The sequence below is a fragment of the Paraburkholderia sp. UYCP14C genome (assembly GCF_004197395.1).
Classification (GTDB): domain Bacteria; phylum Pseudomonadota; class Gammaproteobacteria; order Burkholderiales; family Burkholderiaceae; genus Paraburkholderia.
In genome coordinates this window covers 170347-227300 of sequence record NZ_SELS01000004.1, presented here as the reverse complement: position 1 = coordinate 227300, position 56954 = coordinate 170347, and the positions used below count along the sequence as shown (strand labels likewise).

The following is a 56954-nucleotide window of genomic DNA, read 5'->3' as shown; positions in this document are numbered from 1 at the left end:
CGCGCTGCGCCGGGGTCATCTGATCGGGGTCGAGATCGGCGATGCGTTTCATCGAAGTTCCTCGTTGAGCATGAGATGCATGTAGTGAGCGGATGGAGCCGCTATTTCGCGGATGACTGGTTCGACGCGAGCGCCGCCGCGCGCGTCTCGTGATCTTCAGGTGCGCGATGCGCTCCGTGCCACGCGCGAAAAGCGTCGGCGTCGAATGCGTGTTCCCATTTCGCCAACGCGATCACGGCGACCGTATTGCCGATCATGTTGGTGAGCGCGGTGGCGGTCGCCATCAGACGGTCGATCCCGAACAGCAGCCCGAGCCCGCCCAACGGCAGCACGCGCACCGATTCCATCGTCGCGGCGAGCTTGATGAACGCGCCGCCCGCGACGGTCGTGCCGCCTTTCGAGGTCAGCATCAGCACACCGAGGAGCGCGATCTGCTGGGCGATCGAGAACGGCGTATCGGTTGCCTGCGCGATGAAGCCGACCGACATCGCCATATAGATGCCGGTGCCGTCGAGATTGAAGCTGTAGCCGGCCGGCAGCACGAAGCCGACCACCATCTCGTCGCAGCCCGCCTGCTGCAGCTTCTGCACGAGACGCGGAAACGCGACTTCGCCCGAAGCGGTGCCGAACACCAGCAGCAATTCCTCGCGAATCAGGCGCAGCACCGCGAAGATCGACACGCCGCACGACGCGGTGATGCCGCCGAACACGATCAGCACGAAGCCGATCGAGCCGGCCCAGTAGAGCAGCACGAGCTTCATCAGATACAGCAGCGTGGCGCCGCCGTAGCTGCCCACCGCGGCGGCCATCGCGCCGAATGCGCCGAGCGGCGCGAGCCGCATGATGAAGCCGAGAATCGTGAACAGCACGCGCTGCGCCTCGCCGACGCCGCGCAACAGAATCGAATCGCGGCCGACCGACAGATTCAGCGCAATGCCGGCCAGGATCGCGATGAACAGTACCTGCAGGATGTTGCCGGTCGCGAATGCGCCGACGAGCGTGGTCGGCACGATGCCGAGCAGAAAATCGGCGACCGACATATGCGCGGCCGACTCCGCGAACTGCACGATCTTGCCGGTGCTTTCGAGGTGCACCGCATGCATGCCGACACCGGGCTTGAACACGTTGACGAGCACGAGGCCCACGAACAGCGCGAGCGTGCTGACCACCTCGAAGTAGATCAGCGTCTTCGCGCCGAGCCGGCCGAGCTTGCGCATGTCCTGCACGTGCGACATGCCGTGCACGACGGTGCAAAACACGATCGGCGCGAGCAGCATGCGCAGCAGGCCGATGAAGGCGTCGCCGAGCGGTTTCATCGCGATCGCGGTGGCCGGTGCGACGATGCCGACCAGCACCGCGAGCATGAGTGCAAGCAGCACCTGCACATGCAGCTTTCTGAGTTGTGCCATCCCTGTCTCCGTTGTCTGTTCTTCGCTACCGCCTGGCGCCACGGCTCATGTGCGGCCGTGGTGTGTGATGCCGTCAGTAGCTGCTGCGCCGATACGGCACATACACGTTGAAAGTCCTGATGCCGCAACCGCACGGGCGGCCGATCTGCGCGGCGAGTGTCGAAGTGGCCGCTGAGTCGAACGCGGCAAAAATCCACACGGTTTCGCCATCCTCGACGAAGCCGCGTAGCTGCAACAGATCCTCGCGCGCGGCGAGCGCTTCACGCACCGCGTCGACGATCGATTCCGCCGATGCCGCGCCGGCCGCAAGCGGTACGCTCATCGCAAGCAGGCGGCTGACCGCGTGCGAATCGTGTTGGGCTCGAGCCTGCCCGTCGAGCGCGACGGCCGCCACGCGCGAGCGGCCCGCCGTGCGCGGCAGCAGACGCCGGCTCCACGGCGTCGATTGCGCGCCGGACACGCTGCGGTACGCGTCGCTAGCGAGCGCATCGAGCGAGCTCAGGTCGTACAGCGCCATCCAGCGCGGCCAGCCTTCCACGCAGACCCAGCGCGACGCCGACACGAATCCCGGCAGAGCGAGGCGCTGCGGAAAATGCTCGGTGTCGTACCAGTCGTTGAACTCCTCTTCGAGCGAGGCGGGCGGCTCCATCGACACCATCAGCAATGCGGGCCGAGCGGTGGGGCTCATCGGTCGTCTCCATCGATAAACGCTTGAATCTTGTCGAGCAGGTGCGCGGGTTGTTGCACGGCCATCAGATGGCCGGCCGGCACTGTATCGAACACGCTGCCAGCAATCAGCGCGGCTTGCGCGGAGATGCGCGCAGGCGGGCGCTGCAGATCGTGCTCACCGGCGAGCAGCAGGCATGGGCAACGCAAGTCCGGCAACCTTGCGCGCAGATCGATATTGCTGAGCGAATCGTTCGCCAGTGCATAGCAGACGGGATCGTTGGCGAGCAGCCGCGCGCGATAGCCACGATAGGCATCGAGCGCACGCGGATCGGCGCGCAACACCGGTGGCCACGACTGCTCGAGCGTGCTGTCGATAATCGCGCGCATGCCGTTCGTTCGCGCCCGCTGCGCACGCTCGCGCAGATAGCCGCGGCGCGACGGATCGACGTCGAGCGCCGGCGCGCACATCACGATGCCGGCGACGCGCGCCGGATAGCGCGCGGCGAACTCCACCGCGATCGCCGCGCCCGCGGCGGCGGCGACGAGCCAGCATGGTTCGTTTAGCGACAGTGCGTCGAGCAGCGTGCGCAGATCGTCGACCTGATCGGCGAGCGAAAACGGCGCGCGGACCTTTTCGGAATCGCCATGTCCGCGCTGATCGTAGCGAAGTACGCGGCGCGATGCGCTCAACGTGGAGACGATGGCGTCCCAACTCGCGATGCTTCCGCCCAGTTCATGAATCAACACGACCGTGCCGGCAGCCTCCGATCCCACTGCTCCCGCGAGCACATAGCGCAGGCTGATGCCCGAGGCGTCGATCCATGCCGGTTCGCTATCCTTCGATGCGAGCGGGGCAAGAGGCTCTAAAAGCACGTTCATGAAAGGCTGTCTCCGTTTTTTAGTACTGTGCCCGGAGCATGAGCTATTGACAAAAACCTTTTTTCGATGGAAAGCTATGCTCCAAAAGCATAGCTGCGGGGCGCGCGGCACCACGGGAGACGGTCATCGAAATCAAGGAATTGCGCTCGTTCGTACATATCGCGCGAGTGGGTAGCTTCAGCCGCGCGGCTGCGGAGTTGTACGTCGCTCAGCCCGCGCTGAGCCGGCAGATCGCCAAGCTTGAAGAAGAACTCGGCACCGCGCTGTTCGTGCGTCACGGGCGTGGCGTGCGTCTGACGAGCGGCGGCGCGCAGTTGCTCGAACGCGCGGAGATGATCATCAATTTCGTCGCGCAGACGGGTGAGCATGTGCGCGCGTCGACGGATCGTCTGAGTGGGCATATCGCGCTCGGATTGCCGCCCGCGGTGGGTGTGCGCGTGTCGGCGCCGATCGTCGAAGCGTTTCGCGAGCGCTGGCCCGCGGTCGGGCTGCATATCCGCGAAGGGCTCAGTAGTTCGCTGCAGGAATGGCTGCTCGACCGGCGCGTCGATCTCGCGATCGTCTACAACCAGCCCGCGCTCGAAGCATTCGACGTGCTGCCGCTATGCAGCGAAGCGATGGTGATCGTCGGTCCACCCGACGATACCGTGATCGAACGACGCGGCGGCGAGCCGCTGCGCATTCGCGATCTCGCCGAATTGCCGCTGATCATCCCGGGCTTTCCGCATGCGAACCGTCGTGTGCTCGAACAGGCGGCCGTGCAGCACGGCGTGCATCTGCGCATCGTGCTCGAAGTGGATAGCGTCACGCTGACCAAGGCGCTCGTGAAGCGCGGCCTCGGCTACTCGCTGCTGACTTACACGGCCATTCAGGAAGAAGTGGAGCGCGGCGATCTGCGGGCGCTGCCGATCGAACGGCCGTCGATCCGCTCAGTCGTGTCGCTTGCGACACTGCGTGAACAGCGCGCGTCGCGGCTCATCCGCACGATGGCCGACGTCGTACGAGACAACCTGCGCGACCTCGTGACCAACGGAGCATGGAAGGGCTACGTCACGTGGCTCGGCGATAGCGAACTCACCGCGACGCGCGCGACGCCGGACGAATAACGACCGCCTCACTGCGCCGGCAACTAAAACACCCCCACCACCTTGCTCATGCGCGTGGCCTGCTCTTCCAGCGATGCCGCCGCGGCCGCCGCCTGCTCGACGAGCGCCGCGTTGCGCTGCGTGACTTCGTCCATCTGCGAGACGGTGCAGTTGACCTGCTCGATGCCGTCGCTTTGTTCTTCGGAGGCGGCCGCGATCTCGGGAAAGCGACGCCGTTGATCGCCTGGATGCGTTTGGCCTCGAGCGCGTCGGTGAGTTGCCGCTCCTGCCCATCAGAAGGCAGCGCGCGATAGGCCTGCCAGCCTTTGTCGCCGATCGCGAACTGCTCGCGCGCATGCTGTTCGAGGCTCGCGATGTCCGCGCGATCAGGCTGGGCCGCGATGCGGTCGAGCACGAGCCGGCCGCGCGCACAGAAGAAGTCGAACTTGCCGTGCGCGCTCGCCGATGCGAGGTCGTTGCTGTAAAGCTCCTTCTGATCCGCGTTGCTAAACGCAATGCCGGTGACGCCGAGCGCGGCGCCGATCGCCATCAACAAGCCGAGAAAGCCCATCGCGAGGGCCAGACGCGTGCGAATCATGAGGTTCGAAAACATGGATGCCTCGAAACAACGGAACGGGTAAGCGGTGCACCGGGATGGCACGCGGGGTCGTGAGGGTCTACGGCAAACGTTTGCAAATATGAAGGGCGGGATCGAACGCGGGGGGCTTTCGAAGGGAGAGGAACGGCGATCGTCAAAGCCCGCCCCTCATCGCACTTTATTTGCGATGGCGTTAATTCTTGTCAAGTTACGTTTTCTTTTGCCTTCGATCTCCTCCGGATCCTCGATCATTGGCGCAGCGTTGCGAAGGCGTCGCTTTTGCAAGGCGCGCCCTTTCTGAAACGGTGCTCTCAAGCAAAGGAGGTTTTATTCAGCATGGGTATTCCTGCATATATGTGGCTTAAGGATGACGGCGGCGCAGATATCAGGGGTTCGTCAAGAGTTCAGGATCGCGAAGGAAGTATTGAGATCATCAGCTTCGGTCACGGCGTCAATCTGCCGGTTGATAGCGCCAACGGGAAAATTACCGGCACACGTACGCACTCGCCGATTTCGCTCGAAAAGGAATTTGATGCGGCGACGCCCTATCTTTACAAGGCGGTGGCGAAGGGGCAAACGCTGAAGTCTGCGGAGATCAAGTGGTATCGCATCAATGATGCGGGAAGAGAAGAAGTCTATTTTGTGATGACGCTCGAAGGAGTCAAGGTCTGCGGTATTAATCCCGGCATGGCTAACACCAAACTCGCAGAGGCGTCCACGCTCAATCACGTTGAATCGGTCTCGATGATGTATGACCGCATAACCTGGCACTACCTCGACGGCAATATCAAATACACCGATTCGTGGAATGAGCGCGGTGACAAGGGGGCGTGAGACATGGCTCACTTCGGCAAATTTCTCGTGAACAACGCGCCGCTGTCACCGCTGACCATTTTGGGCGTCGGCACATTCAACGCGTTTTCCGGCCATGAGCAATACCGCAATCGGGGCGGCTGCACAATGGTGCCCGATAACGGCCCCATCCCCGCCGGTAAATACTGGATCGTGGACCGGCCCACCAGCGGCATCGGGTCTCAGGCATGGGCTTGGACAAAGGACACCGTCAATTCAGTATTTGGGCCTCCAACACATCACAATGAATGGTTCGCGCTATATCGTGACGATGGTGCGATTGATGACTGGACATGGGTCAATGGCGTCAAGCGCGGCCAGTTCCGGTTGCATCCGGTAGGCGGCCACGGGACTTCGCTTGGCTGCATCACCCTGCCAAGCCGTACAGATTTCCTGAGAATCCGCTCGGCGCTGCTGCACACCACGAAAATCCCTGCCGGGAATTCGGGGCTTCGCGCCTACGGAACAATTGAGGTCATCACGTATGGCAACACTTGCCCGTAGGCTGTTCAAGGTGGCGCTGTTTGTCGGCCTGTTCTGTCTCGCCGTGCCCTTCGTCCACACGTACCCCGAACCGTGGACTGAGAGCCAAACGACTGCCTGGTTACATGCCGCTAATCGGCTCGGGATTCGCGATCCCGACGATTTATACATACCGCTCGTGCTGCTAGGTGATTTGCTTGTAGCAGTGGTGCTGTATGTGGCAATCATGAAGGTGTGGCGGTGGTATCAGGGTAGAAAATCCACATGGAGAGATAGCGGATGAGAGACGTCATTACGCATGGCAGCACTTGCCCGTAAGGTGTTCAGGGGCGTTCTGTTCTGCGGCCTATTCCGTCTTTTGCTGCTCTATGTCCATCCATACCCCTATGAGTGGACAGAAAGCGAGTCGCGCGCATGGTCGCGTGCTTCGAATCGGCTCGGCTCGGCATCCATGACCCAGAGGATTTGTACTACCTGGTGTGGGTGCCGATTGAACTGATCGCGGCGGCGCTGGCCTATGCGGCGATCATGAAGCTATGGCGGTGGTATCAGGGCAGAAATGCCGCATGGAGAGATAGCGCATGAGAGAGGTCATCACGTATGGCAATGCCTGCCCGTAAGGGGTCTAAGGTCGTGCTGTTTTTAGGTCTGTTCCTTCTGTCATTCATTTTTGTGCGCCCGCTTCACTATGAATGGTCGCAGGCAGAAATGCGCGCGTGGTTATACACATCGCAAGCGCTCGGCATTCGCGATCCTGAGGATTTGTACATCGTGGTTTGGGTGCCGATTGAACTGATCGTGGCAGTGCTGGCCTATGTGGCGATCATGAAGCTATGGAGGTGGTATCGCACGAAAGGGACATAAGCCCCGGCGACGGGGCTTTTTCACGGCCGCTTTCCCTCATAGACGTGACGCAATAAAAAAACGCCCCTGTGGGGCGCCTCTCGTCGCACTTTATTTGCGATGGCGTTAATTCTTGTCAAGTTACGTTTTCTTTTGCCTTCGATCTCCTCCGGATCCTCGATCATTGGCGCAGCGTTGCGAAGGCGTCGCTCTTGCAAGGCGCGCCCCTTTCTGAACGCTGCTCTCAGGCAAAGGAGGTTTTATTCAGCATGGGTATTCCTGCATATATGTGGCTTAAGGATGACGGCGGCGCAGATATCAAGGGTTCGTCAAGAGTTCAGGATCGCGAAGGAAGTATTGAGATCATCAGCTTCGGTCACGGCGTCAATCTGCCGGTTGATAGCGCCAACGGGAAAATTACCGGCACACGTACGCACTCGCCGATTTCGCTCGAAAAGGAATTTGATGCGGCGACGCCCTATCTTTACAAGGCGGTGGCGAAGGGGCAAACGCTGAAGTCTGCGGAGATCAAGTGGTATCGCATCAATGATGCGGGAAGAGAAGAAGTCTATTTTGTGATGACGCTCGAAGGCGTGAAGGTGTGTGGCATCAATCCCGGCATGGCCAACACAAAACTCGCCGAAGCATCCGCGCTCAATCATGTTGAATCGGTCTCGATGATGTATGACCGCATAACCTTGCACTACCTCGACGGCAATATCAAATACACCGATTCGTGGAATGAGCGCGGTGACAAGGGGGCGTGAGACATGGCTCACTTCGGCAAATTTCTCGTGAACAACGCGCCGCTGTCACAGCTGACCATTTTTGGCGTTGGCACGTTCAACGCTTACTCTGGTGATCGACAATACCGCAATCGGGGCGGCTGTACGGCTGTGGCTGGCAAGGGGCCAATTCCCGCCGGCAAATACTGGATCATTGACCGTCCGACTGGCGGCATACGTTCCAAGGCTGAGGCGTGGTTGGCAGATGAATGGAATGCCTTCCGTGGAAAGCCGACATATCACGCTGAATGGTTCGCCCTGTATCGGGATGACGGCAGCATTGATGACTTTACATGGGTCAGTGGTGTCAAGCGCGGGCATTTCCGGCTACATCCGGCCGGCGGTGACGGCGTATCACTTGGTTGCATTACGCTACCAAGCCGTACAGATTTTCTGAGAATCCGCACGGCGCTGCTGTACACCATGAAAATCCCTGCCGGCAGGTCGGGGCTTCGCGCCTACGGAACAATTGAGGTCATTACGCATGGCAACACTTGTCCGTAGGCTGTTCAAGATCGGGCTATTCATTTCATTGTTCCTGATGTCGGTTCGCTATGTCCCGCCAAATAATGTGTGGACGGAAAACGAGTCGAACGCATATTGGGCGGCTTCCGATTGGCTCGGTGTGCGGGACCCTAGGGACATTTATTTTGTGTTCTGGGTGACTATCGAACTGATCGTGGCAGTGCTGGCCTATGTGGCGATCATGAAGCTATGGAGGTGGTATCGCACGAAATAGACATAAGCCCCGGCGACGGGGCTTTTTCACGGCTACTTTCCTTCATAGACGCGACGCAATAAAAAAACCGCGGCACGACGTCCGCGGTTTCCATGACAACGACAGCACGCCGCCCAACCGACGCAGCCTCACCCCGCCGGCGTATCCCCCTGCGGACGCTGCCGCACGCTGCCCGCGATCAGATCGAAGCGGAACAGCCGGCATTCAAGCGCGCCGTTGAAAAGCGGCGTCTTCGTCGATTCGCGCAGGCGCAGTTGCCCCGGCAGCTTGCGATCCGACGTCAGGATAAACGCATGCCATCCGGCAAAGCGCTGCTTCAACGCATTGCCGAGCAACTGGAAAAACTCGCTGTCCGGCGCTTCTTCCTGAATGCGGCGGAAGCCGTCGTCGTCGCGATTGCCGCGGCCTTCGCGAAGCTCGCCGCGTGCATTGCGGCCGCGCACTTCGATCCGCTCGCCATACGGCGGATTCGCGACGAGGATGCCGGGTGCCGAGCTAGGCGGCGTCATGTCGCGCGCGTCGAGCTGCTTGAGCGCAATGGACGGCAAGCCGGCGCGCTCGAAATTCGCGCGCGCTTTTTCGAGCATGTCGCCGGAGATGTCGCTGCCGAAAATCTGCAGATCGGCGCCGCGCGTGGCGCGTGCCGCGTTCTTCGCTTCGAGCGCGGCACCCCGCAGCGTTTGCCAGGTCCGCGAATCGAACTGGATGAGCTTCTCGAAGCCGAAGCGCCGCTGCGCGCCCGGCGCGATGTTCAGCGCGACCTGCGCCGCTTCGGCGAGGAACGTGCCGCTGCCGCACATCGGATCGTAGAGCGGCGTGCCGGCCTGCCAGCCGGTCAGACGCAGGATGCCCGCCGCGAGGTTTTCGCGCAGCGGCGCCGCGCCCTTGTCGAGACGCCAGCCGCGCTTGAACAGCGGATCGCCCGAGGTATCGAGGTACAGCGTGCAGTCGGTCGCGGTCAGGAACGCGAACACGCGCACGTCGGGCATCGCGGTGTCGATGCTCGGCCGAGCGCCGCTTTTTTCGCGCAGACGGTCGCAGATCGCGTCCTTCACGCGCAGCGTCGTGAACTCGAGGCTGCGCAGCGGCGACTTGATCGCGGTGACGTCGACGCGCAGCGTCTCGTGCGCGGAGAACCATTGCTCCCAGCGCTGCTCGAGCGCGAGCGCGTAGATGTCCTGCTCGCTGCGATAGGGCCGTTGCGCGATTTTCAGCAGCACGCGGCTCGCCAGACGCGAGTGCAGGTTGGCCGCCATGCCGGCGGCCCAGCCGCCGCGGAAATGCACACCGCCCGGCACCTGGGCGCCGGCCGTGAACGCGGCGCCGTTCAGATGTTTGGCGGCAATTTCGGCGAGTTCGGCCGCGAGCGGAGCTTCGAGCCCGCGCGGGCAAGGAAGGAAGAAATCGAAGGACATTGAGGTTGCCGCAAGGCGTTGGATAAGGCGCTATTGTACGCGGTCGGGATCGGCGGCCCGGCGCGATCGGCGCGATCGGCACGCCGGGGAGTCGCCCGTCGTCGCGTCAGCTCGCCTCGCGGACCGCTTTGGCCGGCCACACCAGTTCCAGCGGATGCCTTCTGACCCGCTGCCAGATCGCGCCGCGCAGCGAGCGCACCGCGTTGCGCCGCAAATCGCGCGATTTCACCGCCATGTAGAACGCCAGCGCAAAACTCACGGCGACATTGAGAATCGCCATGCTGCCGACGCCCGCCACCGCCCACCACAGTGCCGGCAGCTTCAGCGCGCTTTCGCCGAGCACGCCGAGCGCCACCCCGATCGACCCAGCGGACAGCGTCACGTGACGCACCTCGAACTTGAACGCGAACGCGGTGAGGATCGCCGGCACGAGCCCAAGCATCAGGCCGAGCGTGATATTGCCGACCACCCCCGCGACGTTGGCGCGGCAGAAGCGCGCGAGACGGTCGGCGCCGGCCACGCCGAGCGTCATGCGCAGGCGCCGGTTGTAGGCGAGCGCATCGGCGACGCGATGCAGGATGAACCAGTTGTCCGCCCAGCCGGCGAGCAGACTCGACGACCATAGCAGCACGCCCGTCAGTGCCGCATAGAACGGCGTCGGCCCGATCAGCGAGAACGACTGCAGCGTCGCGATCGCCTTGTCGGCCGAAATGAGGTCGTGGTTGAACAGCGCGTGGTACAGCAGGTCCACGCAAAGACTGACGGGAAATACCAGCAGCACGTTGCCGAGCACCGCGGCGGCCTGCGTGCGCATCAGCGCGGTCACCGAGCTCACGAAACTGTCGACGCCGGCCGGCGTGCCGACGCCATCGAGTTCGCGCGCGAGCGTCGGCGCGGTCATCGCCGGCTGCTTGGTCGCGAGCGAGAAGTGCAGGAAGTGCATCAGCAGAAAGCTCGCCGCGTAGTTGAAGCCGGCGAGCACGCCTTCGAACATCGCGTGCAGATGCGCGCCCGTGATCGCGAACTTCACGCACACGGTGACGACGGTCACGAGTCCGCCGCCGGCCGCCATGCGCATCATCTTCAGATACTCGGCGCGATCGCGCGCGATGTAGTGCTCGCCGGTGTCCGCGCTGTACTCGACGATCTTGCGCGCGAGCAGCGATGAATTGCTGCGGGCGAGATGCGCGACGCTCTGGCTCGCGTGATTCGCGCGCACGAGTTCGGCGGTCAGCCGCGCGGCCGCGCGCAGATCGTGCTGCGCCATCCACGCATCGAGCAGATGCTCGGCGCGCTCGATGCGCATGCGCATCCGCTCGACCTGAAACACGATGTCGACGCTCACGCCATTGCGGTACAGATGCGCGAACACGTCGTCGGTCGAGGCGCGGCATTCGTCGAGCAGCAGCCGCAGATAGTTGACCTCGCGCAGCAGCGGCTCCTGCGGACCGCCCGCCGCGTACGCGTCGTGCGCGGTCTCGACCGCGAGCATCGCGCGGGTGAGGCGGTAGAACGGCTGGTTCTCCATCGCGACGCGTACGCCGGGGGCGTCGGTGGTGCGTGCATCGATGACGTGGTCAACGCGCTCGTCGCGGCGCTCCTCGGGTGGCGCCACCCCGCCCAGCCGGCTGCGCACCGTTTGCGACAGTCCGGTCGAGCTGATCTGGCAGGTCAGGTTGTGCAGCGCGGCTAGCAGGTCGAGCGAGAACGGCGTGCTGTCGCGCTGGTCTTCTTCTTCATCGGGCGCGTACTCGAATAGCGCATGGATACGCAAGAGCAGATCGGTGGGCAGCGTGTCGATCCATTCGGCGTCGCGCTCGGTGCCGAACATCAGCGTGACGATCGCGGTGAGGTCGCGGCGGTTCGGCGCGGGCGGAATCAGTGATGCTTCGAGCCGCTCGAACACCGCGCCGAAAAAGCCCGAATGCACCGGCATGCCGGCGTCGCACAGCAGCGAGAGGCCGTCGCTTTCGCGCAGCAGCGCACGCAGGATGCCCGCGACATTGGCCTTCCATGCGGGGTTGCGGTCGAGCACGTGCAACAGGTAGCGGATGCGCGTGTGGGCGGGGTCTGACTGGGGGGCGGCGGTGTCGGCCGCGTCGGCCGTAGCGGGCGGCACCCTGCGGCCGCGGCGAATCCAGTGCGCGAGTTCGATCAGCCATTCGCTGCGCTCCGCGTAAGGCGCGCTCTTGTCCGCGATCGCGAGCAGCGCGTCGAGTTGATGGCCGCCGTCGCGCGACGCGCGCCATTTTTTTATCAACCGCTTGATGGAGTCGAACATGGTGTGGTCCTGCAGAGGCGCGCGGGATCGAATGGACCGTCAGGTATCGGGGGTGCGCGTCTGCTGAAGCTGTGCGCTGAAGTCAGCGCGGGCCCGGATGAACCTGCATGCGTACACCATGCGTGCTCACCCGGGCCCGCGCCAGCCGGGCTTGTCAGGCGCCGGCTCCCGCAGCCGTGCCCGTGGAAGGACAGGGCGGCACAACCGGCGCCGCCGCCGGCCTGGCCGAAGACGAAGTCCGGCCCGTCGTGGGCGGGGTAGCGGCGGCCGCTGCCGCCATCGCGCGCACGCCCATCGCAACCTGCGTCGACACTTCCTCGAGCGCGCGCCGATGTCCGTCGACGAGCGCGTCGTAGCCGCCGCCGACCGTCTCGCTGACCACGCTGCGACACGTCATCACCGCATTGCTGCGCACGGCGCGCACGCTCCACACCGCATCGATCAGCGCATGCGAGCCTGGCCACGACTCGAAGCGCTGCACGTTCATCGCGATGCGGTAGACGGCCACGTCGTCGGGATGCGCGGTGCCGAACGCGTCGATGGTGCCGAGTTGCTGCGTCAGATTCGTCGACAGCGCGCGGCGGATTTCATCGCCGGGCAGCGACGCCCAGCGCTCCTGTTCGAGCAGTTGCACCTGAGTCGGCCCGGATTGCACGACCAGCTGATTTCTCGCCACCTGCGGCGGTACGTTGACCGGCGCGACTTCGATCAGCCAAGCGGGCGCGGTGCCCGTGCGCGCGACGGCCGGCGCGCTGCCATTCGCGGCGGCGCCCGCGCTGTCCGCGCCACCCAGCGTATAGAAACGGCTCGACGGCGACGAGCACGCCGCGACGGCGAGCGCCGCAGCCAGTGCGGTGCCATACGCGACGCCGCGTACGGCACCGCGCACGAGCGCGCGCGGCGGACGGGGGAGCCGGGCAAACATCATGGTTTATCTCCTGATTTACCGCGCAACAGCGATTCGGGATGACGCTCGAGATAATCCGACAGCGCGTTCAGCGACTGCAGCGTGCGCGTCAGTTCCTGCAACGCCTGATGAACGTCGGACTGCATCGGCGAATCCTGTTGCAAGGTTGCCTGGGCCGAATTGAAGGTCTGCTTCGCGGCGCTCAGCGTGTCGCGCGCCTGCGGCACGACTTCCTTGTCGAGACGCGAGAACAGCTGGTCGGCATTCTTCAGCGCGGTGTTCAGGTTCTCGCCGATCTGGTCGAACGGCACCTTGTCGAGCTTCTTCGCGATGTCGGCGACCTGCAGCTGCAATTCGTCGAGCGTGTTCGGAATGGTCGGCAGCTCGAGCGGATCGCGCGTGACGTCGACCTTGGCCGGCGCGGCCTTCGGGAAGATGTCGAGCGCCACGTACAACTGGCTCGTGATCAGGTTGCCGGTGCGCAACTGACCGCGCAGGCCGTGCCCGACCAGCTCCTGCAGCAGGTTCTCGCCGGCGAGCGTGCCCGGCTGCGGCGCGCTCTCGCGGAAGCGCTTGCCGAGGCGGTCGGGGTACACGTTCATCGTGACCGGCATCGTGAAGCTCTGCGTCTTCGGGTCGTAGTCGATGCCGATATTGGTCACCTGGCCGAGCACGATGCCGCGGAAGTCGACCGGCGCGCCGATCGACAGCCCGCGCAGCGACTGGTTGAAGTTCATCACGACGCGCAGCGGGATGCCGTCCGGTTCGCGCATCGCGTCCGCTTCGTCCGGAGCGAGGCGGAACGTCTGGTTGTTCGGCGCCTGCGGACCCATGTTCTGGCCGGGCGGCGACTGGAACGACAGACCGCCGACGATCACCGTCGCGAGCGATTGCGTGTTCAGCTTGAAGCCGCTCGAATCGAGCCGCAGATCGACGCCGCTCGCATGCCACCAGCGCGTGTTGGTGCCGACGTACTGGTCGAACGGCGCCGATACGAACACCTGCATCGTCACGCCGGTGCCGTCCTTGTCGAGCGAGAAGCCGACCACCTGGCCGACCTGCACGCGCCGGTAGAAGATCGGCGAGCCGATGTCGATCGAGCCGAGCGACTCGCCGTGCAGCGTGAACTGACGGCCTTTCTGGTCACCGGTGATGGGCGGGGGCGTTTCGAGGCCGACGAAGCGGCTCTCGCCGTCGGTCGAGCGGCCCGCGTCGGCGCCGATGTACGCGCCCGACAGCAGCGTCGTCAGACCCGATACGCCGCTCGCGCCGACGCGCGGCCGCACCACCCAGAAGCGCGAGTCCTTGACCGCGAACTTGCCGCCTTCCTTGGTGAGCTGCACCTGCACCAGCACGTGCGACAGATCATCCGACAGCGTGATCGTCTTCACCGCACCGATGGCGACGTCCTTGTACTTGACCTGGGTCTTGCCCGGCTCGAGCCCTTCCGCGCTGATGAAGCTGATCGTGATCACGGGTCCGCGCTCGGTCACCGACTTGACGACGAGCGCGATGCCGATCAGCGCGGCGATCAGCGGAATCACCCAGACGAGCGACGGCAGCCAGCGGCTGCGCGGTTCGATCTCGGGGTCGGGCAGGTGGGGCGGCAGTCTGGGTCCGTTCGAATCGTTGCGCGGCGCGTCATCGGAAGCGGGCGTCGGTCCTTGCGGGCTAGTCATGGTCGAGATCCTGAGGTGTTGGGGTACTGCTTTCCACGGGGTCCCAGATGAGTCGTGGATCGAATTGCATGGAGGCGAGCATCGTCAGGATCACGACCGAGCCGAACGCGATCGCGCCCGGGCCGGCCGTGATCACGGCCAGCGATTTGAAACGCACGAGCGCGACGGTGAGCGTGACGACGAACACGTCGAGCATCGACCAGCGGCCGATCCGCTCGACCATCCGGTACAGCGTCGTGCGTTGTTGCGGACGCCAGCGCGAGCGGCGCTGCGCGGTGATGGTGAGCAGCACGAGCACCGACAGCTTCAGCATCGGCACCATGATGCTGGCGATGAACACGATTACCGCGAGCGGCCAGTCGCCGGAGGTCCAGAAGTAGACGACGCCGCTCATGATGGTGTCGTCCTCGGAGCCGAGCAGCGACGCCGTGTGCATCACCGGCAGCAGGTTCGCCGGAATATACAGCAGCGCCGCGGCGATCAGCAGCGCCCACGTGCGCATCAGGCTGTCGGGGTTGCGTGAGTGCAAAGGCGCGCCGCAGCGGCCGCAGTGCTGTTGCGTGACCGAGCGGACGCGCGGTTCGACGCGCCCGCACGAGTGGCAGGACAGAAGGCCTGCGCGTTTCGCGGTGACGTATTTCATCGCGGACTCATCCTTCGCGCGGCGTGGGCGGTAAGCCGGGCGGAGCGCTGCCCGCAGCGCGGTTGGTCGTGCCGCCAACGCTGTCGGCCGACGTGCGCGGCAACGGCCGTGTGCCGCTCGGGTCGATTTCGTCGGCGACGTCCCACAGCACGCGCGGATCGAACGTGACGACCACCGCGAACATCAGCGTCAGCGCGCCGAACGCGAACAGTGCCGCTTCGGGAATCACCCGCGCGAGGCTCACCATCTTCACGATCGTGATCAGCACGCCGAGCATGAACACTTCGATCATGCCCCACGGCCGCACGAACTGGATCGCGCGCATCACGCGTTTGAAGTGCGCGGGCACGTAGCCGGCGCGCAGCGGCACCAGCACGTACAGCAACGCGACGAGTTCGGTGAGCGGAAAGAGGATCGTCGAGCAGAACACCATCACGGCGACGATCTCCATGTCCTCGCCCCACAGCGCGACGAGCGCGCCGAACAGAGTAGTCTGCGACGTGATGCCGTTGGTTTCGAGTTCGACGATCGGAAAGCCCTGCGCGATCACGAACGTAATCAGCGCGGCGAGCGTCAGCGCGCAGATCGCGTCGAGCTTGCGCGAGACGCCGCGAAGGAGCGTCGCGCCGCAGCGCGGACAGCGCGCGGCGACGCGCCCGACAAGCCGTGGCTTGCGGAGCAGCGTGTCGCATTCATGGCACGCGATCAGGTTGTCATGTTCCATGCGGCAGATGGGCTAACGACGTAGTGGCGGCGTGCAAAGCCTGCTCTTTACGAGGAGTCGGGCGGCGGTGAGCAGCAATAGTACCAAACGCGGCCTCGCGACCGGCGCGAACCGCGCGCGGCACGGGGCCTGGCGCCGACCTGCCGCAAGCGGGTCCGGGCTGGTACGGCGTCGCTCTGAAGCTTTCTGTCCCCGATTCGTTCAACGTAGCGGCGCCGTCCGGGCGCCGGTGCGTGCAAAATTCGGGCCCGTTCCGCCGATGCGCTACAGCCAGCTTTTCGCGCTTGGGGTAGCATGGCGGCCTTGGCATGCCCGGCGCCCTGTGCGGCGATGATGTCCGCCGCATCGGCCGCGCGCGCCGTGCCGATGCACGGGAGTTAGCGCGGAATAGCAGGCCGCGGCGCCCCGTTAACTTCTCATAAGCCTGCGTTGATCTGTCATGACACACAATCCATCGTTCGGTACCCGGGAGTCGTACACGCGGACCGCCATCGCCTTTCACTGGCTGATCGCGCTGCTGATAGTCTGCGGCTTTGCGCTCGGCTGGGTGATGACCGACATCCCGGGCTTCACGCCCACCAAGCTGCGCTATTTCTCATGGCACAAATGGATCGGCGTGACCGTGTTCGCGCTTGCGATCGTGCGCATCGTGTGGCGCGCGATCTACGGCGCGCCGCCGATGCCGCGCCGCATGCCGACCTGGCAGCGCGGCGCCGCGCATCTCACGCATCTGCTGCTGTACGTGCTGATGATCGTGATCCCCGTGTCCGGCTATCTGTATAGCTCGGCGGCGAACGTGCCGGTCGTCTACCTCGGGCTGATTCCGCTACCGCGCATCATCGCGCCCGATCCGCACCTGAAGGAAGTGCTGAAGAACCTGCACATCGCGTTGAATTACACGTTGCTCGTGCTGGTCGCATTGCACGTCGCGGCGGCGCTCAAGCATCAATGGCTCGATCGCGACGGACTGCTGTCGCGCATGATCCCTTTCCTCAAATAAGGACAACCATGAAGGTTTCGTTTTATCGCTACATGCTGGCCGCGTTCGCGGCGGCGTCGCTCTCCGCCGCAGGCGTGGCGCTCGCGCAGGTCGACGTCGCGAAGAGCTCAGTGACGGCCACCTCGAAGCAGATGAACGTGCCGGTCGAAGGCAAGTTCAACAAGTTCACCGCGCAGGTCAGCTTCGATCCGGCCAAGCCGACGGCCGGCAGCGCGCAGCTCGATATCGACATCGCCAGCTACGATCTCGGCGACGAGAGCTACAACGAGCAGGTGCGCGGCAAGGAATGGTTCGACGCGAAGGCCTTTCCGAGCGCGACGTTCGTGTCGAGCGCGATCGCGCCGGCGGGCGGCAACCAGTTCAAGGTGACCGGCAAGCTGACCATCAAGGGCAAGTCGGAGACGGTGGTGGTGCCGGTCACCGTGAGCCAGCAGGGCGCGACGCAAACCTTCGACGGCGCGCTGCCGATCAAGCGCTCGCAGTTCGACATCGGCACCGGCGAATGGAAGGACACGTCGGTCGTCGCCGACGAGGTCGTGATCAAGTTTCATATCGTCGCCGCACATAAGTAACGCGTGCGGCGTTCGTGATGTCCGCCGTGCCACGTGGGGCGCGGCCGTTTTCTCACCGCAGGTTGCACCGCGATTTTCAACGCAAAACAGGAGCACGAATTGAGAACGTCCATGTTGATCGCCGTTGGCGCGCTGGCTTCGTCGCTGTCGCTCGGCGCGTTCGCCGCCGATACCTATACGCTTGATCCGATGCATACGTTTCCGAGCTTCGAGGCCGACCACCTCGGCGGTCTGTCGATCTGGCGCGGCAAATTCACGAAAACCACGGGAACGGTGACGCTCGATCGCGCGGCCAAAACCGGCACCGTCGACGTGAGCGTCGATCCCGCTTCGGTGCAGACCGGCAATCCGAAGCTCGACGATCACCTGAAGTCCGACGCGTTCTTCGACGTCGCGAAGTATCCGTCGGTGACCTACAAGGGCACCGAGATCAAGTTCGACGGCGACAAGCCGGTCGAGGTGATCGGCACGCTGACGATTCGCGGCATCACGAAGCCGGTGAATCTGAAGATCGATTCATTCAAGTGCATGCCGCATCCGGTGCTCAAGCGCGAAGTGTGCGGCGTCGAGGCGAGCACCGAATTCAATCGCGCCGACTACGGCATGGACTTCGGCGCGAAGTACGGCTTCAGCATGCAGACCCGCCTGCATATCCAGTCGGAAGGTATCAAGCAGCAGTAAGCGCGACGGCGCCTTTGCAACTGCCGGCGCGCTGGACGCTATTGCGATTCGATTCGCGCTGCGCCGCAACACGAAAACCGCTTCGGTCGTTTACCGACGAAGCGGTTTTTTATCGCCTGTAGCAAACGCCACGGCCATGCGTGGCGCGCATCGGCACGCATGGGCTGGCATCGGCCCATTTGTTGCTCGCTTCACTTTTATTTTTTCAGTTAAATAGCGCGCATGCAGTCATGCCGGTGGTGCGCGTTGCCCGCATGGCCAGCGCGGACGTCACGCGTTCGCGTCGATAAATATTTCGCGCAGCACAGGAGATCTGGATGAATGCAACGACAGCAGCAAGCGTCGCGGGAAGCCGGCAGAATTCGTGGCGCGCGGTGGTGGCCGCCTCGATCGGCAACGCGCTCGAATGGTTCGACCTCGTGGTGTACGGCTTTTTCGCCGTGATCATCTCCAAGCTGTTTTTTCCGGCCGGCAACGAGACCGTATCGCTGCTGCTCACGCTCGGGACGTTCGGCGTGTCGTTTTTCATGCGGCCGCTCGGCGCAATCGTGATCGGCGCGTATTCGGACCGCTGCGGGCGCAAGGCGGCGCTCACGCTTTCCATCCTGCTGATGATGGGCGGCACGCTGATCATCGCGATTCTGCCGACCTATCAGAGCATCGGCCTCGCCGCGCCGCTGGTCCTCGTGCTCGCGCGGCTGATGCAGGGCTTCTCGGCCGGCGGCGAGTTCGGCAGCGCGACCGCGTTTCTCGCCGAGCACGTGCCGGGGCGGCGCGGCTTCTACGCGAGCTGGCAGATGGCGAGCCAGGGGCTGACGACGTTGCTCGCCGCCGGCTTCGGCGCGTTGCTGACCGGGCAACTGTCGCCGGAGCAGATGGCATCGTGGGGCTGGCGCGTGCCGTTCTTCTTCGGTCTGCTGATCGGGCCGGTCGCGTTCTACATCCGCACGAGGCTCGACGAGACGCCCGAATTCCTCGCTGCCGAAACGACGCAGACGCCGCTGCGCGATACCTTCGCGACGCAGAAACTGCGGCTCGTGATCGCGATGGGCGTGGTGATCCTCGGGACCGTGTCCGCGTATCTGATGCTGTTCATGCCGACCTATGGTGTGCGGCAACTGGGGCTCGCGCCGTCGGTCGCGTTCTCGGCGATCGCGGTGACGGGGCTGATCCAGATGGTGTTCTCGCCGGTGGCGGGGCATTGGTCGGACCTGCATGGACGCACACGCATCATGCTGGGCGCGGCCGTGCTGCTGCTCGTGCTCGTCTATCCGGCGTTCGCGTTGCTGATCGCGCATCCGAGCTTCGGCACGCTGATCGTGTGGCAGATTGTGTTCGGCTTTCTGGTCAGCGGCTACTTTGGCGCGACGCCTGGCCTGCTGTCGGAGATCTTCCCGGTGCAGACGCGCACGACCGGCATGTCGCTCGCCTATAACATCGCGGTGACGATCTTCGGCGGCTTCGGCCCGTTCATCATCGCGTGGCTGATCAGCGCGACCGGTTCGAAGGCGGCGCCGAGCTACTACGTGATGTTCGCCGCGCTGCTGAGCATCGCGGCGCTGCTTGGGGCGCGTCGCAAGCTGGGGTTCCGCTAGGTCCGAGCCGGCAACGACGGCGCACGACGTAAACGCAAAAGGCCGGTTCGCGAGAACCGGCCTTCTTTATTTTGCGCAAGCCTCAGCGGCTACGCGCGCATCAAACCTGCGCGCCCGCGTTCGGATCTTCCGGATCGTGGGCTTCCTTCTTGTCCTTGATCAGGTCTTCGCGCTTGACGCCGAACCACATGGCAAGCGCCGCGGCGACGAACACCGACGAGTAGATACCGAACAGAATACCGACCGTCAGCGCGAGTGCGAAGTAGTGCAGCGTCGGGCCGCCGAACAGGAACATCGACAGCACCATCATCTGCGTACAGCCGTGCGTGATGATGGTTCGCGACATCGTGCTGGTGATCGCGTGGTTGATCACTTCGATCACGCTCATCTTGCGTTCGCGGCGGAAGGTTTCGCGAATCCGGTCGAAGATAACCACCGACTCGTTGACCGAATAGCCGAGCACCGCGAGCACCGCGGCCAGCACCGACAGCGAGAACTCCCACTGGAAGAACGCGAAGAAGCCGAGAATGATCACGACGTCGTGCAGGTTGGCGATCACGCCGGCGATCGCGTACTTCCATTCGAAGCGGAACGACAGGTAGATCACGATGCCGGCCACCACGCAGGCGAGCGCGAGCAGACCGTCGGTGGCGAGCTCCTTGCCGACCTGCGGACCGACGAACTCGACACGCTGCAACTGCACCTCGGGCGTCTCGGCCTTCAGCGCGCCCATCACCTGGTCGCTCTGCTGAGCGGACGTGAAGCCCGACTTCAGCGGCAGACGGATCAGCACGTCGCGCGAGGAGCCGAAGTTCTGCACCTGCGCGTCGGCATAGCCGAGCTTGCCGAGCGTGTTGCGCACCGGGTCGAGCGGCACCGCGCCCGGATACTGAACCTCGATCACGGTACCGCCGGTGAATTCCACCGACAGATGCAGCCCGCGATGCACGAGGAAGAACACGGCGGCGAGGAAGGTGATCAGCGAGATCGCGTTGAAGACCAACGCGCGCTGCATGAACGGAATGTCTTTACGGAAACGGAAAAATTCCATGGTCTTGTTCTCCGGGACTCAGCGGGATGAACCCGGTTTCTGCGGCGTCGAGTCATTCGACGACGGCGTGCCCGGCGCATTGCGACGGCGCACGGTCGGCTTCGCGCGACCCTGCGCGCCGGCTGCGGCCGGTGCCTTCGAGCTAGCCTTCGCGCTCGCCTTCGCCGTGGCGATGGCCTGCGCGGTGTCGGTCGCGGCGTCGCTGCCACCGAGGCTGCCGGCGTAAGCGGCCGAGCCGGCGGCCGCCGCTTGCGGACGCCACACCTGGCCGATCGACAGCGACTTCAGCTTCTTCTTGCCGCCGTACCAGAAGTTGACCAGGCCGCGCGAGAAGAACACCGCGGAGAACATCGACGTCAGGATGCCGATACAGTGGACGATCGCGAAGCCGCGCACCGGACCCGAGCCGAACGCGAGCAGCGCGAGGCCGGCGATCAGCGTGGTCACGTTGGAGTCGAGAATCGTCGCCCATGCATGCGCGTAGCCGTTCTGGATGGCCAGTTGCGGCGGCGCGCCGTTGCGCAGTTCTTCACGCACGCGTTCGTTGATCAGGACGTTCGCGTCGATCGCCATACCGAGCGCGAGCGCGATAGCGGCGATACCCGGCAGCGTGAGCGTGGCCTGCAGCATCGACAGCACCGCGACCAGCAGCAGCAGGTTCACGGACAGGCCGATCATCGAGATCACGCCGAACAGCATGTAGTACGCGATCATGAACACGGCGATCGCCGCGAAGCCCCACACGACCGAGTGGAAGCCCTTCTTGATGTTGTCGGCGCCGAGGCTCGGGCCGATCGTGCGTTCCTCGATGATTTCCATCGGCGCGGCGAGCGAACCGGCGCGCAGCAGCAGCGCGAGGTCGGCGGCCGCTTGCGGGGTCGGCTGGCCGGTGATCTGGAAGCGGTCGCCCAGCTCCGATTGAATGGTCGCGACCGTCAGCACTTCGCCCTTGCCGCGCTCGAACAGCACCATCGCCATGGGCTTGCCGATGTTGTCGCGCGACACCGCGGCCACCGCGCGGCCGCCGGCCGAGTCGAGACGGATGTTGACCGACGGACGCTGATGCTCGTCGAAGCCCGCTGACGCGTCGATGATGCGGTCGCCGGTGAAGATCACCTGCTTGCGCAGCAGCACCGGCGCCTGGTTGCCTTGCGTGAAGAGTTCATCGCCCGGCGGCACCGGGTCGTTCGGGTTCGGATGCGTGTTGACCGGGTCGGCGAGGCGCGCTTCGAGCGTCGCCGTACGGCCGATGATGTCCTTCGCCTTCGCGGTGTCCTGCACGCCCGGCAGCTCGACCACGATGCGGTCCGCGCCCTGTTGCTGGATCACCGGCTCGGCCACGCCGAGTTCGTTCACGCGGTTATGCAGCGTCGTGATGTTCTGCTTGAGCGCGGCGTCCTGCACCGCGCGCTGTACGGCCGGCGTGAAAGTGCCGACGAGCTGCACGCCGCCGTCCGCGCCGGTATTCGGCTGCGACGCCCACTGGAGTTCGCTGACGCTGCGGCCGAGCAGCTTGAGCGCCGCGTCCGCCGTGGCCTGGTCGGCCAGATTCACCACCACCGACTGGTTCACGCGATTCACGCCGCCATCGCGGATGCGGTTGTCGCGCAGCAGCGTGCGCACGTCCGAAGCGTCCGAATCGAGCTTCTTGTTCAGCGCGCCGGCCATGTCGACCTGCAGCAGGAAGTGCACACCGCCACGCAGGTCGAGACCGAGGTACATCGGCAGTGCGCGCAGCGCGGCCATCCAGGTCGGCGATGCGCTTTGCAGGTTCAGTGCGACGATGTATTGCGGATCGTTCGGGTCGCTATTGAGCGTCTTTTGCAACAGGTCTTTGACGCGCAACTGCGTGTCCGTGTCCGTCAGGCGCACGCGGATGTTCGCGTTGTTCTGCGAGTTATCGAACGTGACGGCGGTCGGCTTGATCTGATTGCCCGCGAGCGCGGCTTCGACCGATGCCAGCGTGGTGGCGTCGAGCCTGACCGTGGCCTTGCCGCTCGACACCTGCACCGCCGGCGCTTCGCCGTACAGATTGGGCAGCGTGTACACGAGGCCGATGACCAGAGCCACCAGCATCACGGCGTATTTCCAGAGGGGGTAGCGATTCATGAGTGGTCCAACGGGAAGGTTGGCTTGGATGCGATGCGTCCGGCGATGAGCGCGGGCCGTTCAGCGAGGTGCCTGAACCGCCGGCGAGGCCGCGCCGGACGCGAGGAGAGCAGGCCTTAAAGCGACTTGATCGTGCCCTTCGGGAGAATTGTCGTGACCGACGCCTTTTGCACGGTGATTTCGGTGCCTTCCGAGATTTCAACGCCGACGTAGGCTTCGCCCACCTTCGTAATCTTGCCGACGATGCCGCCGTTCGTCACGACTTCATCGCCCTTGGCCATCGCTGCGAGCATGTTGCGATGTTCCTTCTGGCGCTTCATTTGCGGGCGAATCATGATGAAGTACAGCACGCCGAACATCAGGATCAGCGGCAGAAAGCTCATCAGATTGGATTCGATACCGCCTGCTGCAGCGCCTTGCGCGTAGGCATTGGAAATGAACGACACGTTGGTCTCTCCGTTATCAGTCAAACGAACAAAAAAATCAGCCGGTTATTCTACCACCGGCCACACGTGCGCCGGCGCGGCGAATCGGCTTTGCGATCAACCGTTTAAAGGTCCGTTTCGGGGCAAAATCCGCGGCCGGCGAAAGTGAATTGTAAGTTGTGTGTGCGCGGCACGCGGCGACGGCGCGGATTCGTCGGCGGAATCCGCGTGCCGGGCCGTCAGGACGAGGGTTCGACGCCGCGCGCGCGGTCTTCGTGGAAGCGCTTGCGGAACGCGTCGAACAGCTTCGCCTCGATCGCGTCGCGCATTTCCTGCATCAGTTCCAGGTAGTAGTGCAGGTTGTGGATCGTGTTCAGTTGCGCACCGAGGATTTCGCCGACGCGATGCAGGTGGTGCAGATAGCCGCGCGTGAAGTTGCGGCAGGTGTAGCAGCCGCATTGCTCGTCGAGCGGGCGCAGCGAGTTCTTGTGCGTCGCGTTGCGGATCTTGACGTCGCCGAAGCGCGTGAACAGCCAGCCGTTGCGCGCGTTGCGCGTCGGCATCACGCAGTCGAACATGTCGACGCCGGCCGCGACCCCGGCCACCAGGTCTTCCGGCGTGCCGACGCCCATCAGGTAGTGCGGCTTGTCGGCCGGCAGCTTCGGGCCGATGTGGTTCAGGATCCGCATCATGTCTTCCTTCGGCTCGCCGACCGACAGACCGCCGATCGCGAGGCCATGGAAGTTCTTTTCGGCGAGGCCGGCGAGCGACTCGTCGCGCAGATCCTCGAACATGCCGCCCTGCACGATGCCGAACAGCGCATTCGGATTGCCGAGGCGCTGGAATTCGTCGATCGAGCGTTGCGCCCAGCGCATCGACATGCGCATCGATTCGGCGGCTTCCTTGTGCGAGGTCGGGATGTTGTTGGTCGCGTACGGCGTGCATTCGTCGAACTGCATCACGATGTCCGAGTTCAGCACCTTCTGGATCTGCATCGACACTTCCGGCGACAGGAACAGCCGGTCGCCGTTGATCGGCGACGCGAACGTGACGCCGTCTTCGGTGATCTTGCGCAGATCGCCGAGCGAGAACACCTGGAAGCCGCCCGAGTCGGTCAGGATCGGCTTCTTCCAGCCCATGAAGCCATGCAGGCCGCCGTGCGCCTCGATGGTTTCGAGGCCGGGGCGCAGCCACAGGTGAAACGTGTTGCCGAGGATGATCTGCGCGTGCATTTCGTCGAGGTCGCGCGGCTGGACCGCCTTCACCGTGCCGTAAGTGCCGACCGGCATGAAGATTGGCGTCTCCACCACGCCGTGATTGAGCGTGACGCGGCCGCGGCGCGCGAGGCCGTCGGTGCCGAGCAGTTCGAATTTGAGGCCATTCTCCGGGCGCTCGTGGGCCGCTTGTTGCGGCGACGATGGATGACCAAGGGTCATGGGGATCACTCCTCTGCTACCGGAAAACAGTCCGGCGCAATCAATGAAAACCGCCACGAAGGATCGCGGCGGCTAGGAAAACTGCCGATACGTTGCAACAGTACTTGAGCCGGCTCAGGCATCGCGCCGCGTGAGCAGCATCGCGTCGCCGTAGCTGAAAAAGCGGTAGCGCTCGTCGATCGCATGACGATACGCGGCGCGAATCGTCTCGACTCCCGCAAACGCCGACACCAGCATCAGCAGCGTCGACTTCGGCAAATGGAAGTTCGTGACCAGCCGGTCGACCACGCGGAACCGGTAGCCCGGCGTGATGAAGATGTCGGTTTCCGCGCTCGCCGCGGCGAGTGGGTGGCCGGCGGCTTCGGCGTCGCGCGCGGCGGCTTCGAGGGCGCGCATCGAGGTCGTGCCGACCGCGATCACGCGGTTGCCGCGCGCTTTGGTCGCGGCGATCTTGTCCGCGAGCGCTTGCGGCAGGTGATACCACTCGCTGTGCATCTTGTGCTCGGCGATGTTTTCGACCCGCACCGGCTGGAACGTGCCCGCGCCGACGTGCAGCGTCAGCGTGGCGCGTTCGACGCCATGCGCGTCGAGCCGCGCGAGCAGCGCGTCGTCGAAGTGCAGGCCGGCGGTCGGCGCGGCGACCGCGCCCGGGTTCTGCGCGAACACCGTTTGATAGCGGGTTTCGTCGGTCGCGTCGGGATCGTGCTCGATGTACGGCGGCAGCGGCAGACGACCGTACTGCTCGATCAGCATCAGACAGTCGTCGGGGAAATGCAGCGTGTAGAACTGATCGACGCGCTCGCCGACCGTGACGTCGAACGCATCCGCGAGACGGATCGTCGTGCCCGCCTGCGGGCTCTTGCTCGCGCGGATCTGCGCAAGCGCGCTGCGCTCGCCGGTCAGGCGCTCGACCAGCACTTCGACCTTGCCGCCGCTCGCCTTCTGGCCGAAGAAGCGCGCCTTCAGCACTTTGGTGTCGTTGAACACGAGCAGATCGCCCGGCGCGACGCACCCGGGCAGCTCGGTGAAGCGGCGGTCGATCAGGCGCGCGGCGCCATCGGCGGCGCCTGCGGGGTCCACGTCGAGCAGACGGCTTGCGCTGCGCTCGGGCAGCGCGACTTGCGCGATCAGCTCGGGCGGCAGATCGAAATCGAAATCGGAAAGCGTAAACATGCGAACGACTGGAAGCGGGTTGGGACTGATTTGGGACTGAATTGGGACTGAATTGAGCCGAAGCCGGAGCCGGGCGGCTATGATGGCGGGACGCCGAAGCGGCCCGCACGCGCCCTGTGCCGCATCCTGATGACGCTGGACGCGCGAAGGGCGGCACGACTCATTATTTTCGACAGCAGCCGATATTGTACTTGCGAAGCAGCCTATGCCTTTGTCCGACCGCCGATCGTCCGTTGCCACCCTCGAAGCGGGCGCCGAACCGCGGCGCCGCGGTGCGCGAGCGGAGGCGGGCGAACGGGATGCGGTGGAAGGCGGCCCGCATGGTGACATGACGGCGACTGGCCACGATTTCGGGCGCGATGGCGACCATGCCGGTGGCGCCGCGGGCGACCCTCCCGATGAATTCGCAGCCGATCCCGCAAGCGGCGACAAACCCACCGCCAAGACCAAAGCCACAGCCGCATCCTCAGCGAAGGCCGCCGCCAAATCCGCTCCCAAAGCCCCGGTCAAAACCGCCGACAAGCTCGCCAAACTCGGTCTCACACGCGACATCGACCTCGTGCTGCATCTACCGATGCGCTACGAAGACGAAACCTCGCTGACGCCGATCGGCCACCTGCTGCCGGGCGGTGTCGCGCAAACCGAAGGCGTGGTGTTCGACAACGAGATCGCGTATCGCCCGCGCCGGCAGCTGCTCGTGAAGCTGCGCGACGCCGACGGCGACGAGCTGGTGCTGCGCTTTCTGAATTTCTACGGCTCGCAGGTCAAGCAAATGGCGCTCGGCGCGCGCCTACGCGTGCGCGGTGACGTACGCGGCGGCTTCTTCGGCATGGAGATGGTGCATCCGGCCGTGCGCGTCGTCGATGAAGACACGCCGCTGCCGCAGGCGTTGACGCCGGTCTATCCGAGCACCGCGGGCGTGTCGCAGGCATATCTGCGCAAGGCGATCGATAACGCGCTCGCGCGCACGTCGCTGCCGGAACTGCTGCCCGCGTCGGTGGCGCGCGCGTTTCTCGAACCGCTCGGCGTGCCGGCGCTGATGGACGCGGTGCGCACGCTGCATCATCCGGGCGCGCAGTCGGACGAAACGGCGCTGATCGACGGCACACATCCGGCCTGGGTGCGCATCAAGTTCGAAGAACTGCTCGCGCAGCAGATGTCGCTGAAGCGCGCGCACGACGAGCGTCGCACGCGCGCCGCGCCGGCCATGCCGCGCCGCAAGCTCGGTGACGAAGCCGCGCTGGTCGCGCGTCTGCTGAAGGCGCTGCCGTTTTCGCTGACGGCCGCGCAGCAGCGCGTCGGCGGCGAGATCGCGCTCGATCTGACGCAGCCGCATCCGATGCAGCGGCTGTTGCAGGGCGATGTCGGCAGCGGCAAGACCATCGTCGCGGCGCTTGCCGCCGCGCAGGCGATCGACGCCGGCTACCAGGCCGCGCTGATGGCGCCGACCGAAATCCTCGCCGAGCAGCACGCGCGCAAGTTGCGCGGCTGGCTGGAGCCGCTTGGCGTGAGCGTCGCATGGCTCGCGGGCAGTCTGAAGACGAAGGAAAAGCGCGCCGCGATCGAAGCGGCCGCGCTCGGCACCGCGCAGCTGGTGATCGGCACGCACGCGATCATCCAGGATGCGGTCGAGTTCGCGCGCCTCGGGCTCGTGATCGTCGATGAACAGCATCGCTTCGGCGTCGCGCAACGGCTCGCGCTGCGCGCAAAGGCGCAGGGCGCAGCCGACGGCGCGGCGGACTTCCAGCCGCATCAGCTGATGATGTCCGCGACGCCGATTCCACGCACGCTCGCGATGACTTACTACGCGGACCTCGACGTCTCCACGATCGACGAACTGCCTCCCGGCCGCACGCCGATCCTCACGAAGCTCGTGTCCGACGCGCGCCGCGAAGAGGTGATCGGCCGCGTGCGCGAGGCGGCGCTGACGGGACGCCAGGTGTACTGGGTGTGTCCGCTGATCGAGGAAAGCGAGACCCTGCAGCTGCAAACCGCGGTCGAGACCTACGAGACGCTGGTGGCCGCGCTGCCCGAACTGAAGGTCGGGCTCGTGCACGGGCGCCTCGCGCCCGCCGAAAAGGCCGCGGTGATGGACGCGTTCACGCGCAACGAGATCCAGCTGCTGGTCGCGACCACGGTGATCGAAGTGGGCGTCGACGTGCCGAACGCGTCGTTGATGGTGATCGAGCATGCGGAGCGCTTCGGTCTCGCGCAGCTGCATCAGTTGCGCGGACGGGTGGGGCGCGGCAGCGCCGCGTCGGTGTGCGTGCTGCTGTACACCGGGCCGCTGTCGATGACCGCCCGCGCCCGTCTGCAAACGATGCGCGAAACCACCGACGGCTTCGAGATCGCCCGACGCGACCTCGAAATCCGCGGGCCCGGCGAATTTCTCGGCGCGCGGCAGTCGGGCGCGGCGATGCTGCGTTTCGCCGATCTGCAGAACGATCAGCACCTGATCGAGCCGGCGCGCGAGGCCGCCGCGATGCTGCTCGAGCAGTATCCGGACGTGGTCCTCCAGCATCTCGCGCGCTGGCTCGGCGCGCGTGAGCAGTATCTGAAAGCCTGATCTCGCCACTACTCGCGCCTCGTCATGCGCCGCGCATCTGCCCGCGGCAAGCGGACCGGCTAAAAGGTTGGCGAACCGACCCTATAGGTGTATAACTAGAACCTATCGAATTCATTGCGCTGATTGATCCCCGAATGACGCTCACCGAATTGAAATACATCGTGGCGGTGGCCCGCGAGCGGCACTTCGGCCGGGCCGCCGAAGCGTGTTTCGTCAGCCAGCCCACGCTGTCCGTGGCCATCAAGAAGCTCGAAGACGAGCTGAACGTGCAGATTTTCGAGCGCGGCACCAGCGAGGTCAGCGTCACGCCGATCGGCGAACAGATCGTCACGCAGGCGCAACGCGTGCTCGAGCAGACGCTCGCGATCAAGGAAATCGCCAAGCAGGGCAAGGATCCGCTGATCGGTCCGCTGCGCCTCGGCGTGATCTACACGATCGGGCCGTACCTGCTGCCCACGCTCGTCAAGCAGATGATCCAGCGCGTGCCGCAAATGCCGCTGATGCTGCAGGAAAACTACACGCTGAAGCTGATCGAGCTGCTCAAGCAGGGCGAAATCGACGTCGCGATCATGGCGCTGCCGTTTCCCGAAACCGGTTTGATGCTGCGCCCGCTGTACGACGAGCCGTTCGTCGTCGCGCTGCCGTCCGGTCACGCGTGGGAAAGCCGCGCGAAGATCGACCCTGACGACCTGAAGCAGGAAACCATGCTGCTGCTCGGCAGCGGCCACTGCTTCCGCGATCACGTGCTCGGCGTGTGCCCGGAACTGATGCGCTTTTCGCAGAACGCGGACGGCATCCAGAAGACTTTCGAGGGCTCGTCGCTCGAAACGATTCGTCATATGGTCGCGAGCGGCGTCGGTATTACCGTGCTGCCGCGCATGTCGGTGCACGAGGTCAAGCCGCATGCGGGCGGTATCGACGCGGGCCTGCTCAGCTACGTCGCGTTCGACGAGCCGGTGCCCGATCGCCGCGTCGTGCTGGCATGGCGCAAGAGCTTCACGCGCATGCCCGCGATCGACGCGATCTGCGAAGCCATCGCTGCCTGCGACCTGCCGGGCGTCAAAAAGCTCGATCTGCCCGCCGCCGTCAACTGACTCGCCGTTATCGCGCAGCCGCGCCGGGCACCGGGGCGGCAGGCCGCGAAAAGGGCGCAGACCCTATCGAATAGATTAAATTAATCAAATAAGAATATTCGATAGCTATTGCTATAGTTTCCTCCACGGATCGCCCGATCCCCTTATTCGATAAGGCTCAGCGCCTCGGCCCGTCGCTCGGGGCGTGAGACAAGCCAGGAGGAAAACAACATGCAAGCGGATTCACAGTCCATCCACGCTTTTCCCGCACAACCGGCCGCGACGGCCGCCGCTCCGAGTTTCCGCACGATCGCCGTGTCGTTGCTGGTCGACCGGGTGCTGGGCGCCTGACGTACCGACCGACGACGGCATCCGCCGCCCGGATGCCTCGCACTTCCCTCTGATTCGACCAAGACCACGCAGGAGCACCCATGTCAGAACGTAAGCTCACCAACGCCGCCGGCGCGCCCGTCGCCGACAACCAGAACTCGATGACCGCCGGTCCGCGCGGACCGGTCGTGCTACAGGACGTCTGGCTGCTCGAAAAGCTCGCGCACTTCGATCGCGAAGTGATACCCGAGCGTCGCGTTCACGCGAAGGGTTCGGGTGCGTTCGGCACGCTGACGGTGACGCACGACATTTCGCGCTACACGAAGGCGCAGGTATTCGCGCAGGTCGGCAAGCAAACGCCGCTGTTCATGCGCTTTTCGACGGTGGCCGGCGAGCGTGGCGCGGCCGACGCCGAGCGCGACGTGCGCGGCTTCTCGATCAAGTTCTACACCGAGGACGGCAACTGGGACGTGGTCGGCAACAACACGCCGGTGTTCTTCATCCGCGATCCGCTGAAGTTTCCGGACTTCATTCATACACAGAAGCGTGATCCGTACACGAATCTGCGCAGCAACGTCGCCGCGTGGGATTTCTGGTCGCGTCATCCGGAGTCGCTGCATCAGGTGACGATTCTGATGAGCGATCGAGGTATTCCGAAGAACTACCGGCAGATGCACGGCTTCGGCTCGCACACGTACTCGTTCATCAACGCGAACGACGAGCGGTTCTGGGTCAAGTTCCACTTCAAGTCGCTGCAGGGCATCGAGAACTTCACCGACGCCGAAGCCGCCCAGGTGGTTGCCAACGACCGCGAAAGCGCGCAGCGCGATCTGGTGAACAGCATCGACGCGGGCAACTTTCCGAAGTGGCGCTTCGCGATTCAGGTGATGCCCGAAGCGGACGCGGCGAATTACCGCTTCAATCCGTTCGACATCACGAAGGTGTGGTCGCAGAAGGACTATCCGTTGATCGACGTCGGCACGATCGAACTGAACCGCAACGCGGCGAACTATTTCGCGGACGTCGAGCAGGCGGCCTTCACGCCGGCGAACGTGGTGCCGGGCATCGGTTTTTCGCCGGACCGTCTGTTGCAGGGTCGTCTGTTCTCGTACGGCGACACGCAGCGTTACCGGCTCGGCATCAATCATCACCAGATTCCGGTGAATGCGCCGCGCGTGCCGAACCCGCATTCGTTCCATCGCGACGGCGCGATGCGCACCGACGGCAATCTCGGCGGCAACGTGAATTACGAGCCGAATCGCTTCGGCGACTTCGCGCAGGATGCGAACGCGGCGGAGCCGCCGCTCGCGGCGGGGGCGGTCGCGCGTTACGAGCATCGCGAGGACGACGACTACTACACGCAGCCGCGCATGCTGTTCGCGCTGTTCGACGATGCGCAGCGTCAGCGTCTGTTCGGCAATATCGCGCGACATATCGACGGCGTGCCGCAGCAGATCGTCGCGCGTCAGATCGAGCATTTCCGCCGGGCCGATCCGGCTTACGCGCAAGGGGTGATCGCGGCGCTCGCCGTATTGCAGGAAGGCAGGAACCGCCAGGCGTGAGGTACGCGGCGGATCGCAACGCAGTAGCAATGTAATCGACGGCGCAGCGCATTGCTGCGTCCGTCACGAAACGAACCGGGAGTACGATCATGATCCAGATGATGATGGCAAGCATCGGCGCACCGGCCGCCGCGCGCGGCATGCAGATGCAGCGACAGGCGTTGATGTTGCGCAAGGCGGTGGGCCTTGCGATCGTCGCGAGCGGCTTTGCGGTGCTCGCCGCGCAGGCGTTGCAACACACGCTGGGCGGCTGACGCGGTGCCGCCGGAATGGCGGCGCAGCAAGGCTTTCAAGCGCGTCTCACGCAAGCGTTGCAGCATTTCACGCTACACTGTCGAACGTTTGATCTCTGTTTCTGCAGACCGTCATCTGTCGACCGGTTCGTATCACTCTTCGAAGGAGTCATCATGGCCAAGAAAGAAGCCGCCGCAGCAGTTCAGCACGTCAACATCGGCATCAGCGACAAGGATCGCAAGAAGATCGCCGAAGGGCTGTCGCGTCTGCTCGCCGACACGTACACGCTGTACCTGAAGACCCACAACTTTCACTGGAACGTCACGGGTCCGATGTTCAACACGCTGCACCTGATGTTCGAAACGCAGTACACCGAACTTGCACTCGCGGTCGACTCGATCGCCGAACGCATCCGCGCGCTGGGCGTGCATGCGCCGGGCAGCTACAAGGAGTTCGCGAAGTTGTCGTCGATCCCCGAAGCGGATGGCGTACCGGCCGCGGAAGACATGATCCGCCAGCTCGTGGAAGGTCAGGAAGCCGTGGTACGCACCGCGCGCGCGATTTTCCCGTCGACGGAAGCCGCCAACGACGAGCCGACCGCCGACCTGCTCACGCAACGTATGCAGACGCACGAAAAGACCGCGTGGATGCTGCGCTCGATGCTCGCCTGATCTGGAGCGGCTGAGCCGGTCGAATCACGTTTGATGTCGGCGCGGGTAACGCCCACGCCGCGCTGAAACGGCACAAGCCTCCCTACGCGGGGGGCTTTGTTTTTTGCGCTGCCGTCGCGTGATACGCAGGTGCGCGAGCGTTGGGTGTCGACATGCTATCGCGCGAATCCAGGGCCGTCGCGCGCTTCCCGTAAAATAGGCGCACCGTGTTCGCACTTCACCGAATTCGTCCCATGTTCGCCCGACTTCCCCTGTATCTGCGCCTCGTGCGCATGGACAAGCCGATCGGCAGCCTGCTGCTGCTGTGGCCGACGCTCAACGCACTGTGGATCGCTTCCGGCGGTCATCCGTCGTGGCAATTGCTGGTGATCTTCACGCTCGGCACGGTGCTGATGCGCTCGGCCGGCTGCGCGATCAACGACTACGCGGACCGCGATTTCGACCGTCACGTGAAGCGCACCGAAAACCGGCCGATCACGTCGGGCAAGATCAATGCGTGGGAAGCGGTCGTGCTGGCTACGGTTCTGTCGCTGATCGCGTTCCTGCTGATCCAGCCGCTCAATGCATTGACCAAGGAGTTGTCGGTGGTCGCGCTGTTCGTCGCCGGCACGTACCCGTTCATGAAGCGCTTCTTCGCGATTCCGCAGGCGTATCTGGGCATCGCGTTCGGCTTCGGCATTCCGATGGCGTTCGCCGCGGTGCAGGACCACGTGCCGCTGCTCGCGTGGGTGATGCTGGTCGCGAACATCTTCTGGGCCGTCGCGTACGACACCGAATACGCGATGGTCGATCGCGACGACGACATCAAGATCGGCATCCGCACGTCGGCGCTGACCTTCGGCCGTTTCGACGTGGCCGCCGTCATGCTGTGCTATGCGGTGACGCTCGGGATTTACGTCGGCATCGGCCTGACGCTCGGGTTTGGTCCGCTGTACTGGCTCGGCTGGGCGGTCGCGGTGGGTTGCGCGATCTATCACTACACGCTGATCCGTGGTCGCGAGCGCATGCCGTGCTTTGCCGCGTTCCGTCACAACAACTGGCTCGGCGGCGCGTTGTTCGCGGGGATCGCCGCGCATTACCTGATCACTTCGTTCTGATTCGCGCCAGCGCTTTGCTGGCTTCGAATCGCTGCTGTTTCTACACGCCGTAGGCGTCCGTCCGGATTAGATAAAAGGACAGTCGCGCTACGGCGTGTTTGTTTCTGCTGCTTCTTTGCGATGCCGCTTCGTTTTACTGCTTGCCGAACTCGTCGCCCATCTCGCGCGCCCGCGCGTCGGCGGCCAGTGCGCCGCGCACGATCGCATCCTTGATGCCGCTCGCTTCGAACGAGGCGAGCGCCGCCGCGGTCGTGCCGCCTTTCGAGGTCACGCGCTCGCGCAGCACGTTCAGCGGCTCGTCGGAATTGGCCGCGAGTTGCGCGGCGCCCGTGAACGTCGCGACCGCGAGTGCGCGCCCCTGCGCTTCGTCCATACCGAGCTGGCGTGCGGCTTCCTGCAGCGCTTCGATGAAATAGAACACGTAGGCCGGCCCGCTGCCCGAGATCGCGGTGACCGCGTCGATCTTCGCTTCGTCGTCGAACCAGACGGTTTCGCCGACCGCGCCGAGCACCTGCGACGCGAGCGCGCGGCCCGCTTCGTCGACGCTGCTGCTGGCGACGAGACCCGTCACGCCCATGCCGATCAAGGCCGGCGTATTCGGCATCACGCGCACGATGCGGCTGTGGCCACCGAGCCAGCGCGACATGTCGCCGATGCGAATGCCCGCGACGATGCTGACGATCAGTTGCGACTCGCGCAGATGCGGCGCCACCGTTTCGGCGACGCTCTTCAGGATCTGCGGCTTCACCGCGAGCACGACCGCGTCGTAGTCGGCGAGTGCGCTGTCTGCGGCCGCACCGGTGCGGATGCCGAATTGCTGCTCGTTGCGCTTGCGCGCGTCTTCGTTCGGATCGATCGCGTACAGGTCCGTGGGCGCGACGCCCCGCTTGATGAGGCCGCCGATCAACGCCGCGGCCATATTGCCGCCGCCGATAAACGCAATTTTCATGATGGTCCGGATAGGTTCAGGTGAGATGCGAAAATGCGATGAGGGCTTTGCGCAGCCAGACTCGCGCGAGGCCCGTGGAAAAGCTCAGCGCGAGTAATCGCGCGCGCCGAAGATCGCGGTGCCGACGCGCACGATCGTCGCGCCTTCGAGCACGGCCGCTTCGAGATCGGCCGACATGCCCATCGACAGCGTATCGAGCTCGAGCCCGTCGTTACGCAAGCGCTCGAACAGCGCGCGCAACTGCCGATGCGGCGCGCGTTGTGCTTCGAGATCGCCGGCCGGTTCGGGAATCGACATCAGTCCGCGCAGCTTCAGCTTCGGCAGCGCGGCAATCTGTTGTGCGATGGCGACCGCTTCGTCGATGGCGACGCCACTCTTCGACGCTTCGCCGCTGACGTTGACCTGCAGGCAGACGTTGAGCGGCGGCAGATTGTCGGGGCGCTGCTCCGACAGTCGCTGCGCGATCTTCAGCCGATCGACCGAATGCACCCAGTCGAAATGCTCGGCGACGGGCCGCGTCTTGTTCGATTGCAGCGGCCCGATGAAATGCCATTCGAGCGATGCACGCAGATCGGCGAGCGTCTGGATCTTGTCGAGCGCTTCCTGCACGTAGTTCTCGCCGAACGCGCGCTGACCGGCCGCATGAGCGGCGCGCACCGCATCGGCGGGAAAGGTCTTGGAGACCGCGAGCAGCATCACGGACTGCGCATCGCGGCCGGCCGCTTGCGCGGCCCTGGCGATGCGCTCGTGCACGTCGGCGAGATTGTGAGTCAGATGGTCGGCGAGACTGTGAGGCAGATCGGACATGGGACGAACCGGTGTTCAGCGAAGACGATGCTCCGATTATACGGACAGCATGTGCTCGACCAATTCGATCCAGTGCGCGACCGGCGTCGACGTGCCGCTTTGCAGATGCGCGATGCAGCCGACGTTCGCCGACACGATCACCTGCGGCTCCTGCGCCTGCAAACGCTCGAGCTTCTGATCGCGCAGCGCGTACGACAGGCGCGGCTGCATCAGCGAGTAGGTGCCGGCCGAGCCGCAGCACAGATGGCTATCGGCGGGCAGGCGCACTTCGACGCCGAGCGCGCCGAGCAGTTGCTCGACCTTGCCGCGAATCTGCTGGCCATGCTGCAGCGTGCAGGGCGGATGAAACGCGACCGTGTGCACCGAGCGGCGGCGCGTGATCGCGACGAGCTGTTCTTCGAACTCGGGCAGGATCTCGGCGACGTCGCGCGTCAGTTCGACGATGCGGCGCGCTTTCTCCGCATAGTTGGGATCGTGGCGCAGCAGGTGCGCGTATTCCTTGACCGTCGCGCCACAGCCTGACGCGTTCATCACGATCGCTTCAACCCCTTGTTCGACGTAGGGCCACCAGGCGTCGATGTTCGCGCGCAGGTCGTCGAGCGCTTCGTCGTGGTAGCCGAGGTGCAGGCGAATCGCGCCACAGCAGCCGGCTTCGGGCGCGACCAGCGTTTCGATGCCGAGCGCGTCGAACACGCGCGCGGTCGCGATGTTGACGTTCGGCATCATCGACGGTTGCACGCAGCCCGCGAGCATCAGCACCTTGCGTTCGTGTTTTGCGCTCGGCCATTCGAGCGGACGTTGTCGCGCGGGCACCTTGTCGCGCAGCTTCTTCGGCAGCAGGCCGCGCACGTGCTGACCGAGGCGCATCGCGGGCGAGAAGATCGCGCTGTTCGGCAGCACGCTCGCGAGCAGCCGCCGCATCAGCCGCTGATTGAGCGGCCGCGTCACTTTCTCTTCGGTGAGCTTGCGGCCGATCTCGACGAGGCGCCCGTATTGCACGCCCGACGGGCAGGTCGACTCGCAATTGCGGCAGGTCAGGCAGCGGTCGAGGTGAACCTGCGTGCTGCGCGTGACCGGCGCGCCTTCGACCATCTGTTTGATCAGATAGATGCGCCCGCGCGGGCCGTCAAGCTCGTCGCCGAGCAGTTGGTAGGTCGGGCAGGTGGCCGTGCAGAAACCGCAATGCACGCATTTGCGCAGGATGGCGTCCGCTTCGTTGCCATCGGGCGTATTGCGAATGAAGTCCGCGAGGTTGGTTTGCATCGCGTCGCTCAGAAGTCGGAGTAGAGACGGCCGCGGTTGAAGATGCGGGCCGGGTCGAATGCGTGTTTGAGGCCGCGATGGATTTTCATCAGCGGCGCGGGCAGCGGGGTGAATACGCCGGCGCTGCGGTCATAGCCGTGGCCGCTGCGGAAAATAGTGGCGTGGCCGCCCGCCTGCTTCGCGCTGATGCGCACGGTTTGCGCGTCGGTGTCGGTGATCCACCAGCGCTGGCCGCCGCCCCATTCCATCAGTTGCGCGCCGGGCAGTTGCAGCGGCTCGGTGATCGACGGCAGCGCGAGACGCCACAGCGCGGCCTTCGGCGGAATGCCCGCGAAAAACGAATCGGTCTGTTCGCGCAGGCCGGCCCAGAAGCGTTCGGCTTCGACCGCATCGACGACTTCGCCGCCGAGCCCGGTGCGCGCGGACTTGACCGCGGCTTCCGCGCCGCCGAGCCGCACCGCGAGCGTGCCGTTGCGCCATGCGCTAGCGGTGATCGGCAGCGGCCGGCCGCCCCATTCGTTGAGCTTGCGGACCGCGTCGGTGCCGTTCATGTCGAACTTCAGCGTGGCTTCGACCTGCGGCCGCGGCAGCACTTTGACCGACAGCTCGAGGATCAGCCCGAGCGTGCCGAGCGAGCCCGCGAGTAGCCGCGACACGTCGTAACCCGCGACGTTCTTGACGACCTGGCCGCCGAAGTGCAGCACCTGGCCCTGGCCGTTCATCACGACGGCACCCAGCACGAAGTCGCGCGCGGCGCCGACGGCCGGCCGGCGCGGCCCCGAAATGCCCGCGGCGATGCAGCCGCCGAAGGTGGCTTGCGGACCGAAGTGCGGCGGCTCGAACGGCAGCATCTGGTCGTGCTCGGCGAGCGCGGCTTCGATTTCCAGCAGCGGTGTTCCCGCGCGCGCGGTGATCACGAGCTCGGCCGGATCGTACGCGATGATGCCGCGATAAGCGCGCGTGTCGAGGATCTCACCTTCCAGCGTCTGGCCATACCAGTCCTTGGTGCCGCCGCCGCGGATGCGCACCGCGCGTCCCTCGGCGCTGGCCGAACGCACGCGTTCGGACCATACGGCGACGATGTCGTCCTCTTCCATGGTGTCCTGCTCGTTGTGTTTCGTTTGATTGTACCGGGCGGCGGCACGCTGGCAAGCCGGAGCGCACCCGCACTACGGGGCGCGGCGCATCGGTCTGAAGGGGACTGCGCAAAATGCCGCGCACGCCGCGCCGGTATCGGCGCGGACGCGGCGAACGGCGGATGCGCGATGCAAACGCCCGCCGCTAGAAGCGCGGCAGCTCGGGATGAGGCAGCAGCCCGCCGCGCACGTGCATCTTGCCGTATTCGGCACAGCGCGCCCGCGTTGGAATACCCTTGTCGGGGTTCAACAGGCCGGGCGCGTCGAATGCTCGCTTGACCGCGTGGAACGTGTCGCGCTCCTCGGGCGAGAACTGCACGCACATCGAATTGATCTTCTCGATGCCGACGCCATGCTCGCCCGTCACCGTGCCGCCCAGCTCGACGCAAGCTTCGAGGATGTCGCTACCGAACAACTCGGCGCGATGCCACTCGTCCTGGTCGTTGCCATTGAACAGGATCAGCGGATGCATGTTGCCGTCGCCGGCATGGAACACGTTGATGCAGCGCAGCCGGTACGTCTTCTCCATTTCCTCGATGCGCGCGAGCAGCGGCCCGATACTGCGGCGCGGCACAGTGCCGTCCATGCAGTAGTAGTCCGGCGAGATGCGGCCGGCCGCCGGAAACGCGTTCTTGCGCCCGGACCAGAAGCGCAGGCGCTCGGCTTCTGTGCGCGAAATCTGGATACGGGTCGCGCCGTGCTCGCGCAGCACCGCGGTCATGCGCACGATCTCGGCCGCGACTTCCTCGGGCGTGCCGTCCGATTCGCACAGCAGGATCGCCGCCGCGTCGAGGTCGTAGCCTGCGTTGACGAACTCCTCGACCGCGCGCGTGGCGGGCTTGTCCATCATTTCGAGGCCGGCCGGGATGATGCCCGCCGCGATGATGCCCGCCACGGCGTCGCCGCCTTTGACGACGTCGTCGAAGCTGGCCATGACGACCTGCGCCATTTGGGGCTTCGGGATCAGCTTGACGGTGACTTCGGTGACGATCGCGAACATGCCCTCGCTGCCGATCAGCACCGCGAGCAGATCGAGCCCCGGCGAGTCAGGTGCGAGCGAGCCGAATTCGACGATCTCGCCTTCCATCGTGACCGCGCGCACGCGCAGCACGTTATGCACGGTCAGGCCGTACTTCAGGCAATGCACGCCGCCCGAGTTCTCGGACACGTTGCCGCCGATCGTGCAGGCAATTTGCGACGACGGGTCCGGCGCATAGTAGAGGCCATACGGTGCCGCGGCTTCAGAGATCGCCAGATTGCGCACGCCCGGTTGCACGGTCGCGATACGCGCATACGAGTCGACCTCGACGATCTTGCGAAAGCGCGCGAGCGACACCACCACGCCGTGCCGGATCGGCATTGCGCCGCCGGACAGCCCGGTGCCCGCGCCGCGCGGCACGATGGGCACTTCGAGGCGATGGCAGATCTGCACGATGCGCTGCACCTGCGATTCGGTTTCCGGCAACGCCACGGCGAGCGGCAGACGCCGGTACGCGGCGAGGCCGTCGCATTCGTACGCGACGGTATCTTCCTCGCGATACAGCAGACAGTGGGTCGGCAATACGGCCATCAGCGCCTGCACGACTTCGCGCTGACGCTGCGCGAGGACTTCGGCCGACAGTTCAGCGGGTGCGTTCATGTGAGTTGTCTCCTCGTGGCTTGCGCCGGTCCGGCTTCGCGGTTCGAGCCGACGGTGTCGTGCGGCCTGCTTCGCGTCACTTGCGTATTCATCAGGCTGGCGCGGTTGCCGTTGGACGTTTCGGCGGCTCGCCGCGGCCAGCTTTGCAGCCTCGATCAAGCCGCCGCCCACGCGAAAATCTTGCCCGGGTTCATCAGATTGCGCGGATCGAGCGCGTGCTTGATCGAGCGCATCGTGTCGACCGCGACGTCGCCGTGCTCCTCGAGCAGAAAGCCCATCTTGTGCAGACCGACGCCATGCTCGCCGGTGCAGGTGCCGTCCATGCGCAGCGCGCGCTGCACGATGCGATGGTTCAGGCGCTCGGCCTCCTCGAGTTCTTCCGGCTTGTCGGGGTCGATCAGGATCGCGACGTGGAAGTTGCCGTCGCCGACATGGCCGACGATCGGGCAGGGCAGCGGCGACGCCAACAGATCCTGCTCAGTCTCAACTACGCATTCGGCGAGACGCGAGATCGGCACGCAGACGTCGGTGGTCACCGCGCGCGAGCCGGGCTTGAGTTGCAGCATCGCGAAATAGGCGTTGTGACGCGCGTTCCACAGCCGGCTGCGGTCTTCGGGGCGGGTCGCCCATTCGAAGCCTTCACCGGCATTCTGTGCGGCGATTTCCTGCACGAGTTCGGCCTGTTCCTTGACGCCGGCCTCGGTGCCGTGAAATTCGAAGAACAAGGTGGGTGCTTCGCGCAGCGTCAGATTCGAATGGCGATTGATCGAGCGGATCGCCAGCGAATCGACGAACTCGACGCGCGCAATCGGCACGCCGATCTGGATCGTCTCGATGACCGCACGCACCGCATCGCCCATCGACGGGAACGTGCACACCGCGGCCGACACCGCCTCCGGCTGCGGATAGAGGCGCAAGGTAATTTCGGTGATCACGCCGAGCGTGCCTTCCGAGCCGACGAACAGGCGCGTGAGGTCGTAGCCCGCCGACGATTTGCGCGCACGCGTGCCGGTCTTGATCACGCGGCCATCGGCGAGCACGACTGTCAGGCCGAGCACGTTCTCGCGCATCGTGCCGTAGCGCACGGCGTTGGTACCCGACGCGCGGGTCGCCGACATGCCGCCGATGCTCGCGTCCGCGCCCGGGTCGATCGGGAAGAACAGGCCGGTGTCGCGCAGCGCTTCGTTCAGTTGCTTGCGGGAGATGCCGGGCTCGACGGTGACCGTCAGGTCTTCGGCGTTGATCGACAACACCCGGTTCATTTCCGACAGATCGATCGACACGCCGCCTTGCACGGCAAGCAGATGTCCTTCGAGCGACGAGCCGTTGCCGTACGGAATGATCGGCGCGTCGTACTGGCCGCACAGCTTGACGGCGGTTTGCACGTCTTCGGTGGTACGCGCGAACACGACGGCGTCGGGCAGTTGCGGATCGAATGGCGATTCGTCGCGGCCGTGGTGCGCACGCACGGCTTCGGCAACGGACACCCGGTCGCCGAAAGCGGCTTTGAGCTGGTTCAACAATTCGGCGGGAAACGGCCGGCGTAGCGGCACCGGCGGTACGGGATGGTTCACGCGTGTCTCCATGCTTTGCGGTCGACCGGAGTTGGCGCTCGAGCGCTGACTCCGGTCCCATGAAAGTTTCTTTAGGTAGCAGCCTGTTTGCAGCAGCTGTTTCATTTTACGCCGTTCGCCCGCCAGGCGGCGCTGGGCCGGCTTCCGCTCATATAATGGCGGCGCTTTCGCGATGCGTGCAATATGGATAAACGTGGTGCGCGCATCGCCACCGAATGGATGGGAGACATCATGGGCAATCGCCTCAGCAAGATCGCCACTCGCACCGGCGACGACGGCACCACCGGTCTCGGCGACGGCCGCCGCGTGCGCAAGGACAGCGCGCGTATCGCCGCGATCGGCGACGTCGACGAACTCAATTCGAATCTCGGCGTGTTGTTGTGCGAGAACCTGCCCGAGAACGTACGCGCGGCGCTGGTCGCAATCCAGCACGACCTGTTCGATCTGGGCGGCGAGCTGTGCATTCCCGGTCACACGATGATTACCGGGCAGCATCTCGCGCAGCTCGACGGCTGGCTCGCCGACTACAACGCCGGGCTGCCGCCGCTGAAGGAATTCATTCTGCCGGGCGGTTCGCGCGCGGCCGCGCTCGCGCATGTGTGCCGCACCGTTTGCCGCCGCGCGGAGCGCGCGATCGTCGCGCTTGGCGAACACGAGGCGCTGAACGCGGCGCCGCGTCAGTACGTGAACCGGCTGTCCGATCTGTTATTCGTGCTGGCGCGCGTGCTCAATCGCGCGGACGGTGGCACCGACGTGCTGTGGCAACACGATCGCGGCGCACCTTGAATGGCGACGCACATGCGCGTCTAGAGACGCACGGTGCTTCGCATGAGCCGACGCTCAACCGACGGCGAGCGTGACCGGCTTGCCGATGCGGCTCAGCATTTCCACGAGCGTGTCGATCGTGAACTTGGTGGTTTTCTTGTTGACGACGTCGGACACGCGCGGGCGCGACACCATCAGAATTTCGGCTGCCTCGGCCTGCTTCAGATGATGCTGTTCGATCCACGTGGACAGCTCGGTCATCAGCTGTTCCTTGAGCAGCCGCGTGTCGTTGATCTGCTTTTGCGACGCTGCGTGAAGGCGCTTGGCTTCCTCGGCGGAAAAACCGAGTTCAAGGAACACGTTCGCGCCGGCTCGCGTTACGTGACGGATGTTGGTGTCGATCGTCATGGCTGGATGGTCCTGTAATGGGTGATGGCGCGGTAGCGCGTTTCGGCAATTTTTCTGTCGTGCGGGCCGAGCTTCCGTATTTTCTTCTGAAAGCAATGCAGTACGTATAGCGCTTCGGCGTATTTGGTCACGTACATCACGCGAAAAATGCCGTCCTCGTCTCTGATGCGGATTTCGCGCGTTCCCGCGCCGATCGAGTCGAACGGTTTCCAGTCGTCGGGATCGAGTCCTGACTGAATCTTGTGAAGCTGAAACCCGGCGAGACGACGGGCTTCATTGGGAAAGGCGAGCAAATCACGGTAGCTGGAGCCTAACCAGCGAATTTCTTTTTCCTGCTCCATCGCCACCTCATGTATAAAATCTTATACGCATTCTCCAACCCGGTCAAGTCGTGCAAGCGACCAGGCAACGAGCTATGACGATAGCGACGCGGCAGGCTCAGTACCATTCATCCGAATGGCCAATAAAAAAACCCGGTTCGACATCGAACCGGGTTCTTTCTACGGACTGCAGACAAGCCGCCGCAGTGGCGGCGAGGCAGGCGTTCAGTTGCCGCTACCGCGCGCGACGCGGCGCTGCTTGACCGCGTCGGCGAGGCCTTCGAGCACGGCGATGCTTTCGTCCCAACCGATGCACGCATCCGTAATGCTCTGGCCGTACGTGAGTTCGCGGCCTTCCTGCAGATCCTGGCGACCCGCGACGAGGTGCGACTCCACCATCACGCCGACGATTCGCTCATCACCCGCGGCGATCTGACGGCCGATGTCCGCGCACACCGGAATCTGGTTCTCGTGCTTCTTCGAGCTGTTCGCATGGCTCGCATCGATCATCAGACGCGCGGCGAGACCCGCCTTGCCGATGTCCGCGCAGGCCGCGTTGACGCTGTCGGCGTCGTAGTTCGGCGTTTTGCCGCCGCGCAGAATCACGTGGCAGTCCTCATTGCCCGCGGTCGAGACGATCGCCGAGTGGCCGCCCTTCGTGACCGACAGGAAATGGTGCGGCTGCGAGGCGGCCTTGATCGCGTCGACGGCGATCTTCACGTTGCCGTCCGTGCCGTTCTTGAAGCCGACCGGGCACGACAGTCCCGAAGCCAGTTCGCGGTGCACCTGCGATTCGGTCGTGCGTGCGCCGATCGCACCCCACGAAATCAGATCCGCGATGTACTGCGGGCTGATCATGTCGAGGTACTCGGTGCCGGCCGGCAGGCCGAGTTCGTTGATGCGCAGCAGCAGCTCGCGCGCGGTGCGCAGGCCTTCGTTGATCTTGAAGCTGTTGTCCATGTGCGGGTCGTTGATGAGACCCTTCCAGCCCACCGTCGTGCGCGGCTTTTCGAAGTACACGCGCATCACGACTTCGAGCTCGCCGGCAAAGCGCTTGCGCTGCTCGATCAGACGTCCCGCGTATTCGATCGCGGCCTTCGGATCGTGAATCGAGCACGGGCCGATTACGACGATCAGACGGTCGTCCATGCCGTGCAGAATGCGATGCATCGCGGTGCGCGAGTCGTAGATCACGTTGGATACCGTCTCGTCGCAGGCGAATTCGCGGATGAGGTGAGCGGGCGGCGTGAGTTCCTTCAATTCGCGGATGCGGACATCGTCGGTATTGTGCGGGGGCATGGTGTTCTCCTGAATCGGTTCGTAGCGTGTTCGCGCAGGTCAGATAGGGTTCGAAAAACGTGAGACGAAAAAAAACCGCCAGGCTGGCTGGCGGTTTTTCGGGAATTCTTGGTGTCCTGCGTGCACTAACACCCCTCTCGATCCGCCAGCGGTCTGAGATACCAAAAAAAGTAAAAATAAAACTTGGCGGACATGGCGAAGTGAATGCGTCGCTGGTCAAAAAAGGGTGACTGACTTTATAACCCGGTACGGGCTCGGCTGACAAGCCGGAGCGTCGAAAAATGCGGAATATCCGCACGCTTCGCGCGTTGCGTGCACGAAGCGTGCATTCTTCGCGAAATCAGGCCGTCCCGCCGACCGTCATCCGCTCGATGCGCAGCGTCGGCTGACCGACGCCCACCGGCACGCTCTGGCCTTCCTTGCCGCACACGCCGACACCCGAATCGAGCTTCATGTCGTTGCCGATCATCGTGACGTACTTCAGCGATTCCGGGCCGCTGCCGATCAGCGTCGCGCCCTTCACCGGATACGTGATCTTGCCGTTCTCGATCATGTACGCCTCGGAGGCCGAGAACACGAACTTGCCGTTCGTGATGTCGACCTGACCGCCGCCGAAGTTCACCGCATACAGGCCGTTCTTCACGGACGCGAGGATTTCCTGCGGGTCCTTGTCGCCGTTGAGCATGTACGTGTTGGTCATGCGCGGCATCGGCAGCGCCGCGTACGATTCGCGCCGCGCGTTGCCGGTGACCGGCATCTTCATCAGACGCGCGTTGAGCGTATCCTGGATGTAGCCCTTCAGGATGCCGTCCTCGATCAGCGTCGTGCACTGGGTCGGATTGCCCTCGTCGTCGATATTGAGGGAGCCGCGGCGGTTCGGCAGCGTGCCGTCGTCGACCACGGTGACGCCCTTCGCGGCGACCTGCTCGCCGATGCGTCCCGCAAACGCCGATGACCCCTTGCGGTTGAAGTCGCCCTCGAGCCCGTGGCCGATCGCCTCGTGCAGCAGCACGCCGGGCCAGCCCGGGCCGAGCACGACGGTCATCGCGCCGGCCGGCGCAGGACGCGCGTCGAGATTGACGAGGGCCGCGTGCACCGCGTCGTCGACGTAGCGCGACAGCACTTCATCGGTGAAATAGCCGTAGTCGAAACGCCCGCCGCCGCCGCCGCTGCCGATTTCGCGGCGGCCGTTCTGCTCGGCGATCACGGTGACCGATACGCGCACGAGCGGCCGGATGTCGGCCGCGAAGCCGCCGTCGCTGCGCGCGACCAGCACCACGTCGTATTCGCCGGCGAGGCCCGCCATCACCTGCTGGATGCGCGGGTCGCGGCCGCGCGCCATCTGCTCGATGCGCTCGAGCAGCTTGACCTTCGCGGTGGCGTCGAGCGAATGCAGCGGGTCGGACGGCAGGTACAGATCGCGCCCGGCGATGCCGGTCAGCGACGACGCCACCTTGATCTTCTGCTTGCCGCCGCCGGCCTTGGCGATCGCGCGCGTGGCGATGGCCGCCTGGCGGATCGCTTCGGGCGACAGGTCGTCCGAGTACGCGAACGCGGTGCGGTCGCCCGACACGGCACGCACGCCGACGCCCTGATCGATGCTGAAGCTGCCCGACTTCACGATGCCTTCCTCGAGACTCCACGCTTCGCTGCGGGTGGCTTGGAAGTACAGGTCCGCGTAGTCGACGCGGTGCGTGAAGATTTCGCCGAGCGTGCGGGTGAGCAGCGCCTCGTCGAGACCATAGGGCGTGAGGAGGATGTCCTTGGCGGCGGCGAGATTACGGATACCGGGTTCGATGATGTTCATGCGAAGTATGTTCTGTTCGATACGAAGGGGTCGGGGAGCGCCTGCTTCGGCATATGCGTGCCAGGCGCCGCAGTTTCAATGTCGGTTTTCAGGTCAGCACGCGATGACGCCATGCCGGCAGGCTCTGCCGCACTTCGTCGATGCGCGCGCGTTCGAGGTTGCCCGCGACCACGCCGGCGCCCTCGTCGCGCACCGCGACGATCTCGCCCCACGGGTCGATCAGCATGCTGTGGCCCCAGGTGCGGCGGCCGTTTTCATGTTTGCCGCCTTGCGCCGCGGCGAGCACGTAGCACTGGTTTTCGATCGCGCGGGTGCGCAGCAGCAGTTCCCAATGCGCGCGGCCGGTCGTGTAGGTGAACGCAGACGGCACGACGATCAGCGCGCAGTCGCCCATGCGCCGGTACAGCTCGGGAAAGCGCAAATCGTAGCAGACCGACAGGCCGACCCGCCCGAATGGCGCGTCGAAGCCTTGCACCGCGGTGCCGGGGCGGATCGTGCGCGCTTCGTCGAACGATTCATCGCCCTTTTCGAAGTTGAACAGGTGGATCTTGTCGTAGCGCGCGGCTTCGTTGCCGAGCGGGTCGAACACCAGCGTCGTGTTCAGTACGCGCGACGCCTCCGGCGCCATGAGCGGCAGGGTGCCGCCGATCACCCAGATCCGGTGGCGGCGCGCGGCGTCGGCGAGAAAGCGCTGGATCGTACCGTCCTGATACGGCTCGCGCACGGCGAGCTTGTCGGTGTCCTTGAAGCCCATGAAGCAGAAATACTCGGGTAGCAGCACGAGTTGCGCGCCGTCGGCGGCGGCTTCGGCGATCAGGCGCTCCGCGTCGGCGAGGTTGCGATCGCGATCCGGCGTGCTGACCATCTGCAGCGCGGCGACCCGGAAGGAGCTGGCCACAGGGCCGCTGGTCGTTGCGGGGGATGCCGATGAAGTGACTTGTGTTTCGCTCATGAACGTGTCGGAAGACTCCCGGCGGCCGGCGCTGTGGAGCGCGGGCACCGCATGCATGGTTCTGGGCTGGCTCGGCTGCTGTCGGCGCACTGGGTCGGCGCAGCTTCCTCGCAGGCTGGCTGGATGGTTCGGAGCGCGACGCCGGAGAAAGCGGGCCGAATCGGACGGACCTTTGGGTTGGCGCCGCCGGGCCCATCCAGGCGGCAAAACTCAGTGCGCTTCCACGGTCGAAGCCGGAACGTCAATCTTACCCCCTTCAGTCGTCACCCGCTCGACGAGCGGTTTCGACCACGAGCCGGTGATCGCATACTCGCGCGCGAATACGTGCGACACCCCTTGCGAGAACGCGATATCGGCGAACAGCGCGCCGAGGCCGATCAGCGGATTGACGACCGCGGCGGCGATCACCGCGGAGCCGGCGCTGATGGTCGGCACCACGTGCAGGTGCATGTCCTGAGTCTTTTGCGCGAGGTCGACCGAGCCCACCATCTCGACGCGCGCCGGCGCGGTCAACATCTTGAAGTTCTCGGTGCGGGCGATGCCGTCGTGAATCTGCGCGGTACCCGTCACGCTCGAGAACGGCAAGCCCTCGCCGATCACGTCGCGGAAATTGAGCGTGGCGATGCGCGCGAGGCTTTGCAGGCTCAGCACGCCGAGCAGTGTCGCGACGCCCGGATCGACCTTCAGGATCTGACCGTGGCGCAGATCGAGCGCGAGGTTGCCGTTCAGCGTCGAAAAGTCGATCGTGGTCGGGCCGCCTTGCCACACGGCCTTGCCCGAAACCGAGCCTGAGCCGTTTTTGAGCGTCTTCGGCAGACCGAAGCGCTCGAGCATCGCGCCGGCATCCTTGATGTCGAGCTTGAAGTCGAACACGGTGCGACGCGGCTTGGCCTCGTCGGCCGAGGTGGGCAGCTCGGTCGAGGTGCGCCAGTTCGCGGTCGCGGTCAACGTCGCGGTGGGGTTCGTCACGTCGAGCTTGTCGAGCTGCCAGACCGGCACGCCGTTCTCGTCGTAGTTGTGCGCATCGACTTCGAGCCGGCCGACGTTGCGATCGCGCACGATCAGCTCGTTTACGACCAGATCGATCGACGGCATGTTCAGCGCGGGCGCCGACATCGCCGGGCCGAGCAGGTCCTTGTCCTCGACCGACGGAATCACCACGCGCGCAAAGCGCGCCTGCAGCTCGCCCGGCGACTCGCGGGTCGCCCCCGGCAGCCACGATACGTGGCCGGACACCTGGTTCGACGCGATGTTCGCCTGCCACATGCGGTCCGTGTGCGACGCGCCGACGATCACGTTGTCCCAGTGCCGTTTGAGGAGCGTCAGCATGTCGATGTGCAGCGCGAAGCGATTCGGCAGGAACTGCGTGAGCACGGGATTCGGCGCGGCGGCGGGGGCGGCCGCGCTGCTCGCGCTGGCGGTGCTGCTGGAGGTATTGGCGCCGTTCACGCCATTCTCCGCCGCCGCGCTCGCGCGCAGCTCCGCGGCGAGCGCCCGCCAGGCGTCGGCATTGAACTCCTTGATGTCGACCGCGGCGACCACGCCCTCGGACGGCAGGTCGGCTGGCCGGTTCACGCCGATCGCGCCGCGCACGACGGTCGGTGGCGTACGCGGCTGCGCGTTCGGCTGATAGCGCAGCAGATACGCCGCGGCGACCGGCCCGAACGTCAGGTCGGCGCGTTCGAGGCCGGCTTCGCCCGGCAGCGTCGACGGATTGACCGAGAAGTGCAGCGGCATCGGCGTGCCAGGCTGCTTTTTGAACGGCGCTGGAAAATCGAGCCCGAGGCCGCTCAGATCGGAGTTGGCGCTGACTTCCGGCAGGCGGCCCTTCGCGCCGGAGACGTTCAGCGCATACGGCGCGCTGCCGCTCATATGCGCGAGCACCTGTGCGGTCGGGCCATGCAGATGCAGCTCGCGCGCGGCATCGACGGCGACGTGGCCATTGAGCGCGAGCGCGTACGTGCCGTCTTGCCGCAAGCCGCCGTTCGCATGCACGTCGCCGCCGAGGAACTGTCCGGAGAGCCGGTCCACCTGGGCCGTGTGCTCGGTGAAGCGCACCCGGCCGTTCAGCTGCGACAGCGGCGGCGCGTTGCTCACGCTCAGGCGATTGTTCTGGAAGCCGAGCGCACCTTCCACGCCGACATGCGGCATCGGCGTACGCGGGATCGTCAGCTTCAACGCGAGCGACGCCGGCCCTTCCGCGTTGATCTTTTCGGTCTGATGCCGCGCCATGATGCCGAGCGAGCTGCCGTTCACGTAGTCGAGCATGTCGGCGAGCGGGCCGCGGCCGTTACCCTGGATGGTCAGGTTCGAGGCTTTGGTGCCGAGGTCGTCGATGCGGCCGTTCACGTTGGTCACCGCAAAACGCTTGTAGCGTCCGCGGTCGATGTCGAAGCGCAGCACGTTCTGCTTCAGCTCGAACACGCCGTTGATACCGTCGAGCGCCGGCCAAACGTTTGGCGTGCCGTTGCGCATGGTGCGCGGCGGGAATGGCGTCGGATCGAACTTGCCGCCGGTGAACGGCGCGACGATGTGGAAGACGCCGGCGTCGGGGTCGCGCGCGTAGGGGAACTTGGTCAGGTCGCCATGGATTTCGATCGTGCCGCCCCGCGACACGCCGGCCTGCAAGCCGTGGCCCAGGTAAATGCGCAGCTTTTCGCTGACCGCGGTCGGCAGATAGCGGGCGATGCGCGTCACCTGCGCGCGCTGGAAGTCGGCTTTCAGGTCGAGCGCGCCACGGCCGTGGCCGGGATTGCTGTAGCTCGCGGTCGCGGTCGCGTCGACGTCGGGGTTCGACACGCGGAAATCGTTCAGCTTGACCGCGAACGCGGGACGCGTGTCACCCGGTGCCTTCGTCCCCATCGTCCACTCGGCGCGGCCTTGCAGGCGCGCGATCGTGAGACGCGGATCGTCGAACACGCCAGGCAGCGTGATCGCCACGTTGTTCGTGTCGAGGTTCGCGTGGCCGCCTTTTTCGTCGGCGTCGACGTTGCCCCACAGGTTTTCGATGCCGGGAACGCCGGCGCGCGGGTGGCCGCGCGGCGTGAGACCCGGACCCGGCTCCTGGGCGGCGAAGCTGATGCCCTGCAGATCGCCCTTGAAGCGATAACGCTCGATCGGTTCCGCGCCCGTCGGCCGATGGTCGCTGCCCACTTCACCGGATTCCGGCTTGTCGCGCTCGACCTCGATCACGTAGTCGGCGACGAGCCCGCGCGGATTGATGCGCACGAGTTCGTTCAGAAAATGCCGCGGCAACGGCAGCGCGCGGCTGAATTCGGCGAGGATGCCGAGATCGATGCGATCGCCGCTGACGCTCAGTAGCTGGCCACGCTGCTGTGACGCGGTCCGGTAGCGGCTGTCGAGGGTCCGGAAGCGCAGGATGCGGGTGAGCGGCGTGCCGTCGTCGAGCGCCGGCTGGCCAAGCTCGGCGCGCATGTCCGACAGGTGCAGCCGGTAGTCGCCTTCGTCTGCCTCGACGCGCCACAGAAAATTGGCGATCGGCACGAGCAGCTTCGGCTGGGTCGGGCGCACACGCATCGCGACGTCGTTGCCGCTCAACTGGCCGGTCGCCTGGGTCATGCGGCCTTCGCTGAAGTCGATCCAGATGGCATTGTCGATGCGGCCGGCGAACGTCTCGATCGGGAATTGGACGTAGCGCGCGAGCGTCGGCAGATCGACCGTGCCCGTCGACATGTACACCTGGCCGCTCCAGTTGATCGGCTTGCCGATCGCGGAGAGCGGCGCGTGGCGGAAGTGCGTGCGGAAGTCGAGCGGGCCTTTCAGCACCCGGCCATCGGGCGGCGCCTGCAGCGCCATGCGGTGATCGCGGCCGTCATTGAGAATCGCGATGCGGATGTCGCGCAGCGCCAGTTCGGGTTCGTGGCGCATCGCGTCGCGCCAGCGCAGCACGCCGCCGCGCACGACGATCGCCTGTTGACGCAACAGCCAGGTGGACAGCGCGTCGTTGCCGCTATGGCGCGTCGGCACCGGCACGCCGGCGACCGACAGCACGCCGTCGTCGCTACGCGACACCAGCACGTCCGGCTGATCGACGATCAGGCTCGACAGCGCGGGATGAAACTCCCACAGCGAGCGCCACGATACCGTCGCGGTGGCGTGCGGAATCGTCAGCGCGGGTTGGCCGTCGTGATCGCGGATGACGAGGTTCGTGACATCGAGCCCAGGCTGGAAGCCGCTCCAGTGCGGTGCGAGCCGGCCGATGGTGAACTGGGTGTGCAGCTTGTCGGAGACCGCGGCTTCGATGCGCGGGCGGAACATGTCGAGGCGCGGCAGCACCACATAGCGCAAACCCAGAAACAGTCCGCCCGCGATGAAATAGAGGACGAGCGCAAGTGCGGCGAGCACGTGCAACGTCCGACGCAGCACGAGGTGGTCGCTTCCGCTCACATGCCGGACCTGCGGTGGGGCTTGCGGGTCGGCGGATTCGTTTCGCTCGGACATGCTGCGGCGGCTGGGCGTATGGTAGTTTTGCGTGTTAACGACGAAATGTAACACACGGGAAAGCGTCGGCGGACTTCCTGCAAACCCTGTCCGACGGCCCGTGACGGGGCTTGGCGAGGCCGTCCGGCACGCGGCTCGGCACGCTTGCCGTCGCGTGCCGATTGCGCAGCGGAAGGACACGACAATAACCCCGGAACGATACCCGGACACCGTCAGAATACCGCCGGACAATTACGATCAAGCAACGAGCGAGCCAGATTTTTGATGACTGACGCCACCCTCCTGAGTTCCAACTATTCGCACTATGCGGCGCGCGCCGCCGCGGCCCGCCCGCAACTGGTTGCGCAGGTCAGCGCGCTCGCCGACGAACCGCTGACGCGCGAGCGCATCGACGCGCGTCTCGACGCGCTGTGCGCTGAGGCGGCGGGCGCGGCCGGTGCGCCGGTCAATGAAGATGCGCTCAAGCGCGCGCTGCGCCAGCTGCGTACCGAAGTATTCTGCGCGGTGATGGAGCGCGACCTGGCCGGCGAAGCCGACATCGCCGAAGTCACCGGCGCGATGACCGATCTCGCGGAAACGACGATCCAGCGCGCGCTGACGGTGCTGAGTGCCGAGCTCGAAGCGCTGTATGGCGAGCCGCGCGGCCCGCAGGGCGAACGGCTCACGCTCGGCGTGGTCGGCATGGGCAAGCTCGGCGGGCGCGAGCTGAACGTGTCGTCGGATATCGACCTGATCTTCGTCTACGAGGACGACGGCGAGACCGCCGGCGGCCAGCGCTCGCCGCTCGCGACCCAGGAGTTCTTCACGCGTCTCGGCAAGCGGCTGATCGGCGCGCTCGCCGAAGTCACCGCCGACGGTTATGTATTTCGCGTCGACATGCGTCTGCGGCCGAACGGCGATTCGGGGCCGCTCGTGTGCAGCCTCGGCATGCTCGAAGAGTATTTCTACGTGCAGGGCCGCGAGTGGGAACGCTACGCGTGGATCAAGGGCCGCCTCGTGTCCGAGGGCGCGAGCGCGTCGGCGCAGCGGTTGCAGAAGCAGCTCGACGCGATCGTCACGCCGTTCGTCTATCGACGCTATCTGGACTTCGGCGTGATCAGCGCGATCCGCGCGCTGCATCTGCAGATCCGCCAGGAGGCGCAGCGCCGCGCGTCGATGCGCCCCGACAAGGCCGACGACATCAAGCTCGGCCGTGGCGGCATCCGTGAAATCGAATTCAGCGCGCAGGTGTTCCAGCTGATCCGCGGCGGCCAGGACGCCGGCTTTCGCGTGCGGCCGACGCTCGCGGTGCTGCGCCACGCGGCCACGCATGGGCTGCTGGACCCGTCGGTGTGCGTGAAGCTGTCGCAGGCGTATCGCTTTCTGCGTGAGCTCGAGCATCGTCTGCAGTATCGCAACGACGCGCAGACCCACGCGATGCCCATCGATGCAGCAGAGCGCCTGGCGCTCGCGCTCGCGATGGGCTGCGACGACTACGCGCAATTGATGACGAAGCTCGACGCGCATCGCGAGTTCGTCGAACAGCAGTTCGACCAGATCTTCGCCGACAAGGTGGGCGGCCGCGACGGCTGCGGCGCGCCCGAGGACGGCGCGGCCGCGTGGGTGTGGAGCAGCGCGCTCGCCGACGATAGCGCCGACGACGCGCTGCGCGCGCGCCTCGTCGAACTGGGGGTGGCCGAGCCCGGCGAACTGCTCGCGCGGCTGCAGGCGGTGTGGCGCTCGTCGCGCTACACCGGTCTGAACGAGCGCAGCCGCCAGCGTTTCGACATCGTCGCCCAGCGCGCGCTCGAAGCCGCGCGCACGCTGGAGCCGGTCGGGCGGCGCGGCGATACGGTTGCGCGCCTGTTCGACCTGCTCGAAGCGGTGAGCCGGCGCGGCGCGTATCTGGCGCTCCTGACCGAGTATCCGCAGGCGCTGCATCAGGTGCTGTCGGTGCTGGGCGGCTCGCGCTGGGCGGCCGGCTATCTGATTCGCCATCCGCAACTGCTCGACGAGCTGCTCGACGTCGAGGCGATCAACAGCCCGTTCGACTGGCCCGAATTCAAGCGCACGTTGCGTTTGCGGCTCGCCGCTGCCGACGGCATCGAGCAGCAGATGGATCTGCTGCGTCACGCGCATCAGGCCGAGGTGTTTCGCATTCTGCTGATCGACCTGGCCGGCAAGCTGTCCGTCGAGCACGTCAGCGACCGGCTGTCCGAGCTCGCCGACGCGGTGCTCGACGTGACGATCGAAGCCGTGTGGAACCAGTTGGCCAAACGTCACCGCGAGGTGCCGCGTTTCGCGGTGATCGCGTACGGCAAGCTCGGCGGCAAGGAGCTCGGCTACGCGTCGGACCTCGATCTGATCTTCCTGTACGACGATCCCGACGATGCCGCCGCCGACGTCTACGCAACCTTCACGCGGCGTCTGATCACGTGGCTCACCACCGCGACCGGCGCCGGCACGCTGTTCGACGTCGATCTGCGGCTGCGGCCGAATGGCGAGTCGGGCCTGCTCGTCACCGATCTCGACGCGTTTCGCCGCTACCAGCTACGCGAGGGCGACGCGGCGAACACCGCGTGGGTGTGGGAGCATCAGGCGCTGACGCGTGCGCGCTACTGTGCCGGCGATGCCGGGATCGGCGCGAAGTTCGAGGCGATCCGCGAACAGGTGCTGACGACGCCGCGCGAAGCGCCGCCGCTCGCGAAGGAGATCGTCGAGATGCGCGCGCGTGTCGAAGCGGGGCACCCGAACCATACGCCGGCGCTGTTCGATCTGAAGCACGACCGCGGCGGCATGGTCGACATCGAGTTCACCGTGCAGTACTGGGTGCTGCTGCATGCGGCCAGCGATCCCGAGCTGATCCGCAATACCGGCAATATCGCGCTGCTGCGCGAGGTGTCACGTTTCGGGCTGATGAGCGAGGCGGAAGCTGAGACGGTGGGCGCCGCGTATCGGCGCTATCGCAAGCTGCAGCACACGCTGCGGCTCGATGGGATGGAGAAGGCGCGGGTCGATCCGGCGCTGGTCGCGACCGAGCGCGAGGCGGTGCTGGCGTTGTGGAAGAGGGTGTTCGGGTAAGGGCGCCGTGGCATTTCGCCTGGCGCACTCATCAGGCCTGGCCGGGGTCGGTGTGACATCCCGGCCGGCTCGAATCGGCTAAGCGGCCAGCATTTCCTTCGCGTGCTTGCGCGTGGTCGCCGTGATTTCGAGGCCGCCGAGCATGCGCGCGACTTCCTCGATGCGGCTCGCCTTGTCGAGCGAAATGACGCTGCTGAGCGTGCCGCCGCTGCCGTTGCTCATCTTTGCGACCTGGAAATGATGATCGCCGCGCGCGGCGACCTGCGGCAGGTGGGTCACGCACAACACCTGGCGCGCCTCGCCGAGCTGATGCAATAGCCGCCCGACCACTTCGGCCACGCCGCCGCCGATGCCGGTGTCCACTTCGTCGAAGATCAGCGTCGGTGTGGGGCTCGCCGCACTCGCGATCACCGCGAGCGCGAGGCTGATACGCGCGAGCTCGCCGCCCGACGCAACCTTCGCGAGCGGCCGCAGCGGCACGCCGGCATGGCCGGCCACCCGAAACTCGATCTGCTCGAGCCCATGCGCGCCGCCTTCGGGCAGCGGCACCAGCGCGACTTCGAAGCTGCCGCCTTTCATCGACAGTTCCTGCATGCCGGTCGTGACGGCCTCGCCGAGCGCCTTGCCTGCTTTCGCGCGTGCCTTCGACAGCTTTTTCGCCTCGGCGACGAACACTTCCTTCGCTTGCGCCTCGGCGGCGCGCAGGCCCTCGAGGTCGGCGGCGGCATCGAGCGCGGCCAGTTGCTTGCGTCGCGCTTCGTGTTCTTCCGGCAGCGTCTGTGGCTGCAGGCGGAATTTGCGCGCGGCCGAGTGCAGCGCGTCGAGGCGTTTTTCGACCTGTGCGAGCCGCTCAGGATCGAGCTCGAGTTTCTGCGCGTAGTGGCTCAGCGAATAGGCCGCTTCCTGCAACTGGATTTCGGCCGGTTCGAGCGCGGCGAGCACGTCGTTCAGCGCCGGGTCGATCTCCGCAAGGTCGCGCACTTTCGACACGATCGAGCCGAGATGCGTGATCATCGCGTCGTCAGATTCGGACAGCGCGCCGAGCGCACCCTGCACGCCGTCGATCAGATTCGCGGAATGCGACAGCCGCCGATGCTCGGTGTTGACCTCTTCCCATTCGCCCGGCTGCGGTGCGAGCTTGTCGAGTTCGGTGAGTTGCCACGCGAGTCGTTCGCGTTCGAGTTGCAGCTCGCGATCGCGCGTTTGCGCATGCTCGACCGCCTGCGCCTTGTCGCGCCACGTGCGCCAAGCGCGCGTCACTCCCGCGGCCATCTCGGACAGGCCCGCGTGCGTGTCGAACAGCTCGCGCTGCGCGTCCGGGCGCATCAGCAGCTGGTGCGCGTGCTGGCCGTGAATATCGACAAGCATTTCGCCGACCTCGCGCAGCTGCGCGAGCGTGGCCGCCGTGCCGTTGATGAACGCGCGCGAGCGGCCGTTCGCGTCGACCACCCGCCGCAGCATCACGGTTTCGCCGTGCTGGCCGTCGTCCGCCGCGCCGAGCGCCTGCGCGTCGAGCCATCGATCGACCTGCGCGTGCGTCTCGAACTCCGCGGTGATGTCGGCGCGGCTCTCGCCGGTGCGCACGACGCTCGCCTCGGCGCGCGCGCCTAGCGCGAGCGCGAGGGCGTCGATCAGGATCGATTTGCCGGCGCCGGTTTCGCCCGAGAAAACGGTAAAGCCGCTGTCGAATTCGAGGTCGAGCGCGGCGACGATGACGAAGTCGCGTATCGAAAGGTGGCGAAGCATGGAGGTCGTCGGGTGAGCTTGGGATTCGGGGCGGCCGCGGCGGCGTGCGCAATTCAAAGCGTCGCTTACGGCCTCGGGTCTTCTTCGTGCGACGGGTATTCGTGCCAGTGCAGCTTTTTGCGCAGCGTCGCGTAATAGCTGTAGCCGACCGGATGCAGCATCGGCACCGTGTGACGCGAACGGCGCACCTCGATCGTGTCGCCGAGTTCGAGCGAGGTGAACGATTGCATGTCGAAATTGACGTTCACTTCGCGCCCGGAAACGATCTGGATGCTGACCTTCGAGTCGTCCGGCAGCACGATTGGCCGGTTCGACAGCGCGTGCGGCGCGATCGGCACGAGCACGAAGCCCTGCAATTGCGGATGCAGAATCGGCCCCTGCGACGACAGCGCGTACGCGGTCGAGCCGGTCGGCGTCGCGACGATCAGGCCGTCCGAGCGCTGGTTGTACATGAAGCGGCCGTCGACCGACACGCGCAGCTCCGCCATGCCCGAAAAACCGCTACGGTTGACCACCACGTCGTTGAACGCGAGCGCGTGGTAGATCGGCGTGCCGTCGCGCACGATGCGCGCTTCCAGCAGCACGCGCTCCTCGCGCTCGAAGTTGCCCGACAGCATTTGCGGCACGATCTCGCGCATGTCCGAGATCGGAATGTCGGTGATGAAGCCGAGCCGTCCGTGGTTGATGCCGATCAAGGGCGTGCGATACGGCGCGAGCTGGCGGCCGAAGCCGAGCATCGTGCCGTCGCCGCCGAGCACCACGGCGACGTCCGCACGCGCGCCGATCTCGGCTGGACGCAGCGCCGGATAGTCGGTTACGCCGATTTCGGCGGCGGTGTCGGCTTCGAACACGACTTCGAGGCCCAGCTTCGCGATGCACGCGGCGAGCGCGGTCAGCGGCTCGCCGATGCCTGGCGTATTGCTGCGCCCGACGAGCGCGACGGTCTTGAACTGGCTGGTCACTTGCATGCCGGCATTACACCATAGGTAGGGCCTGAAAAGAACCGCACACCGACCCGGTAGTGGGCCGGCGCACACGGGGCGTCTGCGCTTATCGCGATTATCGTTAGAATGGTGTAGACCTGATGACATGCGAGCCCACCGAGGGCGGCGCATTCGCCGGGAGCGGGCGCCGCGGGCGCTCGCTGCGACGCCACTGAGCTAAATTTTTTCGTCATGCTAGATCCTCGCGCACAAACCCTC

General features: G+C 65.2%; 52 protein-coding genes and 1 pseudogene (2 of these 53 only partly in view). 23 read left to right on the top strand and 30 right to left on the bottom strand.

All coding sequences use genetic code 11. From position 1 onward, the window contains the following. The 4 genes from EVC45_RS05455 to EVC45_RS05440 all read right to left on the bottom strand — a co-directional run. A protein-coding gene (locus EVC45_RS05455; RefSeq protein ID WP_129957008.1) for a carboxymuconolactone decarboxylase family protein crosses the window boundary here: on the bottom strand, positions 1-52 show its start. It extends 500 nt beyond the left edge of the window; the window shows 52 of its 552 coding nt (coding positions 1-52); the start codon lies at positions 50-52; its stop codon lies beyond the left edge, outside the window. A 49-nt stretch (positions 53-101) separates the two neighbouring features. Then, positions 102-1409, bottom strand: a complete 1308-nt coding sequence (locus EVC45_RS05450; RefSeq protein ID WP_129957007.1) for a cation:dicarboxylate symporter family transporter — start codon at positions 1407-1409, stop codon at positions 102-104. Between the two features lie 73 nt (positions 1410-1482). Continuing rightward, complete coding sequence (locus EVC45_RS05445) at positions 1483-2097, bottom strand: DUF4286 family protein (RefSeq protein ID WP_129957006.1); 615 nt, start codon at positions 2095-2097, stop codon at positions 1483-1485. After that, entirely contained in the window at positions 2094-2957 is an 864-nt protein-coding gene (locus EVC45_RS05440; protein ID WP_129957005.1) for an alpha/beta fold hydrolase, read from the bottom strand. Before EVC45_RS05440 ends, EVC45_RS05445 begins: the two co-directional genes overlap by 4 nt. Before the next feature lie 140 nt (positions 2958-3097). On the opposite strand from EVC45_RS05440, the gene EVC45_RS05435 reads away from it, so the two are divergent. Beyond that, entirely contained in the window at positions 3098-4063 is a 966-nt protein-coding gene (locus tag EVC45_RS05435; protein WP_248295035.1) for a LysR substrate-binding domain-containing protein, read from the top strand. A gap of 223 nt (positions 4064-4286) precedes the next feature. Here EVC45_RS05435 and EVC45_RS47880 read toward each other — a convergent pair. Further along, a pseudogene (locus tag EVC45_RS47880) lies at positions 4287-4655 on the bottom strand (Tar ligand binding domain-containing protein); the annotation flags it as partial. A 321-nt stretch (positions 4656-4976) separates the two neighbouring features. On the opposite strand from EVC45_RS47880, the gene EVC45_RS05420 reads away from it, so the two are divergent. The 8 genes from EVC45_RS05420 to EVC45_RS05385 all read left to right on the top strand — a co-directional run bounded on the left by EVC45_RS05420 (position 4977) and on the right by EVC45_RS05385 (position 8342). After that, a complete protein-coding gene (locus tag EVC45_RS05420) occupies positions 4977-5474 on the top strand; it encodes a type VI secretion system tube protein TssD (RefSeq protein ID WP_129957003.1) in 498 nt (165 codons plus the stop codon). A 3-nt stretch (positions 5475-5477) separates the two neighbouring features. Then, positions 5478-5996: a DUF2778 domain-containing protein gene (locus EVC45_RS05415; protein ID WP_129957002.1), complete on the top strand. Its 519-nt coding sequence runs from the start codon at positions 5478-5480 to the stop codon at positions 5994-5996. Next, entirely contained in the window at positions 5977-6258 is a 282-nt protein-coding gene (locus EVC45_RS05410) for a hypothetical protein (protein WP_129957001.1), read from the top strand. The genes EVC45_RS05415 and EVC45_RS05410 overlap by 20 nt, the downstream gene beginning before the upstream one ends. A 131-nt stretch (positions 6259-6389) precedes the next feature. Next, positions 6390-6560, top strand: a complete 171-nt coding sequence (locus tag EVC45_RS47570) for a hypothetical protein (protein ID WP_306770760.1) — start codon at positions 6390-6392, stop codon at positions 6558-6560. A gap of 15 nt (positions 6561-6575) precedes the next feature. Next, entirely contained in the window at positions 6576-6839 is a 264-nt protein-coding gene (locus tag EVC45_RS05400) for a hypothetical protein (protein WP_129957000.1), read from the top strand. Positions 6840-7087: 248 nt separating this feature from the next. Beyond that, on the top strand, positions 7088-7585 hold the full coding sequence (locus EVC45_RS05395) for a type VI secretion system tube protein TssD (RefSeq protein WP_129956999.1): 498 nt from the start codon (positions 7088-7090) through the stop codon (positions 7583-7585). 3 nt (positions 7586-7588) lie between these two features. Further along, on the top strand, positions 7589-8107 hold the full coding sequence (locus EVC45_RS05390) for a DUF2778 domain-containing protein (protein ID WP_129956998.1): 519 nt from the start codon (positions 7589-7591) through the stop codon (positions 8105-8107). Beyond that, positions 8088-8342, top strand: a complete 255-nt coding sequence (locus EVC45_RS05385) for a hypothetical protein (protein ID WP_129956997.1) — start codon at positions 8088-8090, stop codon at positions 8340-8342. The genes EVC45_RS05390 and EVC45_RS05385 overlap by 20 nt, the downstream gene beginning before the upstream one ends. A 128-nt stretch (positions 8343-8470) precedes the next feature. Here EVC45_RS05385 and EVC45_RS05380 read toward each other — a convergent pair whose 3' ends face one another. From EVC45_RS05380 to EVC45_RS05355, 6 genes are all read right to left on the bottom strand, one after another. Continuing rightward, positions 8471-9757, bottom strand: a complete 1287-nt coding sequence (locus EVC45_RS05380; RefSeq protein WP_129956996.1) for a class I SAM-dependent RNA methyltransferase — start codon at positions 9755-9757, stop codon at positions 8471-8473. 106 nt (positions 9758-9863) lie between these two features. Next, positions 9864-12038, bottom strand: a complete 2175-nt coding sequence (locus tag EVC45_RS05375; RefSeq protein ID WP_129956995.1) for a site-specific recombinase — start codon at positions 12036-12038, stop codon at positions 9864-9866. A gap of 154 nt (positions 12039-12192) precedes the next feature. Further along, positions 12193-12966 carry a PqiC family protein gene (locus EVC45_RS05370; protein WP_129956994.1) on the bottom strand — a complete coding sequence of 258 codons (774 nt, stop codon included), beginning with the start codon at positions 12964-12966 and terminating at the stop codon, positions 12193-12195. Continuing rightward, on the bottom strand, positions 12963-14624 hold the full coding sequence (locus EVC45_RS05365) for an intermembrane transport protein PqiB (RefSeq protein ID WP_129956993.1): 1662 nt from the start codon (positions 14622-14624) through the stop codon (positions 12963-12965). Before EVC45_RS05365 ends, EVC45_RS05370 begins: the two co-directional genes overlap by 4 nt. Continuing rightward, positions 14617-15267: a paraquat-inducible protein A gene (locus EVC45_RS05360; RefSeq protein WP_129956992.1), complete on the bottom strand. Its 651-nt coding sequence runs from the start codon at positions 15265-15267 to the stop codon at positions 14617-14619. Before EVC45_RS05360 ends, EVC45_RS05365 begins: the two co-directional genes overlap by 8 nt. A gap of 7 nt (positions 15268-15274) precedes the next feature. Continuing rightward, positions 15275-15991 carry a paraquat-inducible protein A gene (locus EVC45_RS05355; protein ID WP_129956991.1) on the bottom strand — a complete coding sequence of 239 codons (717 nt, stop codon included), beginning with the start codon at positions 15989-15991 and terminating at the stop codon, positions 15275-15277. Between the two features lie 439 nt (positions 15992-16430). Between EVC45_RS05355 and EVC45_RS05350 the strand changes: the two genes are divergently transcribed. From EVC45_RS05350 to EVC45_RS05335, 4 genes are all read left to right on the top strand, one after another. After that, on the top strand, positions 16431-16991 hold the full coding sequence (locus EVC45_RS05350) for a cytochrome b (RefSeq protein WP_129956990.1): 561 nt from the start codon (positions 16431-16433) through the stop codon (positions 16989-16991). A gap of 8 nt (positions 16992-16999) precedes the next feature. Beyond that, positions 17000-17563, top strand: a complete 564-nt coding sequence (locus tag EVC45_RS05345) for a YceI family protein (protein WP_129956989.1) — start codon at positions 17000-17002, stop codon at positions 17561-17563. A gap of 111 nt (positions 17564-17674) precedes the next feature. Next, positions 17675-18244, top strand: a complete 570-nt coding sequence (locus EVC45_RS05340) for a YceI family protein (RefSeq protein WP_129956988.1) — start codon at positions 17675-17677, stop codon at positions 18242-18244. A gap of 317 nt (positions 18245-18561) precedes the next feature. Continuing rightward, a complete protein-coding gene (locus tag EVC45_RS05335) occupies positions 18562-19839 on the top strand; it encodes an MFS transporter (RefSeq protein ID WP_129956987.1) in 1278 nt (425 codons plus the stop codon). Positions 19840-19939: 100 nt separating this feature from the next. Here the strand turns inward: EVC45_RS05335 and secF are convergent, their stop codons facing one another. The 5 genes from secF to queA all read right to left on the bottom strand — a co-directional run bounded on the left by secF (position 19940) and on the right by queA (position 26033). Further along, positions 19940-20890: a protein translocase subunit SecF gene (secF, locus tag EVC45_RS05330; protein ID WP_129956986.1), complete on the bottom strand. Its 951-nt coding sequence runs from the start codon at positions 20888-20890 to the stop codon at positions 19940-19942. 18 nt (positions 20891-20908) lie between these two features. Next, positions 20909-22999 (bottom strand): protein translocase subunit SecD, encoded by a 2091-nt coding sequence (gene secD, locus EVC45_RS05325; protein ID WP_129956985.1) that lies wholly within the window; start codon positions 22997-22999, stop codon positions 20909-20911. A 116-nt stretch (positions 23000-23115) separates the two neighbouring features. Next, positions 23116-23445, bottom strand: coding sequence for a preprotein translocase subunit YajC (yajC, locus tag EVC45_RS05320; RefSeq protein WP_129956984.1), 330 nt, complete (start codon positions 23443-23445; stop codon positions 23116-23118). 218 nt (positions 23446-23663) lie between these two features. Next, the gene (gene tgt / locus EVC45_RS05315; protein WP_129956983.1) at positions 23664-24860 is read right to left on the bottom strand and encodes a tRNA guanosine(34) transglycosylase Tgt; all 1197 of its coding nucleotides are present in this window, start codon (positions 24858-24860) and stop codon (positions 23664-23666) included. A gap of 114 nt (positions 24861-24974) precedes the next feature. Beyond that, on the bottom strand, positions 24975-26033 hold the full coding sequence (gene queA, locus EVC45_RS05310) for a tRNA preQ1(34) S-adenosylmethionine ribosyltransferase-isomerase QueA (RefSeq protein ID WP_129956982.1): 1059 nt from the start codon (positions 26031-26033) through the stop codon (positions 24975-24977). 205 nt (positions 26034-26238) lie between these two features. On the opposite strand from queA, the gene recG reads away from it, so the two are divergent. The 6 genes from recG to ubiA all read left to right on the top strand — a co-directional run bounded on the left by recG (position 26239) and on the right by ubiA (position 33566). Next, entirely contained in the window at positions 26239-28599 is a 2361-nt protein-coding gene (recG, locus tag EVC45_RS05305; RefSeq protein ID WP_129956981.1) for an ATP-dependent DNA helicase RecG, read from the top strand. Between the two features lie 134 nt (positions 28600-28733). Beyond that, positions 28734-29693, top strand: a complete 960-nt coding sequence (locus EVC45_RS05300; RefSeq protein ID WP_129956980.1) for a LysR substrate-binding domain-containing protein — start codon at positions 28734-28736, stop codon at positions 29691-29693. Between the two features lie 410 nt (positions 29694-30103). After that, positions 30104-31564: a catalase gene (locus tag EVC45_RS05295; protein ID WP_129956979.1), complete on the top strand. Its 1461-nt coding sequence runs from the start codon at positions 30104-30106 to the stop codon at positions 31562-31564. 89 nt (positions 31565-31653) lie between these two features. Then, complete coding sequence (locus EVC45_RS45525; RefSeq protein ID WP_168991411.1) at positions 31654-31818, top strand: hypothetical protein; 165 nt, start codon at positions 31654-31656, stop codon at positions 31816-31818. A 153-nt stretch (positions 31819-31971) separates the two neighbouring features. After that, positions 31972-32469 carry a Dps family protein gene (locus tag EVC45_RS05290; protein ID WP_129956978.1) on the top strand — a complete coding sequence of 166 codons (498 nt, stop codon included), beginning with the start codon at positions 31972-31974 and terminating at the stop codon, positions 32467-32469. A 233-nt stretch (positions 32470-32702) separates the two neighbouring features. After that, positions 32703-33566 (top strand): 4-hydroxybenzoate octaprenyltransferase, encoded by an 864-nt coding sequence (gene ubiA / locus EVC45_RS05285; protein WP_129956977.1) that lies wholly within the window; start codon positions 32703-32705, stop codon positions 33564-33566. A gap of 133 nt (positions 33567-33699) precedes the next feature. On the opposite strand, the gene proC is transcribed toward ubiA, so the two are convergent. From proC to EVC45_RS05255, 6 genes are all read right to left on the bottom strand, one after another. Beyond that, the gene (proC, locus tag EVC45_RS05280) at positions 33700-34515 is read right to left on the bottom strand and encodes a pyrroline-5-carboxylate reductase (protein ID WP_129956976.1); all 816 of its coding nucleotides are present in this window, start codon (positions 34513-34515) and stop codon (positions 33700-33702) included. Between the two features lie 84 nt (positions 34516-34599). Next, positions 34600-35322, bottom strand: a complete 723-nt coding sequence (locus EVC45_RS05275; protein ID WP_129956975.1) for a YggS family pyridoxal phosphate-dependent enzyme — start codon at positions 35320-35322, stop codon at positions 34600-34602. Positions 35323-35358: 36 nt separating this feature from the next. Continuing rightward, positions 35359-36585 (bottom strand): glycolate oxidase subunit GlcF, encoded by a 1227-nt coding sequence (gene glcF / locus EVC45_RS05270; RefSeq protein ID WP_129956974.1) that lies wholly within the window; start codon positions 36583-36585, stop codon positions 35359-35361. An 8-nt stretch (positions 36586-36593) separates the two neighbouring features. Beyond that, positions 36594-37682, bottom strand: a complete 1089-nt coding sequence (gene glcE, locus EVC45_RS05265; RefSeq protein ID WP_129956973.1) for a glycolate oxidase subunit GlcE — start codon at positions 37680-37682, stop codon at positions 36594-36596. Positions 37683-37866: 184 nt separating this feature from the next. After that, the gene (locus tag EVC45_RS05260) at positions 37867-39360 is read right to left on the bottom strand and encodes an FAD-linked oxidase C-terminal domain-containing protein (RefSeq protein WP_129956972.1); all 1494 of its coding nucleotides are present in this window, start codon (positions 39358-39360) and stop codon (positions 37867-37869) included. Positions 39361-39515: 155 nt separating this feature from the next. Further along, complete coding sequence (locus EVC45_RS05255; protein WP_129956971.1) at positions 39516-40934, bottom strand: FAD-linked oxidase C-terminal domain-containing protein; 1419 nt, start codon at positions 40932-40934, stop codon at positions 39516-39518. A gap of 231 nt (positions 40935-41165) precedes the next feature. Between EVC45_RS05255 and EVC45_RS05250 the strand changes: the two genes are divergently transcribed. Beyond that, on the top strand, positions 41166-41720 hold the full coding sequence (locus EVC45_RS05250; RefSeq protein WP_129957066.1) for a cob(I)yrinic acid a,c-diamide adenosyltransferase: 555 nt from the start codon (positions 41166-41168) through the stop codon (positions 41718-41720). A 54-nt stretch (positions 41721-41774) separates the two neighbouring features. Here the strand turns inward: EVC45_RS05250 and EVC45_RS05245 are convergent, their stop codons facing one another. The 3 genes from EVC45_RS05245 to aroG all read right to left on the bottom strand — a co-directional run bounded on the left by EVC45_RS05245 (position 41775) and on the right by aroG (position 43726). After that, on the bottom strand, positions 41775-42107 hold the full coding sequence (locus tag EVC45_RS05245) for a helix-turn-helix domain-containing protein (RefSeq protein WP_008923434.1): 333 nt from the start codon (positions 42105-42107) through the stop codon (positions 41775-41777). Then, positions 42104-42448 carry a type II toxin-antitoxin system RelE/ParE family toxin gene (locus EVC45_RS05240; protein WP_129956970.1) on the bottom strand — a complete coding sequence of 115 codons (345 nt, stop codon included), beginning with the start codon at positions 42446-42448 and terminating at the stop codon, positions 42104-42106. Before EVC45_RS05240 ends, EVC45_RS05245 begins: the two co-directional genes overlap by 4 nt. Before the next feature lie 204 nt (positions 42449-42652). Further along, complete coding sequence (gene aroG / locus EVC45_RS05235; RefSeq protein ID WP_129956969.1) at positions 42653-43726, bottom strand: 3-deoxy-7-phosphoheptulonate synthase AroG; 1074 nt, start codon at positions 43724-43726, stop codon at positions 42653-42655. A 59-nt stretch (positions 43727-43785) separates the two neighbouring features. Between aroG and EVC45_RS45520 the strand changes: the two genes are divergently transcribed. After that, positions 43786-43956, top strand: coding sequence for a hypothetical protein (locus tag EVC45_RS45520; protein ID WP_168991410.1), 171 nt, complete (start codon positions 43786-43788; stop codon positions 43954-43956). A gap of 110 nt (positions 43957-44066) precedes the next feature. On the opposite strand, the gene tldD is transcribed toward EVC45_RS45520, so the two are convergent. The 3 genes from tldD to EVC45_RS05220 form a co-directional block, all read right to left on the bottom strand. After that, a complete protein-coding gene (gene tldD / locus EVC45_RS05230; protein ID WP_129956968.1) occupies positions 44067-45533 on the bottom strand; it encodes a metalloprotease TldD in 1467 nt (488 codons plus the stop codon). An 88-nt stretch (positions 45534-45621) separates the two neighbouring features. Further along, on the bottom strand, positions 45622-46485 hold the full coding sequence (locus EVC45_RS05225; RefSeq protein WP_129956967.1) for a carbon-nitrogen hydrolase family protein: 864 nt from the start codon (positions 46483-46485) through the stop codon (positions 45622-45624). A gap of 210 nt (positions 46486-46695) precedes the next feature. Continuing rightward, positions 46696-50946 (bottom strand): YhdP family protein, encoded by a 4251-nt coding sequence (locus EVC45_RS05220; RefSeq protein WP_129956966.1) that lies wholly within the window; start codon positions 50944-50946, stop codon positions 46696-46698. Positions 50947-51210: 264 nt separating this feature from the next. Between EVC45_RS05220 and glnE the strand changes: the two genes are divergently transcribed. After that, positions 51211-54006 (top strand): bifunctional [glutamate--ammonia ligase]-adenylyl-L-tyrosine phosphorylase/[glutamate--ammonia-ligase] adenylyltransferase, encoded by a 2796-nt coding sequence (gene glnE / locus EVC45_RS05215; protein ID WP_129956965.1) that lies wholly within the window; start codon positions 51211-51213, stop codon positions 54004-54006. A 78-nt stretch (positions 54007-54084) separates the two neighbouring features. Here the strand turns inward: glnE and recN are convergent, their stop codons facing one another. Then, a complete protein-coding gene (recN, locus tag EVC45_RS05210) occupies positions 54085-55752 on the bottom strand; it encodes a DNA repair protein RecN (protein WP_129956964.1) in 1668 nt (555 codons plus the stop codon). Between the two features lie 65 nt (positions 55753-55817). Further along, on the bottom strand, positions 55818-56720 hold the full coding sequence (locus EVC45_RS05205) for an NAD kinase (RefSeq protein ID WP_129956963.1): 903 nt from the start codon (positions 56718-56720) through the stop codon (positions 55818-55820). Between the two features lie 207 nt (positions 56721-56927). On the opposite strand from EVC45_RS05205, the gene hrcA reads away from it, so the two are divergent. Beyond that, a protein-coding gene (gene hrcA / locus EVC45_RS05200) for a heat-inducible transcriptional repressor HrcA (protein WP_129956962.1) crosses the window boundary here: on the top strand, positions 56928-56954 show its 5' end (the start). 993 nt of this gene lie beyond the right edge of the window; the window shows 27 of its 1020 coding nt (coding positions 1-27); it begins with the start codon at positions 56928-56930; its stop codon lies off the right edge, out of view.

Coding starts and splice junctions, on each gene's coding strand:
- EVC45_RS05450 (WP_129957007.1), bottom strand. CDS start 1,409: ATGGCACAACTCAGAAAGCTGCATGTGCAGGTGCTGCTTGCACTCATG.
- EVC45_RS05445 (WP_129957006.1), bottom strand. CDS start 2,097: ATGAGCCCCACCGCTCGGCCCGCATTGCTGATGGTGTCGATGGAGCCG.
- EVC45_RS05440 (WP_129957005.1), bottom strand. CDS start 2,957: ATGAACGTGCTTTTAGAGCCTCTTGCCCCGCTCGCATCGAAGGATAGC.
- EVC45_RS05420 (WP_129957003.1), top strand. CDS start 4,977: ATGGGTATTCCTGCATATATGTGGCTTAAGGATGACGGCGGCGCAGAT.
- EVC45_RS05415 (WP_129957002.1), top strand. CDS start 5,478: ATGGCTCACTTCGGCAAATTTCTCGTGAACAACGCGCCGCTGTCACCG.
- EVC45_RS05410 (WP_129957001.1), top strand. CDS start 5,977: ATGGCAACACTTGCCCGTAGGCTGTTCAAGGTGGCGCTGTTTGTCGGC.
- EVC45_RS47570 (WP_306770760.1), top strand. CDS start 6,390: ATGGTCGCGTGCTTCGAATCGGCTCGGCTCGGCATCCATGACCCAGAG.
- EVC45_RS05400 (WP_129957000.1), top strand. CDS start 6,576: ATGGCAATGCCTGCCCGTAAGGGGTCTAAGGTCGTGCTGTTTTTAGGT.
- EVC45_RS05395 (WP_129956999.1), top strand. CDS start 7,088: ATGGGTATTCCTGCATATATGTGGCTTAAGGATGACGGCGGCGCAGAT.
- EVC45_RS05390 (WP_129956998.1), top strand. CDS start 7,589: ATGGCTCACTTCGGCAAATTTCTCGTGAACAACGCGCCGCTGTCACAG.
- EVC45_RS05385 (WP_129956997.1), top strand. CDS start 8,088: ATGGCAACACTTGTCCGTAGGCTGTTCAAGATCGGGCTATTCATTTCA.
- EVC45_RS05380 (WP_129956996.1), bottom strand. CDS start 9,757: ATGTCCTTCGATTTCTTCCTTCCTTGCCCGCGCGGGCTCGAAGCTCCG.
- EVC45_RS05375 (WP_129956995.1), bottom strand. CDS start 12,038: ATGTTCGACTCCATCAAGCGGTTGATAAAAAAATGGCGCGCGTCGCGC.
- EVC45_RS05370 (WP_129956994.1), bottom strand. CDS start 12,966: ATGATGTTTGCCCGGCTCCCCCGTCCGCCGCGCGCGCTCGTGCGCGGT.
- EVC45_RS05365 (WP_129956993.1), bottom strand. CDS start 14,624: ATGACTAGCCCGCAAGGACCGACGCCCGCTTCCGATGACGCGCCGCGC.
- EVC45_RS05360 (WP_129956992.1), bottom strand. CDS start 15,267: ATGAAATACGTCACCGCGAAACGCGCAGGCCTTCTGTCCTGCCACTCG.
- EVC45_RS05355 (WP_129956991.1), bottom strand. CDS start 15,991: ATGGAACATGACAACCTGATCGCGTGCCATGAATGCGACACGCTGCTC.
- EVC45_RS05350 (WP_129956990.1), top strand. CDS start 16,431: ATGACACACAATCCATCGTTCGGTACCCGGGAGTCGTACACGCGGACC.
- EVC45_RS05345 (WP_129956989.1), top strand. CDS start 17,000: ATGAAGGTTTCGTTTTATCGCTACATGCTGGCCGCGTTCGCGGCGGCG.
- EVC45_RS05340 (WP_129956988.1), top strand. CDS start 17,675: ATGTTGATCGCCGTTGGCGCGCTGGCTTCGTCGCTGTCGCTCGGCGCG.
- EVC45_RS05335 (WP_129956987.1), top strand. CDS start 18,562: ATGAATGCAACGACAGCAGCAAGCGTCGCGGGAAGCCGGCAGAATTCG.
- secF (WP_129956986.1), bottom strand. CDS start 20,890: ATGGAATTTTTCCGTTTCCGTAAAGACATTCCGTTCATGCAGCGCGCG.
- secD (WP_129956985.1), bottom strand. CDS start 22,999: ATGAATCGCTACCCCCTCTGGAAATACGCCGTGATGCTGGTGGCTCTG.
- tgt (WP_129956983.1), bottom strand. CDS start 24,860: ATGACCCTTGGTCATCCATCGTCGCCGCAACAAGCGGCCCACGAGCGC.
- queA (WP_129956982.1), bottom strand. CDS start 26,033: ATGTTTACGCTTTCCGATTTCGATTTCGATCTGCCGCCCGAGCTGATC.
- recG (WP_129956981.1), top strand. CDS start 26,239: ATGCCTTTGTCCGACCGCCGATCGTCCGTTGCCACCCTCGAAGCGGGC.
- EVC45_RS05300 (WP_129956980.1), top strand. CDS start 28,734: ATGACGCTCACCGAATTGAAATACATCGTGGCGGTGGCCCGCGAGCGG.
- EVC45_RS05295 (WP_129956979.1), top strand. CDS start 30,104: ATGTCAGAACGTAAGCTCACCAACGCCGCCGGCGCGCCCGTCGCCGAC.
- EVC45_RS45525 (WP_168991411.1), top strand. CDS start 31,654: ATGATCCAGATGATGATGGCAAGCATCGGCGCACCGGCCGCCGCGCGC.
- EVC45_RS05290 (WP_129956978.1), top strand. CDS start 31,972: ATGGCCAAGAAAGAAGCCGCCGCAGCAGTTCAGCACGTCAACATCGGC.
- ubiA (WP_129956977.1), top strand. CDS start 32,703: ATGTTCGCCCGACTTCCCCTGTATCTGCGCCTCGTGCGCATGGACAAG.
- proC (WP_129956976.1), bottom strand. CDS start 34,515: ATGAAAATTGCGTTTATCGGCGGCGGCAATATGGCCGCGGCGTTGATC.
- EVC45_RS05275 (WP_129956975.1), bottom strand. CDS start 35,322: ATGTCCGATCTGCCTCACAGTCTCGCCGACCATCTGACTCACAATCTC.
- glcF (WP_129956974.1), bottom strand. CDS start 36,585: ATGCAAACCAACCTCGCGGACTTCATTCGCAATACGCCCGATGGCAAC.
- glcE (WP_129956973.1), bottom strand. CDS start 37,682: ATGGAAGAGGACGACATCGTCGCCGTATGGTCCGAACGCGTGCGTTCG.
- EVC45_RS05260 (WP_129956972.1), bottom strand. CDS start 39,360: ATGAACGCACCCGCTGAACTGTCGGCCGAAGTCCTCGCGCAGCGTCAG.
- EVC45_RS05250 (WP_129957066.1), top strand. CDS start 41,166: ATGGGCAATCGCCTCAGCAAGATCGCCACTCGCACCGGCGACGACGGC.
- EVC45_RS05245 (WP_008923434.1), bottom strand. CDS start 42,107: ATGACGATCGACACCAACATCCGTCACGTAACGCGAGCCGGCGCGAAC.
- EVC45_RS05240 (WP_129956970.1), bottom strand. CDS start 42,448: ATGGAGCAGGAAAAAGAAATTCGCTGGTTAGGCTCCAGCTACCGTGAT.
- aroG (WP_129956969.1), bottom strand. CDS start 43,726: ATGCCCCCGCACAATACCGACGATGTCCGCATCCGCGAATTGAAGGAA.
- tldD (WP_129956968.1), bottom strand. CDS start 45,533: ATGAACATCATCGAACCCGGTATCCGTAATCTCGCCGCCGCCAAGGAC.
- EVC45_RS05225 (WP_129956967.1), bottom strand. CDS start 46,485: ATGAGCGAAACACAAGTCACTTCATCGGCATCCCCCGCAACGACCAGC.
- EVC45_RS05220 (WP_129956966.1), bottom strand. CDS start 50,946: ATGTCCGAGCGAAACGAATCCGCCGACCCGCAAGCCCCACCGCAGGTC.
- glnE (WP_129956965.1), top strand. CDS start 51,211: ATGACTGACGCCACCCTCCTGAGTTCCAACTATTCGCACTATGCGGCG.
- recN (WP_129956964.1), bottom strand. CDS start 55,752: ATGCTTCGCCACCTTTCGATACGCGACTTCGTCATCGTCGCCGCGCTC.
- EVC45_RS05205 (WP_129956963.1), bottom strand. CDS start 56,720: ATGCAAGTGACCAGCCAGTTCAAGACCGTCGCGCTCGTCGGGCGCAGC.